Here is a 56329-nt window from a genome sequence, read left to right as displayed (position 1 = left end):
CCACCAAGCAGGTGGAAACCCGGCATGAGCTTTATAAGCGCCAGTGGCGCCGCCATATTACCGATGCTTACTATGGTCTCGGCTGGCGGCTTTATGAGTTCCCGGAGGGGGAAGTGGTGATGCACGCAGGCGCGGTTAAGGGCTACAGGAGCCTGATTTCCTACTCGCGTGAGAAAAACCTCGGCCTTGTCATGCTGATGAATGCCGACAATACGGTGATCGACCGCCTCGGCGCCAATTTCTGGTCCGACGCGCTGTCGAAACTGACCACCGACCTGGCTTCCAGCCGCTGAGGCTATCCCGCTTATACATTGCTCTCGTCACTCGCCGGCTCGACCGGCGAGCCTAGGAACACATGTGTTTGAAGTGTTAGGCCCCTGTGTGCCTGGATCCGCCGGTCAAGCTGGCGGATGACGAAGGGTGTGTGGGGTGCGGATGGCCTCAGTGGCCGCCGCCGCTATCGCCGTCTTCGTCGCCCGGAAGGGGCAGAAGCCCGCCGTCATCATCCTTTGATGGGCGATGTCTATTGCCGCGGTGAGGGCGCCCGTCCTCTCGGCCGCTGGGCAGCATGCCGGCGTTGGCCTCGCGCAGCGCCTCGATCGCCTCGGGCTCGGAAATCTCGCAGTTATGGTCCTTGTCGGCGGCGTTGAACTGGCTGTGGGGGATTTTGCTGAGTTCGGCCAGGCTGATGGTGCCGGACGAATCGGCATCCACGCGCAGGAAGCCGTAGAACATGAAGGTCTTGTCCTCGAACTTGGCCAGCCTGTATTCGGTCGGGCCGAGGACGCCGTCCTTGTTCTTGTCCAACAGCTTGAACAGGCGCTGGCGCTGAAGGTCCATGTCCTGGCAGGTGGCCTTGCCGTCGCCGTCATAGTCCCAGCGGTCGATCATCTGGTGATACAGCTGTTGCATCCGCTCCGGCGGGATCGGCGGCTGGTGGTCACGTGCGTCGGGGCCACCCCTGTTCGGGCCGCCACCACAGGCACTTAAGAACGATGAAGCGACCAGAAGGACAGTCAGGGACAGGCGTGCGCGCATCGGCAAAATCTCTCGCAATCAGAAACAGTGTCGGGTGAAGGTGATACGGCTTGGCATTCCCGTCCCCTTCGGTTCCCGAACGCGACTATGGCACAGGTCCGGGCATTGCATCCAGTGCCGCTATGGCTAGAATGGCGACCAAATGACCAAGCATCGTCGGGGAAGGAGAAAAACAGGTGAATGAGGCATCAGCGAGGCCGGTTTTTCTGTTCGCGCGCCAGCGCTCCGGCACCGGGGCTTTGGCCGGGCTTCTCAACAAACATGCTGAATGCCAGGCGCTCGGCGAAGTGTTTGGGGATGCCTACGCAGGCAGCGGCACCCATTATTTCGGCTGGCTGCCGGGGGCGGTGACGGAACGCCCGGCGCTGATCCAGCCGGGGGCGGCGGCCGACCGGCTTTCGGCCTATCTGGATTTCCTGAGGGCGGGGGCGCGGAAACCTCGGCTGATCCTGGATGTCAAATTCAGCCAGACCCATCATTTCGAAGGTTATGACAAGGGGCTGGACGCCACACCGGCGCTGTTCCGCCATGTGAAGGTGCTGGGGGCGCCGGTGATCTTCCTCAGGCGGCGGAACCTGTTGCGCGCGCACCTGTCCAAACTGTCGGCCGAGGCAAGCGGCATCTGGCACAAGCGTATGGGCGAGGGGGCTTCCCTGCCGAGGTTGACGGTCGACCCGGAAGCAGTCCTCAAAAACTTGCGCGGCCGGGCGCGGCTGGAAGCCCGGGTGGACCGGTTCGCCAGCATGTTCCCGTCCAGAACCGAGCTTGAGTATGAGACCCTGTTCACCGAGGAAGGGGGCCTGACCGCAAGCGCGGCTGAGGCGCTTGAGGCGGCGCTCGGGGTGACGGGACTCGGTGCCATAAGGACCGATCAGAAAAAGCTCCGGTCGGGCGCGATCGGCGATATTGTCGAGAACGCAGATGCGCTCGAAAAAGCCCTCAAGGACACAAAATTCACCTGGATGTGTGAGGCCTGACAAGCACTTGGCGCCTAAAGTAAGATTGTTGCGCGACAATCAGGCGCAGCACAGCAATATTTCATTGACAGTTAACATTCTTCCGCTAGTTTCCGTCCCCGGTACTTCCCCCAACTGGGAAGCAGTCGTCTGAGAGGTCGGCACACACATTGGGACACGCCTCCCCAACGAGGCGCTAGCTATCTGGAAGGATAGGATATGACGAAGCCTGCTACCGCACCGCGGCGTCCGGAATTTAGCTCCGGCCCGTGTGCCAAGCGTCCCGGTTGGGCCGTGGACGCTCTCGAGAATGCCCTTGTTGGCCGTTCTCACCGCTCGAAGCCTGGCAAAGCCAAGCTCAAAGAAGCGATTGATAAAACCCGTGAAATTCTGAAGATTCCGGCCGATTATCGCATCGGTATCGTGGCTGCGTCCGACACTGGCGCGGTTGAGATGGCGCTTTGGTCGCTTCTCGGCCAGCGCGGCGTCGATATGCTCGCCTGGGAAAGCTTTGGCGCTGGCTGGGTCACCGACGTGGTCAAGCAACTGAAGCTCGAAGACGTGCGCACGCTGACCGCCGACTATGGCGAGCTGCCGGACCTCAATGCTGTCGATACCGACCGCGACGTCGTCTTCACCTGGAACGGCACCACCTCGGGCGTCAAGGTCCCGAACGCCGACTGGATTGCGGACGACCGCGAAGGCCTCACCATCTGTGACGCCACCTCGGCTGCGTTCGCCATGGACCTGCCGTGGCACAAGCTCGATGTTGTCACCTACAGCTGGCAGAAAGTTCTGGGCGGTGAAGCTGCGCACGGCATGCTGATCCTGTCCCCGCGTGCCGTTGAGCGCCTGGAAAGCTATACACCCGCGTGGCCGCTCCCCAAAATCTTCCGCCTGACCAAAGGCGGCAAGCTGATCGAAGGCATCTTCGTCGGCGAAACCATCAACACGCCGTCCATGCTGTGCGTCGAGGATTATATCGATGCGCTGAATTGGGCTGAAGGCCTTGGCGGGCTCGATGGCCTGATCGCTAAATCGGAAGCCAACCTCCGCGTGCTGGAGGATTGGGTGGCCGTGACCGACTGGGCCGGTTTCCTCGCCGAAGACAAGGCCTCGCGCTCGAACACGTCCGTGTGCCTGAAGGTTGTCGACCCGTGGTTCGCCACACTCGATGCCGACGCCCAGGCCGCCGTGCCGAAAAAGCTGGCCGCGCTTCTCGATGCTGAAGGTGTCGCCTACGACATCGGCGGCTACCGCGACGCGCCTGCGGGCCTCCGTATCTGGTGCGGCGCCACGGTCGAAGCCGAGGACCTGTCGGCGCTGACCGGCTGGCTTGACTGGGCTTACCGGACCGTGAAGGCCGAACTGGCCTGATTTCAGATGCCATGCGCCGGGGCGGAAGCCCCGGTCATTCCCGAGCATTCAGAATATTTCGAAAGGAACGATCATGCCGAAGGTGCTGATTTCCGACAAAATGAGCCCGCTTGCCGAACAGGTTTTCAAGGAGCGTGGTGTAGACGTTGACTATAAGCCCGGCCTCGATAAGGACGAGCTTCTCAAGATCATTGGCGACTATGATGGCCTTGCTATCCGGTCGTCCACCAAGGTAACCCCGACTGTGCTGGAAGCCGCCAAGAACCTGAAGGTTGTCGGCCGGGCCGGTATCGGTGTTGACAACGTGGATGTGACCGCGGCCACCAACGCCGGTGTCGTTGTCATGAACACGCCGTTCGGCAACTCCATCACCACCGCCGAACATGCCATCGCCATGATGATGGCGCTCGCCCGTTCGATCCCGCAGGCCAATGCCTCCACGCATGAAGGCAAGTGGGAGAAGTCCAAATTCATGGGTGTCGAGCTCACCGGCAAGACCCTCGGTCTCATCGGCTGCGGCAACATCGGGTCGGTGGTTGCCGACCGCGCCCAAGGCCTGAAGATGAAGGTCATCGCCTATGATCCCTTCCTGGCGGTTGAACGCGCGGCGGACCTCAATATCACCAAGGTTGAGCTTGATGAACTGTTCGAGCGCGCCGACGTGATCACCCTCCATACGCCGCTCACGGACCAGACCCGTGGCATCGTCGGCAAGGAAGCCTTCGGCAAGATGAAAAAGGGCGTGCGCATCGTCAACTGTGCCCGTGGCGGCCTCATTGATGAGGAAGCCCTCCTTGAAGCCCTGAATAACGGCATTGTGGCTGGTGCCGCGCTCGACGTTTTCGCCGTTGAGCCCGCAACCGAAAACCCGCTCTTTGGCCATGACAATGTCATCTGCACCCCGCACCTTGGCGCGTCGACCACGGAAGCCCAGGTCAATGTGGCGCTTCAGGTGGCTGAGCAGATGTCTGATTACCTGCTGACGGGGGGCGTTACCAACGCGCTCAACATGCCGTCGGTCAGTGCCGAGGATGCACCGAAGCTGAAGCCTTACATGAAACTGGCCGAACAGATCGGCAGCTTCGCGGGCCAGCTGACGGAACACAGCCTCAAGCGCGTTGTCATCGAATATGAAGGCCATGTGGCGGAACTCAACACCAAGCCGCTGACCGCCATCATCCTCGAAGGCCTGCTGTCGCCCTTGATGAGCACGGTCAACATGGTCAACGCGCCCTTGATCGCCAAGGAACGCAACATCCAGGTAACCGAGGTGAAGCACGACCGCGAAGGCGACTACCAGACGCTGATTCGTCTCTCGATCGAGACCGAAAAGCGCACCCGTAGCGTCTCCGGCACCCTGTTCGCCAACCACGAACCGCGGATCGTTGAGGTGAACGGCGTTCTCCTCGAAGCCAAGGTCGCGCCGAACATGCTCTATGTCATCAACGATGACAAACCGGGCTTTATCGGGGCGCTTGGCTCGCTGCTCGGCTTCAATGGCGTCAACGTCGCCACCTTCTCGCTTGGCCGCCGTATCGTCGGTGAAGAAGCGGTTGCGCTGGTGGCTGTCGATGAGCCGATCAAGGATATTGTGCTTGACCAGGTGGCCGCTCTCGCCCATGTACGACAGGCGAAAAAACTGTCTTTCTAACTGAGGCGAGAAGGGGACCCCGATGAACGGTCCTAAAAAAGACATGGCGGGTGGCGCGTACGCCCGCCAAGCATTGTTGCCGGAAGGCTTCCGCGACCAGCTCGCACCCTATGCAGAACAGGAAGCTGCATTGGTGCGCACGCTGGTGGATACCTATGTGAGCCACGGCTACGACCGGGTGAACCCGCCGCTGGTCGAATATGAAGACAGCCTGCTGGTGGGCGCCGGGAAAACCCGCGCCAAGCAGATGTTCCGCCTGATGGACGTGGACACCCAGCGCATGATGGCGATCCGCGCCGACATGACCATGCAGATGTCCCGCCTGGCGGCCACGCGCCTGTCGGACGCGCCCCGGCCGCTCCGCCTTGCCTACACCGGTAATGTTCTCCGCACCAAGGGCAGCCAGCTGCGTCCCGACCGCCAGTTCATTCAGGCGGGCGTGGAGCTTGTCGGCAGCCAAAGCCTGGAAGCCGAGCTGGAAGTGATCGCCGTGGCGGTCGAAAGCCTGCAGGCCGTGGGGATTGAGAATATCTCCGTCGACCTGACGCTGGCGCCGCTTGTCGGCCATATGTGCGACCAGGCCAAGCTGACCGGCGACGTGCGCGAGACCGTGCTCGAAGCCATGGAAGCCAAGGACGCCGGTGCGCTTGCCATCCTGGATGAAGAGACCCGTGCGGTTTTCACCCGCGTACTGCAGGCCACAGGCCCCGCTGACCGTGCGATGGAAATGTTGCGGACCATGGAACTCAAGGGTGCCTCAGGCAAACTGATTGCCCGCCTTGGCCGCCTCGTCGATATGATCGGCGAGCGTCTGCCGGACGTGACCGTGACGGTCGACCCGTGCGAATGCCACGGCTTCGAATATAAAACCGGCATCGGATTCGCGCTTTTTGCCAAGGGCGCACAGGGCGAGCTGGGCCGTGGCGGCCGCTATATGGTCACGCATCCGGACGGCCACGAAGAGGAAGCGACCGGCTTTTCGGTCTATCTCGATACGCTGATGCGCACGCTTCCCATGCCTGACGCACCCAAAAAACTCTATGTGCCGCATGGGACTTCCGCTGCCGTAGCTGCCCTCTACCGGAAGGACGGCTGGCGTACGATCCAGGGCCTTGCCGGAACCGCGGACGCGGAGAAAGAGGCACGTCTTTTGGGCTGCGGTCATATCTTGCTTGATGATACGGTTCGGGCCGTATAAAAGCCCACTTTTACGGGCATCCAAATAAGGGGATTTCTGATGGGCAATGTCGTTGTTGTCGGCTCGCAATGGGGCGACGAAGGCAAGGGCAAAATCGTTGACTGGCTTTCCGAACGCGCCGATGTGGTCGTGCGTTTTCAGGGTGGCCATAACGCCGGTCATACGCTGGTGGTTGACGGTAAGGTCTATAAGCTGTCCCTGATGCCGTCCGGCGTTGTGCGCGGCGGCAAGATCAGCGTGATCGGCAACGGCGTCGTCGTTGATCCGTGGGCGCTCTTGTCCGAAATGGACAAGCTGCGCGACCAGGGCGTGGACATCACGTCCGAGACGTTGCAGATCGCTGCAAACGCTACGCTCATCATGCCCTACCACCGTGAACTGGATGCCCTGCGCGAAGACGCGACCAAGGGCGTCAAGATCGGTACCACCCGCCGCGGTATCGGCCCGGCGTATGAGGACAAGGTTGGCCGCCGCGCGATCCGCGTGTGCGACCTGCAGTCCCGCGAAACCATTGAAGCCCGTCTTGAAGTCGCGCTGACGCACCATAATGCCGTGCGCCGTGGCCTCGGTCAGCCGGAAGTGGACGGCAAGGTCATCGCCGACGAGCTGATGACGCTGGCGCCCCAGATCCTGCCCTATATGCACAATGTCTGGCGCACGCTGGATGACGCGCAGAAAAGCGGTAAGAAAATCCTGTTTGAAGGCGCGCAAGGCTCGCTTCTGGACATTGACCATGGCACCTATCCGTTTGTGACCAGCTCCAACACAGTCGCAGGCCAGGCGGCTGGCGGGTCGGGCATGGGGCCGCGGGCGCTGGATTATGTGCTCGGCATCACCAAGGCCTACACCACGCGTGTGGGGTCAGGCCCGTTCCCGAGCGAGCAGGACAATGAAGTCGGTCAGTATCTGGGTGAGAAGGGCCACGAATTTGGTACCGTCACCGGTCGTTCGCGCCGTTGTGGCTGGTTCGACGCCGTGCTGGTTCGCCAAAGCCTGACCATCGGCGGTGTCGACGGTATCGCGCTCACGAAACTGGACGTGCTTGACGGCATGGACGAACTGAAGGTCTGTGTCGGCTACAAGCACAAAGGCGAAGTCATCGACTATCTGCCTTACGGCATGGAAGACCAGGCCGCGATCGAGCCGGTCTACGAAACCCTCGAAGGCTGGCAGGAAAGCACTTTCGGTGCCCGTAGCTGGGCCGATCTGCCGGCGACCGCGGTGAAATATATCCGCCGGATCGAAGAGCTGATCGGCGTTCCGGTGGCGCTTCTGTCCACCAGCCCGGAGCGTGACGATACCATTCTGGTCCGCGATCCGTTCCAGGACTAGGTCTCAAGGCTATATACTAGCCTTAAGCGTTTGTGATAAAACGCCGCTAACTCATGAGAGTTGCGGCGTTTTTTTTGTAATAATTTGCATTTTGAAACGCTATGATTCACATTTGTTAACAAAATAGAGTAAGACTGTCATACGCACGTGGACAGGAATGTAACCATAGTGGTGTACATAGGTCTTAAAGGGGGAACATTGTGAGCGGGGAGTCTGCACCCGTCCCACCCGGTCAGAGCGCCTTCGGCGAACGGTACGTGGTCATGACTGCGTCGCCGCTGCCGGAGTTCAGCACGGCCGGTGGCGAAGCCTTCAAGGTCAACGACCAGCAAGAGCCTGGCCGTGAGCTTTATGCGCTCGTTCACAATCCGCTTGTTCCCTTGCGCAATGATGTCTACCGCAGCATCAAGGGGCGGCCGATCCCCAATATGGTCAATCCGGTCGACCGGGGCCTGATGTCGATAGACAAGAATGGCCGCAAGCAGCGGCTGGTTACCATATTCGAGCGGCCGGTGGGCGGCCCACTGATGGGGCCTGACGGCAAGGTCAACCCGAGGGTCAATACCAACCGCCTCAGACAGCATGTGGTGCTTTCTGTCCTAAAGGCGTTGGCCGCGCTGCATAAGCGCGGCATTTTCCACCGGAACCTGAAGCCCAGTAACATGTATTTCGCCACCAAGGATGGGGACGAGGTCTGGATTGGGGAGTGTTACAGCACGCCGCCCGGCTTCCGCCAGCCATTCGCACTGGAGGCGCTCGACCTTGCGCTCGCTGACGATACGGCGCGCGGCGCAGGCAGCATGGATAGCGATTTCTATCAGTTCGGTGTCGCGCTTCAGTGCCTGTATTTCGGGGAACAACTGTGGCAAGGCCGCAAACGCGACGCCATGGTCATGGCGCGGATCAACCAGGGGTCCTATTGGGCGCTTTCGGGCGGGCGCGATATTCCGGGCGCGCTTGGGTCGCTGATCAAAGGCATGATGGCTGATGAACCCGATGAACGCTGGGGTGCGGAGGACGTGCTCGATTGGTTCGATGGTGTCGGCAAGCCCAAGCGCACCAGCCTCAAGGCCTGGACAATGAACCGGCCGACCAATTTCAAGGGCGTGGCCTATGTGGACAGGCGCCTGCTCGCGGATGCGTTCGCACGGGAACCGCGGGAAGCGGCCAGCTTCCTGAAAAAGCTCGATTTTCCATCCTGGGCGCAATTGTCGTTCCGGGATGAAATCCTGACGGAACGTCTTGAGGCGGTGATCGATGTCCGCCCGGCGGAAGGCTTTTCCGGCGCGCGGGCCGACGATTACAAAATGGTCTCGCGGGTTTGCATGTTCTTGCATCCCACAGGGCCGGTCCATTTCAGGGGCCATTCCATGTTCCTGGATGGCATGGGGTCGATGATTGCTGATGCCTTCGCCCGGGATGACCGGGATTTGCTCGCCGTCATTACCGACATGATGGACCAGAAATTCATGAGCGCGCTGACCGAAATCTGCGGCCCCAGGGACCCGGGGTTTGCCCAGCGGCTGCAGGACTTCAAGCGGCTGTTCCATCACGGGACCAGCAAATCTCTCGGCCGCGGGATGGAGCGGGTGCTCTATGAAATGAACCCGATCCTGCCCTGTATCAGCCCGCGGTTCGACAATGTCTGGATTGGGTCGATCAAGCAGTTGATGAATGCGCTTGACCGTTTGTCGGCGTCCGGGGGCGGCCGCAATATCCTTCTGGACCGTCATGTTGCGGCTTATTGCAATACCCACGGGCCGGATCTCAGCCGTGATTTCAATAAACTGGCGGCGGCCCAGAACGACCCGGGCCGGTTTGCCAGCCTGTCGGCCGAGTTTTTCGGGCTGCTCCAGCGCCGCTTCAAGATGGGTGCGCTGCCCCACCTGACCGAGAAGCTGGTCGATAGCCTTGGGCCTGTGGTCAAGGGACTGAAGAACAAGAAGCGCCGGGAGACGGTGCAGCAGCAGCTCGACAAGATCAAGAAGGGCGGGGATATCACCCGGCTGACCTCGGACGTCAATATGCTGCAGGTGCAGGCGGAGGACGCGCGCGAATTCGGCCAGGCCCGCAACCTTATCCACCGGATCGAGCGGGAGCGTGCCCGTCTTAACCGTAAAATCCTGCCGACAGACCCTGAAGCCAGGTTGAAGGGAATCAAAGGTAGCCGGACACTTGCCTTTGTAGTTATGGTGCTCGTCGGGTTCCTGACGATGTTCCCGGGATAAGATCATGGCCAAGAAACCACAACAGCAGCCGAAAAAAGCCCCGATGCGCCAGCGCCGTCGGCGGAAACCGACGAGCGAAATCGGCGGCCTCGCCCCCCTGGTCGTGGTCGGCCTTATCGGTATTTCGATGTTCAAGCTGGCGGTTGCGGGGCTGTTGCTGATTGGCCTGCTCCCCACCTTCGTGCTGGGGATCACGGGCCGGGGCGAGCATAAAAACTACAAACTGCAATGTGTGGCCTTTGCCAATATCGCTGGTGTGCTGCCCTTTGTTCGGCAGGTGTGGGACCACCCGCGGGAGCTTATGCAAACCGTGATCGATCCCTTGGTGGTCGTGATCATGTTTGGCTCGGCGGCGATTGGCTATGCGCTGATTTATGTCGGGCCGATGGTGGCCGCTGTGGTGCTGCAAAGCCTGGCGCAGGAACGGCTCAAGACATTGTCGCAACAGCGGACAACGCTGGTTGAAGCCTGGGGGCCGGAAGTGCTGGGGGCGGCACCGAGTGGCGATGAGCCAGACTGGGCCAACAAAACCCCCAAACGCCCGCAGTGACAGGCTGACTGTTCATGGAAAAAGCCGGGTCATTGCCCGGCTTTTGTTTTTGGTGCGTTGATGCCTCAGGGCAGGGGGTGCCTCAGTCGGATGACTTATCCGGATTGCCGAGACCTGTTTCCTGCGCTTTCTGACGCATGGCTTTCTGGACCTTTTCAAACGCCCGCACTTCGATCTGGCGTACGCGTTCGCGGCTGACGCCATATTGCTGCGACAGTTCCTCAAGGGTTGTTGCAGGTTCCTTGAGCCGGCGTTCGGTCAGGATATGCTTCTCGCGCTCGTTGAGGTCTGCCATCGCCTCGGACAGCAGTTCCATCCGCTGGTCCCGTTCCTCATTCTCGGCAACCTGGGTTTCCGCGTCCGGGTTTTCGTCGATCAGCCAGTCCTGCCATTCGCCTTCGGCGTCGGCGCGGAGAGGCGCATTGAGGGAATGATCCATCGCGGTCATGCGGCGGTTCATGCTGATGACATCGCTTTCGGGCACGTCCAGCTGCTCGGCGATTTTGGCGACATTCTCAGGCGTCAGGTCGCCTTCCTCGATCGCTTCGATCTGGCCCTTCACGCGGCGGAGGTTGAAGAAAAGTTTCTTCTGCGCCGCCGTGGTGCCGATTTTCACCAGCGACCAGCTGCGCAAGATATATTCCTGGATCGCGGCGCGGATCCACCACATGGCGTAGGTGGCCAGGCGGAAGCCTTTTTCAGGGTCGAAGCGCTTGACCGCCTGCATCATGCCGACGTTGCCTTCGGAGATAAGGTCCGCCACCGGCAGGCCGTAGCCGCGGTAGCCCATGGCGATCTTGGCGACAAGGCGCAGGTGGCTCGTCACCATCTTGTGCGCGGCTTCGCGGTCGCCATGCTCGGTCCAGGCCTTGGCGAGCATATATTCCTCATCGGCACCCAGCATCGGAAACTTGCGGATTTCCTGCAGGTACGAACTGAGGCTGCCCTCAGGCGACAGAGTTGGCAGATTGGAAAGATTGCTCATATGTGTCCTCGCCCCTCCGGGATTTTGCAGTGGCCCGCATGGCGGACCGGCCCCGGTATCATGATCTAGTCTCTAGCCTAGCTTGGTTCCTTGACCCCTGTCAAACCGGCCCGTGGACGCAGCCTTCACACCTTATAGGGGTCAAGCGCGGCCAACAGGTCGGCCATATCATGTGGGAGTTCGCTTTCAAATTTAAAGGTCTTGCCGCTGATGGGATGAATAAATCCCAGCACGCGGGCATGAAGCGCCTGGCGTTTGAAGCTCTGGAGCGCTGCCCGGGCGTCGCCTTTCACGCTGTTCGACAGCTTGATGCCGCGGGCATAGACCGGGTCCCCGATCAGCGGGTGGCCGATATGGGCCATATGAACCCGAACCTGGTGGGTGCGCCCGGTCTCGAGCCGGCATTCGATCAGACTGGCGAGCGGCGTGCCGTTCACCTGATAGTGCGCGAGCGTCTCATAGTGGGTCGCGGCCCATTTGCCGCCGCGGTCGGTCACCGCCATGCGCTTGCGGTCAACCGGGTGGCGGGCGATGTCGCCCTCGATACGGCCCTTGGGCGGCACCGGGTGGCCCTTGCAGACGGCGGCATAGACCCGTTCGATGGTATGGGCGGCGAACTGTTCGGCAAGGCCGTGGTGTGCCTTGTCGTTCTTCGCCATGATCAGGAGGCCGCTGGTGTCCTTGTCGATACGGTGGACAATACCGGGGCGTCTGACACCGCCGATCCCGCTCAACGAAGCGCCACAGTGATGGAGGAGGGCGTTCACCAGCGTGCCGGACGGGCTGCCGGGTGCAGGATGCACCACCATGCCCGCGGGTTTGTTGACCACGATCAGGTCGTCATCCTCATAGACCACATCCAGCGGGATATCCTCGGCCTGCGGCTCGGCCTCCTCAGGCGCAGGAATATTGACCCGGTAGCACTCTCCCGGTTTGACGGCCTGCGACGGGCTCTTTATGGTGGCGGCTGCATCACCCGTGCGCGTGACCTCGCCCTCCTTGATGAGGGCCTTGAGGCGCGAACGTGAGAGGTCGGGCAGGGCATCGGCAAGGATCTTGTCGAGCCGGGCGCCTGCCATCTCATCGGTGATATGTATGTCGAATTTGTCGGTCATGGAGACACCTTATGACGGGAGCCGATCAAAATGTCACGCCTGAGATGCCGGGCAATGGGGATGAAGCGGAAACCTACCGCACCCCGCGCTGGCTGATCGGCCTTGTGGCTGTGCTCGGTATCGCCTTTCTGGCGATGCTGTCTGTGATCGTGATCAAGCTGATGAACGGCGAAGGCCCGATGGCGACGCACAAACCGGCGGTGGTGACCGCCATGGCGGATAAGGATACGGCGCTCAAAGGCAAGAAATTGCCGATGGTCGATGCGACCGGGGATTTCAAGGTTGAGCGCCCGGCGGGCTCCAAGCTGGTGTCGAGCGAACTGCATGGCCGGGAGATCATGCTGCATTTCCGGACGCCCGACGGCACCGACACGCTGATTGTCCTCAACCGGATGACCGGCCAGGAAAGCCGGGTCACCATCGCGCCGTGACCATGCTCCGGCTTTCCGGTGCGCACCTGAGCGCCCTTGAAGCCGAGGCCAAACGCGCGGCCCCCCATGAAGCCTGCGCCCTGCTTGTCGGTGTCCGCACGGATGATGCGGTCACCGTCAGCGATATCCATATCAGCCCCAATGTAACGGCAGGGAACCCGGCCCGGATGTTCGAGGTCGATCCCGGCCTGCATCTCCGGCTTCAGCGTCAGGCGCGGGACGGGGGGCTTGCGGTTGTCGGCGTCTGGCACAGCCACCCCGGCGGGGCCGCACGGCCGTCCGCGGAAGACCGGGCCCGGTCGGAAATGGCAGGCTGGTGCTGGCTGATAACCGGCATGTCCGGTAATGTCATGGAAACGCAGGCATTTCTGGCGAAAGAGGACGATGCCCATCAGTTGGAGCCTGTCCCGCTCGTCCTAGTCTGAAGCCAGCTTATCTCCCTATGAAGCCTTACCTGCCTGCGGGTATTTGAAATTGCCTTTCCGGGACCTATAGTCAATCCTGCCAGAACAGTATGGAGGGGAGATAGACGTTGCTCGGACAAATGCAAAATTGGCCGCTTTTGGTGTCCAAATTTCTGGAACATGCGGAGATAAACCACCCACGGCGTGAGATCGTCAGCATGTTGCCGGAAGGCGGACAGTTCCGCTATACCTACGCCGACCATGCGGTGCGGGCGCGCAAGTGTGCGCAGGCGCTGGAACGGCTCGGCATCGGCTTCAGTGACCGGGTGGCGACGCTGGCCTGGAATACCCACAGGCATATGGAACTGTGGTTCGGGGCCGCCGGGATGGGCGCCGTGTGCCACACGGTGAACCCACGGCTGTTCCCTGAACAGCTGGTCTATATCATGAACCATGCCGAGGACCGTATCCTGTGCCTCGATGTTACCTTCGTACCGCTGATCGAGAAGCTGGCGAGCGAGCTTAAGACCATCGAGCATTATGTCATTATGGTCGGCCGGGACCATATGCCCGAAACCAGCCTCCCGAATGTGCTGAGCTATGAAGACTTGATCGACGCGGAAAGCGGCGACTATCGCTGGCCGACCTTCGATGAGAACACGGCGTGCGGTCTTTGTTACACATCCGGAACGACAGGGAACCCGAAAGGCGTTCTTTATTCGCACCGGTCCAATTTCCTGCATACTTTGCTGGCGCTTCAGGGCGATACGCTTTCGATCACCTCCAAGTCGGTGATCCTGCCGGTGGTGCCCATGTTCCACGCCAACGCCTGGGGCATTCCCTATGCGGCCGCGGGGGCGGGCGCCAAGCTGGTCTTCAACGGTCCGCACCATGACCCGGAAACCCTGCATAAGCTGATCATGGAGGAAGGCATCACAGTAACCGCCGCGGTGCCGACCGTCTGGATGGGGATGCTGAAGTATCTTGAAGCCACCGGCAAGGATATGGGCAAGCTGAAGACCGTCACCATCGGCGGCTCGGCAGTGCCGCGCGTGATGATCGACACGTTCCAGCGCAACTATGGTGTCCGCGTGAACCACGCCTGGGGCATGACAGAGACAAGCCCGCTTGGCAGCCTCGGCAGCGAAAACGGTGCGGTTGAAAACCTGTCGGAGAAGGAAAAGCTGGATATCCAGTGCAAGCAGGGCCGGTCTGTCCTTGGCGTTGAGATGACTATCATGGATGATGACGGCAATGTCCTGCCGCGCGACGGCAAAAGCTCGGGCCACCTGATGGTGCGCGGGCCGTGGGTGATCGACACCTATTATAAGGCCGACAAGAACGCTACCGACGCTGATGGCTGGTTTGATACCGGCGATGTCGCCTGCATTGACGAATACGGCTATATGCAGATCACTGACCGCGCCAAGGACGTCATCAAGTCAGGCGGCGAATGGATCAGCTCCATCGACCTTGAAAACGCGGCTGTCGCCCACCCGAAGGTGGCGGAAGCGGCCGTGATCGGCGTCTATCATCCCAAATGGGACGAACGCCCCCTGATGGTCATCGTGACGGAGAAGGGAGAAAGCGTTTCCACCGAGGAGATGCACGCCTTCCTCGAAGACAAGGTCGCCAAATGGTGGCTGCCGGATGACGTGGTGACGGTGGAGGAAATCCCCCATACCGCGACCGGTAAGATTTCCAAGAAATCGCTCCGCGACCAGTTCACCGACTATAAGCTGCCGACCTACTGACGGCTAAGGCAATAAAGTTAGAAGAGGGCGTCCGTGAAGATGGGCGCCCTTTTTATTTGTCCCTCTTCGCGGCCATCCATTTGAGCAGATATTTGACCGGGAAAATCCAGACGATACCGGCGATGAGATAATAGATCACCTGCAGCGCGATGGGGGCGTTTACCAGCAAATCGCCGATGGCTGCTGCCGCAAAGGCATAGGCGCCCAGGCCGATAAGCAGGATCAACATGCCCCAGAAGCTGCGCGGTGACGGACGGGTATCGTTCATGAAGGGTCCTTCTTCTATCTCAGGCGCCTGACGGCGGCGGCCATGCCGATGATGCGGCGGGTTTCCTCCCATAACGGAAGCTTGAGGGCCTCATCAAGGCTGAAAAAGCGGGCGTCGCGGGCATCTGTCCCGGCGGCGAGGTCACCGCCGTCGGCTTCGGCGACGAAATCCACCAGCGTGTAGTGGAAGCGCACGCCGCCATCCCCGTTACGGTCGATGAAATTGACGACATCGAGAAGCGAGCCTAAGCGGATATCGAGCCCGGTTTCTTCCTTGACCTCCCGCACGGCGGTTTCGGCGATGGTTTCGCCCAGTTCCTGCCTGCCGCCCGGGATGCTCCATTCATCCTCCCGCGGGGCCTTGCCGCGGCGGATCAGCAGCACCTCCTGGCCCCGGAACACGACGGCACCGGCGCAGACAATGGGGTAACTGGGGTTTTCTCTTGCACTCGTCATGGGCTTGCTATTTTCTCGTCCCCAACATTTCACTTGGTCGCATAGTGGCGGCCATAAGGACAAGAGGCAAGGTTTCATGTGCGGGCGGTATGTGCTCATCTCCCCGGCGGAGGAAATAAGCGGCAAGCTGGGTGTGGAAGCCCGGCATCCGGTGCCGCCGAGCTATAATATCGCGCCGCGCCAGCCGGTTCTCATCATCCGCCGCGCTGAGACGGGCGGCAAGGAACTGGCTGCCGTCGAATGGGGGCTTATCCCCGAATGGGCCAAGGAGATCGGCGCCAAACCGCTGATTAACGCCCGGGTGGAGACGGTGCAGGTCAAGCCGTCATTCCGCTCCAGCCTCATTCGAAAGCGCTGTCTGGTGCCTGCGGACGGCTGGTATGAATGGCGCACAGAAGGTGGCCGCAAGCAGCCCTATTATGTCACGCCGGTCGGTGGGGGCCCGATGGCCTTCGCCGGTACCTGGGCCACATGGCACGGCCCGGCGGGGGACCATTGGCTGGAAACCATGGCGATCATCACGGGGCCTGCGACCGGCCCGATGCGCTCGCTCCATTCCCGCAAGCCGCTGGTGCTGCGGCCGGAGCAGTATGACGCCTGGCTCGCCCCGCATGACCCGCTGCCGCGCGGCTTTCTGGAAAGTTTCGACTGGATGCCGGAAACCGCATTCCACTGGCACCCTGTGACCCCGCGCATGGGCAATATACAGTATAACGAGCCCGGCTGCCTCGATGCGCCCGAGGATGACCCGCAACCGACCCTGTTTTGAAGGATCCGATATGATCGATTATCTGAACCCCGAAAGCCCGGTTTATATCGAAGGCGGCAAAGCCCTGGGGCGGCTTATCCTCAACCGGCCGGACAAGCGCAACGCCATGTCGGAAGCCATGTGGACCGTGCTGCCGAAGGCGGTGCAGGCGTTGGATGATGACCCGGACGTGCGGGTGATCATCGTTACCTCCTCCAGCGACAAGGCTTTCTCGGCCGGGGCGGACATTGCCGAATTGCAGGCGATTGCGGCGGACCCCAAAAGGCAGGAAAGCAACCGGCTGGCTATCCGCGACGCCCAGCGCACGCTCGCGCGCACGAAAAAGGCGACCATCGCGATGATTTACGGCGCCTGTGTCGGCGGCGGCTGCGGCCTCGCGCTTCACTGCGATTTCCGTTATGCGGCCACAAGCGCCCGCTTCGGCATTACGCCCGCCCGGCTGGGGATCATCTACCCGCTGAGTGACACCAAGCAGCTGATGGACCTGGTGGGCCCCGCGCACGCCAAGTCGCTGCTGTTCACCGGGCGGATCATGGCTGCGGAGGAAGCGCTGGCGATCGGCATGGCGGATGCGCTGTTCGAGGCGGATGAGCTGGCGGCAGAGACCGAAGCCTTCGCCCATCAGATCGCCGCCGCCTCGCAATATTCGGTGCAGGGCATCAAAGCGACGATCCGGCGTATTCTCGATGGCCAGTTGGATGATGACGATGCCAGTGCCGAAATGTTCCGCCGCGCGCACGAAGGCATCGATGCCGCCGAGGGCGTGAGCGCGTTTCTGGAAAAGCGCGCGCCCAAGTTTCCCTGGAACGGGTAAGGCCTCAGGCGCTGGTCAGGTCGTCGGGGCGGAGGTCCCGGAAATCGGGCACCACATAAATCCCCGCGATATGCAGGGCTGAGATCGCGTAAATCAGGGCGCCGCCCGCTGCGGACGACAGGGTCCGGGCGATGCCTGCCGGTAAGATCGAGACGATCAGCCCTTCGATCAACAGGTCCGCGAACATCAGAAGCAGGAAAAGCGCGGAAAGCGAGCCGACAATCGGGCGGATGAACAGCCGCGCGCGTACCCACGCCGAAAACAGTGTCTCCCGGCGGTCCCGGGCTTCGGCGGCGATCGCGAGGTTGGCGGTACCGATGAGCGCCATGGTGATCCAGATCATCGCCATGACGGCGATCATGATCAGGAACGGTCCGAACGGCCCCAGGAAGCTGCCGATCATGGCGGCCAGCGGCATCACGAACAGGATTATCAGCACGGTCATGCCGTGGGCTGCCAGCATGTGCAGGAAACTGCGAACCCCGCGGCGCAGGAAGGCAGGCAGGCCGCCATCGTTGGGAACAAGGCCGCCAGGGGCCGCCGCCCGCGCCCAGGGAACAAGCAGGAAGGTCGCCACCAGGGTCACCATGACCTGCCCCATGAGAAGGGTGGAGGCGCCTTCGTTCAATATCCGGGCTGCTTCCGTCATTGTGCCGCCAGTCTGTTCGGCTTTCTCGAGCGCGGTGAACAGCGCATCCAGCACTTTCGAAGCCGGGGTATAGACGATGCTGGACAGGATGCCGGACAGAAGCCCAAGGAGGATCAGAAGCTCAAGACGGCGCCGTGCCATGGCGAAGGCGCGGGCCATGATGTTGGCGACGGTCGGTGTAACGAAGGTCATTTCTCGGGCTCCTTATTGCCGCCAGTTTACGGGGCGCGCATGCAATTGCAACGCCTGGCGACAATTTGTCTGGTTGCCGTATCGGTTTTGCGGCTATTGAAGGCCGGGCAAATGGCCCTATTGTCAGATGCGCAAACGGAAGGCCGCGCGGGGGATAACGGTGCGGCGCTGATTAAAGGGGAAAGACATGGCCGACAAGGGAAAAGTTATCTGGATCACCGGGGCATCGTCCGGCATTGGCGAGGCGGTGGCTTATGAATTTGCGGCGCGCGGGGCCGTGCTGATCCTGTCGGCCCGGCGGGCGGACGCGCTGGAGCGCGTGCGCGAAGCCTGCATTGCCAAGGGCGCCGCGCCCGAAGATGTGCTCGTGCTGCCGCTCGATGTCACCGATGAAGCCTCCCTCCCGGCCAAGACGGCGGAGGCCAAGGCCTTCAAGGGCCGCATCGACATGCTTTTCAACAATGCCGGTATTTCTCAGCGCTCGCTGTGCGTGGATACCGACATGGCGACCTACCGTAAACTTTTCGAGGTGGATGTCTTCGGCCAGATCGCGCTGACCAAACAGGTGCTGCCGATCATGATCGAGCAGAAAAGCGGCCATATCGCCGTCACCGCCTCGGTCGCCGGCAAGATCGGGGTTGCCAAGCGCACCGGTTACTGCGCGGCCAAGCACGCGATGATGGGCTTTTTCGACGCCCTCAGGACCGAAGTGGCGCAATATGGCATCCGGGTCACCACCGTGACGCCGGGCTTCATCCGCACCGCGATCTCCGAGAATGCCCTCAAGGGCGACGGCAGCCAGTTCGGCGTGGTCGACAAGAATATCGCCGCCGGCATGGATGTGACCGATTGCGCCAAGGTCATCATGAAGGGCTTCGATAGCGGCAAGAAGGAAATCGCCGTCGGCAACGGGCCTGAGATGAAGGCTCTGTGGGTGAAGCGCTTCTTCCCGAACATGCTTTTCAAGATGGTTGAAAAAATGGGCTGAGGGGGGAGTTCCCCCTTCAACCCATTCTGCACCTGGACCTGAGGGCAGGGTAGTCCTCAGTCAGGCGTCGTGCCATGTACCCTCGGCGGGGCGTGGTTTGGCTGGCATAAAGCGCTCCCACCAGCGTTGCTCCGGCCTAGTTGCCGGGCGGGGTACAGGGCGTTCAAATTCAATTTCAGGGATGCCGGACCCGATGTCGATAAACTCGACAGAGGATACTTTCTGGTGGTCGGGCATCAGGCGGTCGTTGATGCGGTCATAGCGGGACCGGTGTTCGTAGGCCGAGCAGGTCACGATATAGCTGGGTGATCCATGCTCATCCGCGAGCGGCAGGTAAATCGATGAAAGCTCAGCGTTTTTGCCTTCGCGCCGGCGCACGGTTTCCCGCATAATCACGCCTGTCGGCTGGTCGAGAATCGCGGAATAGAGCCGGGCGGTATTCTCCCGCGCGGTGGGGGATGTCAGGTCGAAGGCATTGATGCCAGCGATCGGCGCCTGCCACAGCTGGTCGGTGCTCGTCCCGATCATGGAGACCGCGATATCGTAGCGGTCCAGCCGCTTCATCAGCGCCAGCCTGGGCAGATATTCCCTCAGCTCGCTCGGATGCAGGGCCGCTCTTGCAGGAATGATCGCCCCGACCTCCCGGGGCAAAGCCTGCCAGTAATGAAGCAATTGTTCCAATACACCGGACACAGGCATGATCCGCCTCCTCTCGCCACGACTTGGAACCCTCAGGTGGAAAGCATGGGCGGGTTTTCTGGCGGATTCAAGACAAGCTTGCTGACCTAATTTTGGCCCGCTTTTTGCCGTTCCTCAAATACCTGAATCTGTTGCGTGATTCCGTCAGCCAGATCGTTCGGGATCGGAAAGGTCAGGGCATATTGCGCGATGCGCCACTGGCCATTTTCTCGAATCAGTGTCCCTGTGCTGCGGCAGGCGCCGAATTTCACGTTGGTGAGGCTTTCATCGAACCAGGCGCTGTTGCCGTCGTCCGAGAACACCACATGGCGGCCGGTCACCTTGTAGGTCCAGCCCTTGGTGGCCGTGGCGTAATGCTTGAATTCATCCTTGGTCCAGCGCTCGGACGCGTCGGTGCCGATGAAGACGCCCTTCTTGGCCATCAGGCTGAAATAGGTGTCCCAGTCGGCCTGTTCGGCGGCGATATGAAAACGGTCCAGCGTGCTCGCCGCCGCTTTGGCATCATCGTCAGCCTGCGCCACGGACAAGGGGGCAAGCAGCATCAGGATCAGAAAGGCAAAACGCATTTTCATGGGACACTTCCTTCCTTTAAGGCCTTACCGGGTTTCCTGTATCTCCCCGGATTTGAGCCGTGCAAGATAGCTTTTGAGGTCACGCTTCAGCTCCGGCGCCATCAGGTAGATGCCGATGATGTTCGGCACCGCCATCAGGAAGAACAGGCTGTTCATCAGCGTGTAAACCTCCCCAAGCGTGAAGACAGCGCCGGGGATGATGGCCGCGCAATAGACGGTTTTATAGATCGTCATCGACCGGGCGGAGCCACCGAAGATGAACTCCCAGATTTTGCTGCAATAATAGCCCCAGCTGATGATGGTCGAAAAGCCGAACAGGAAGGCGGCAACCGCCAGCACGGCCGGGAACCAGCTGATGACGGTGGCGAAGGCCGAGGCTGTCAGCGACACACCTTCGATACCGTCCGCGCCCTTGTATACGCCGGAGATGACGATCACCAGCGCGGTCATGGTGCAGATGACGACGGTATCGATGAAGGGTTCCATCAGCGCGACCATGCCCTCGGACATGGGCTCATTGGTCTTGGCGGCGGCATGCGCCATGGTGGCGGAGCCGAGGCCCGCTTCGGTCGAATAAACCGCCCGCTGCATACCGATCACGATCACACCGACGACGCCGCCCGCCACGCCTTCGGGGGTGAAGGCGCCGTGGAAGATGGTCACGAACGCGGCAGGGACTTGCCCGATGTTGCCGAGGATGATGACGAGCGCGGCCGAGATATAGATGAAGGCCATCAGGGGCACGAGCCGGGATGTCACTTTGGCGATCGACTGGATGCCGCCGATGATGATGACGGCGGTGAGCGCGGCGAGCGCGATCCCGAAGCCCCACTGGTAGCCGACACCGTCAATGCCGGTGACGACGGTCAGCGATTCATAAATCTGGTTGACGGTGGCGATCTGGAGCAGCGACGGCAGTGCCAGAAGCGCATAGGTCCAGCCGAGGATCGTCCCGGTTTTCTTCCAGCCGCGCGCGGCCAGCCCGCGTTTGAGATAATGCATCGGCCCGCCGGAGACCGTGCCGTCCGCATGGACCACACGGTATTTCACCCCGAGCGTACATTCCGAGAATTTGAGCGTCATGGCGCAGAGGCCGATCAGGATCATCCAGAAGGTCGCGCCGGGCCCGCCGAGCGAAATGGCGGCGGCGACACCGGCGATGTTGCCGAGGCCGACCGTGCCCGAAAGCGCGGTCGACAGTGCCTGAAACTGGGTGACTTCGCCGTCGGCTGACGGGTCGTGATAATGGCCGCTGCCGACTTTCCAGGCGCGGCGGAAGCTGTTCAGGTTCACGAAGCCGAAATAGATGGTGAGGAGCAGCATGGGCGCGCCCATCCACACCACGATCGGCTTCACGCTGGCGCCGAACATATCGACATTCATGAAGACGATGCTGTCCAGCCAGTGAATGAAGCCGACCAGCATGTCGATAAAGCCGCCACGGTCTTCCGCCGCGGCGTTTGAGGCCTCCTGTGCGGTGGCCTGTCCGCCGATGATCAAAGCAGCCGATGCCGCCAGCATGAAACGCTTGAGCGTATGCACGAAAACTCCCCCGAAAACTCACTTCCATACGTTGGCCCCGAGCTTAGGGGAGGGGGCGATTAAGGGGAAGCTTAAAGTTTACTGTTGCCGGGAGCGTATGGCTTGCATCCCCATCATTTTCCTATTCTGAAATAGCGAAGGTGAAGCAATATTTCATGCCGCTTACACTGACAGCCTGACCATCCTTAACAATAGGTTCGTAGCGGAATTTTTTCATGGCCTTCAAGGCGGGTTTAATGAATGCCTTGTCACCTCCATGATCAATGAGTGTGGGGTGTTTGACCTTGCCTTTCTCATTAAGGGTGAAGGAAACGAGTACCCAACCTTCTTGATGAGCTTTTAATGCTGAAAGGGGGAAAGCAGGCGGTGCCGACCGGATCAGTTTAAGCGAAGCTGGAGGATTAGCCTGCAAAGCGTGGCATTCTTCTTGAGCTTCTTTGTGCGACAATTTTTCTTGGGCCGGGGTGCTGTCAGCTGACATTGCGTAAGCTGGCTGAATCGCCGCAATGATGAAAATAGCAAGCAGGGCCGATGAAAATTTCTTCCGCATGTAAATGCCTCCAGATTTAGAAACTATAATTCATACTTTTGGTTTCAGGGCGCATGTATGGTTTTGAACCTCTACATGACGCAGGACATGGCTGCCGGTGACAATTTCAGGATCGTATTCAGGAAACCAATCGAAAATGTATGTGACATTCTCGGCAGGAGCGGGCTTCCCATCTTGGATCAGGGGCAGATAGCGTAATTGGTGCGCTGCCTCTCGCCCCCCCAGTCGGTACCCTTAAGACTTGAGGGTGCAACTGCTCACCTGTTTGGTTTTTTTGCGCATGTAGATGCTGTTGTTTTTGCCCACCACTTTATGAATGGTCCAGTCCATAATATAGGTGACATTATCGGTGGCGACGGTCTGTCCGCTTTCATATTTGGGGATGTAGCGTATCCTCGGAGACAGCTCGAGCGCCTCTTGCTTGTATTGGGGAGACCCTTGAGAGCCGACAATTTTCGGGTTGGTGGCAAGGCCGTCCGGACCGACGGTAAAGGAAAGTTTGACGCAGCCGCCCCAAGTGGCACCGGCAAATTCCATCCCGCTGCCGCCCGAGGCCCCAGGCCCCCACTGCGCTGTATGTTTGGGTGCAGAAAGCTTGGGCATATAAATTGGTTGGTACTGGTGTGGGTCCAGTCTCAGGTAACGAGCGGCTTCCATGATATAGGGTGTCGCCATTTCTGCGCGATTGGTTTTGTCGAGGAGTTGCGTGAGGCCGACGAGGATATCGACCCGTTGGGACAGATTTTTATGTGTATCATTCCAGCCCAGGGCCTCTAGCAAATTGATATAGGCATGGTCGAGGCGGCTGTTACGGTCGATAGAGCGCAGGCCTGCTTTGACTAGCTTGGCTGCTTTGTGGGCGTCCAAACCCTGGCCATAAGCCTTGGCAGCTGCGGTGGTTTCGTCATCCCAAGGCTCGAATGCGCGTTGGGCCGTTTCCAGATAATGTTCGGCGGCTTTGTGCGTGGCTTTGGTGTTTTGTTCCTTAGCGGCAGATATATAGGCTGCTTTCGCTGCTTCATAGGCCCGAAGCTGGTCGTCTGTTGCAGCGCTGACCGCTTGGCTCAAGCTTAAGCTAATGAAAATAGTAGTATAAATGAAACGCATGAATTCCCCCTAAGTACGAAAGGGGCATTATGCTTTTGGTTGATGTGAGATCAACCCTTAACTGTTTATTTTTCGCCGAAGCGGGGCATCAGTTCGATGAAGTTGCAGGGACGATAGCGGTTGTCGAGCTGGGTGACGAGGATTTTGTCCCAGGCGTCCTTGCAGGCGCCGGTGGAGCCGGGAAGCGCGAACAGCAGCGTGGTGCCCGCGAGGCCCGCAGTGGCCCGGCTCTGGATCGTGCTGGTGCCGATGGTCTCAAAGCTCAGCATCCGGAACAGTTCCCCGAAACCGGGGATCGGTTTGGTATAAAGCGCTTCGAAGGCTTCGGGCGTGACGTCCCGGCCGGTGATGCCGGTGCCGCCGGTGGCGATAACCACCTGAATGTCAGGGCTTTTCACCCATGCTTCAAGCTGGGCGCGGATGGTGGCGACGTCATCCTTGACGATCGTGCGGTCGGCGAGTGTATGGCCCGCGTCCGTTAGCCGGTCCACCAGTGTCTGGCCGGATTTGTCATCTTCCAGCGTGCGGGTGTCCGAGATCGTCATCACCGCGATCTTTGCTGGGATGAAGGGGCGGTTTTCGTCAATTCCGGGCATTGATGTTGGCCTCCTGGCTGGCGGTGTGGGTCAGCGCGCGCTGGACGGCGTCATCTGTTTCCGGCGTGTCCATCTGTTCGAGCGTCGGCCAGGCACCGGAGGCGACGGCATCGAGGCTCGGCGTTTCCTGCCCCAGCCGCATCCGGTAAAGCCACAGGTTGGCCATGACCTTTTCGACATAGGACCGGGTTTCATAAAAGCCGATGGATTCGATGAACAGAAGCGGGTCCTGCCCGTAGGTGACTTCCTTGCGCCAGCTCATCAGGCTGCCGGGGCCGCCGTTATAGGCCGCCAGCGCCATGAAGAGGTTGCCTTCGACATAGTCGGCATCCAGGAGATATTCGATGTAATTCTGGCCGAGCGCCATGTTGAACTCCGGCTCATACAGCCGGTGGCGGTTGCGGCGCAGGAGCCGGTTCGCATGGCCGCGGCTGATATAGCGCGCGGTTGCGGGCATCACCTGCATCAGGCCGCCGGCACCGGCGTGGCTACGCGCCCGGATGCGGAAATCGCTCTCCTTCTTCACCATGGCGAAGATGAGGGCACGGTCAACCGTGAAGCCGCCTGCGGGCTCCCAGTCCGGCAGCGGATAGCGTACGGCGGTGGAGGACGGCTTGCCGGTGCCGCCCGCGCGGCCCAGGCGGATCTGGATTGCGGGCAGGTTCAGGTAGGCGGCGAGCGCCAGCAGGTCATCCTGCACCGAAGTACCTTCTCGGCCCCACAGCAGGCGAAGCTCCTCGTCGGCGATATCATCCCGGCCGATTTCAGTGAGCGCGATGGCGCGGCGGACCGCCGGGTGCTTGATCAGGCGGTCGGCGGCGTCCCGGGTCAGTTCCGGCACGGTCCAGTCGATATCCGGCTTGATGCCGAGCTGGCGGCAGGCGATCAGGCCATAGAAGGTTTCGACGTAGGTGCAGGCTTCCTGCAGATGCTGGTCCGACTGCGCAGGGTGCCCAAGGCGAAGTGCGGTACGCGCGGCCCAGAAATGGCCCGCGGCGGTCAGCCAGTCGCCCGCGCGTTCGGAGACGCTGACATAATTGAAATGGGTATAGGCCTTCTTGAGGTCACCCTCGCGCCAGGAGGCAAGACCGGCGATCCAGTCGTTGCCGGGTTCGATCTCGCGGGCATAGTTGGCGCCCAGGGTGCCGAGGATCAGCGCCTTGTCGTCATTGTCGTCATAATAATAGCTGGCGGAAATCCGCTCCAGCGCTTCGGCCTTTTCGTAAGGCACCAGGAGGCCGCGGGCATTCATGGCCCAGAAGCGTTTTTCGGCCCGTTCCGGCTGCCCCTTGCGGACATAATAGCGGACATTGGCGAAAAAGCGCGAAACCGCGCGGGTTTCCAGCACGCTTCGGTGGGGCAGCGGCGGTTTTTGCGGGGCCGATTGGCCGGTCACGCCCGGATAGCGGGTGTCGGTCGGGCGTCTCGGGGCATGGGCATGGCCCTGGCGTTTGCGTGCCAGGTTATAGACCTGCCAGGCGCCGGGCAGGTCGGCATAATGTTTCATCCAGGCCGCCAGCTCGCTATAGCGGGCACGGTAGCCGGTCGGGTGCATCAGCCGCTGGAATTCCACATGGCCCATCAGGATCTTGTCGTGAAGCTTGCGGATAAGCCGGTCGGCTTCATGCCATTTGGCCTTTTCCTGCACCTCGAAGATCTTGCGGTAAAGCTTGATGTCATGCTCGCTCAGCACACCGGGCAGCACATCGCCGGGCTGGACATTGGGCTGTTCCTTGGCCCATGCGGGCTGGGTTGGCATAACGGGGAACATCAGCCCCGCAATGACAAGTCCAGTACCGACCAGGCGGCTGAGGGGGCGGAAAAAGCGAGCGATACTCATCACTGGGCAAGCTTCTCTTTGACTGACAGAAGGTCACGCCAGGCGAAGCCTTTAAGATGCGGCTGCCTGAGCAGATATGCAGGGTGATACGCAGGCAATGCGGCGATTTTCTGACCGCCGATCTCAAGCTCGCGCCATTTGCCCCTGAGCCGGGTGATGCCGTCTTCGCTGCCCAGAAGCGCCTTGGCGGGGACACCGCCCAGCATCAGCACCACCTTGGGCTTTGCAAGCTCGATATGGCGGCGGATGAACGGCAGGCACATGGTGATGATGGCCTGGTCCGGCGTGCGGTTGCCCAAGGGGCGCCACGGCACGATGTTGGAGATATAGGCGTTTTCAGTCCGGTCGAACCCGGCGGCGTTCAGCATCCTGTCCAGAAGTTGGCCGGAGACACCGACAAAGGGTTTGCCTTCCCGGTCCTCATCCGCGCCGGGGGCTTCCCCGACGATCATCAAGGGCGCGCCGGGCACGCCGTCGGCAAACACGGTATTCTTGGCCTGGCGCTTGAGGTTGCCGCCGTCAAAGGCCCCCAAGGCGGCTTCCAGTTCCTCCAGCGTGTTGCAGGCGGCTGCGGCTTGCTCAGCCGCGGCTTGCCCGGCGCCTTCGACCGGTTGAACCGGCTTGGCGGCAACGGGCTTCAGGGCCGGTTTCTGGCTTTGGGAGGACACACGGGCAGACAGAGCGCCCTTGGTGGCGGGCGCTTCAGGGGCAGGCGCCGAGAAACGGTCAACCGGCGTCTCATCAACGGCTTCGTCCACCCCCATGGCGACATGCCAGGCAAGCAGGGTCTGCGGGTCCAGGTTTTCCGCCAGCTGTGAGGTCATCAATATCCGCTTCTTTTGTACGCCAGGACCCCACTATATAGGGGCATCCGTAAAAAATGCATTTAATTTTTGACGCTTATTGGCCCCATGCCGGGCTCTCCGGGGGGGAGGCTTACGTAACGGCCCGCAAGCTTTCCCGTCTTGTCCGTATCTTGTGCAGTGCGGCAAGCGTTTGACCTTTCGCGCGCGCGCAGGCATAAACACTTGAAAATCACGGTCTCCGGCCCAGTTTCGGGGGTAAGCCCGGGGTGAAAGCCCATGGGCAGGAGACATACGGGAAGTTTGAAGGAGTGGCGCATGGAACGCGAATCCATGGAATTTGACGTAGTGATCGTAGGCGGCGGCCCGGCGGGCCTTTCGGCAGCGATCAGGCTGATGCAGATGGCCCAGGAAAAAGGCCAGGAACTGATGGTCTGCGTGATCGAGAAGGGCTCCGAGATTGGGGCGCATATCCTCTCGGGCGCTGTCGTCGACCCCATCGCGCTCAACGAACTGATCCCGGACTGGAAAGAAAAGGGCGCGCCGATGAACGTGCCGGTCACCGACAACCAGCATTGGGTGCTGACGGAAACCGGTCACAAATCGCTGCCGCACTTCATCATGCCGCCGTTCCTGTCGAACAATGGCATGTACACCCTGTCGCTGGGCAATCTCACCCGCTGGCTGGCCGAACAGGCCGAAGCGCTGGGTGTTGAAATCTACCCGGGCTTCGCGGGTGCCGAGGTGCTGTATCATGAAGACGGCCGTGTCAAAGGTGTCGCCACTGGTGACATGGGTGTCGCGCGCGACGGCAGCCACAAGGACAGCTACACGCCGGGCATGGAGCTCCACGCCAAATATACCCTGTTCGCCGAAGGTTGCCGCGGCTCGCTCACCAAGCAGCTCGAGGCCAAGTATGACCTGCGCTCGAACAGCGAACACCAGACCTACGGTATCGGCATCAAGGAACTGTGGGATATCGACCCCGCGAAGCACGTGCCGGGCCGGGTGATCCACACCCAGGGCTGGCCGCTCGGCAACACTGCGGGTGGCGGCTTCATCTACCACCAGGAAAACAACCAGGTCGCCATCGGTTTCGTGGTAACGCTGGATTATGAAAACCCGTACCTGTCGCCGTTCGACGAAATGCAGCGCTTCAAAACGCACCCGGAAGTCAGGAAGATCCTCGAAGGCGGCCGCCGTGTGGCCTATGGCGCGCGGGCAATCAACGAAGGCGGGCTCCAGTCCGTGCCGCAGCTTCACTTCCCGGGCGGCGCCGTTATCGGCTGTGCCGCAGGGTTCGTGAACGTACCGCGGATCAAGGGTAGCCATAACGCCATGAAGTCCGGCATGTTGGCTGCGGAAGCCGCGTTCGACGCCATCGTGGCCGGTTCGAACGGTGAGGTCGAGCTGACCTCCTATGAAGAAGCCTTCAAGAAAAGCTGGATTTACAAGGATCTCTACAAGGTCCGGAACGCCCGACCCGCGCTCGCCAAATTCGGCGCCAAGTGGGGCACGCTCTATGCCGGTTTCGACATGTGGATGAACGCGCTTGGCCTCGGCGGTTTGATGCCGACCCTCAAGCACGGCCACAAGGATAACGAAGCCACCAAAAAGGCGAAGGACTGCAAGCCGATCAACTATCCGAAGCCGGATGGTGTCATCAGCTTTGACAAGCTGACCTCCGTGTTCCTGTCGAACACCAACCATGAGGAAGACCAGCCCTGCCACCTTCAGCTGAAGGACCCAGACGTGCCGGTGAAGGTGAACCTGGCCGAATATGCCGGCCCCGAGCAGCGCTTCTGCCCGGCGGGTGTGTATGAATTTGTCGGCGACGGTGAAAAGCAGCTGCAGATCAACGCGCAAAACTGTGTTCACTGCAAAACCTGTGATATTAAGGATATTACGCAGAATATCACATGGGTGGTTCCGGAAGGCGGCGGCGGACCGAACTATCCGAACATGTAAAGAGTTAGGCATACCGCTTACATGAAAAAACTATGGACGGTTTTGACGGCACTGGCCGTCGGCGCTTGTGCGACCGGCGGTCATACCGATGCTCCTGCACCGGTGGTCGCCCCGCTCCATAGCGATTTTACCCAATCCTATGCAAAGGGCAGCGAATACGGCCCCTTCCTGGCCGCCACACTGGCGCAGGAAAGCGACGAACATGCGCGCGCCGCTCATTATTACATGGAGGCCCTGAAGGCCGACCCCACCAGCCGGTTTGTGGCAGAGAGGGCCTTTTACCAGCTTCTCTATGCCGGCAGGGTTGGTGAAGCCGCCAAGCTTGCTGAGGGGCTTATTGTGGGCGCGGCCGACCAGCAGGACGACCTTCTGCAGCTGACCTATGTCCTGGAAGCCTACAAACGCGGGGACTGGCAGGCGGTTCGTGAGCGGTTGACCAATCAGCCGAAATTCGGCTTTGGCTTTATTCTGAAGCCGCTGTTCACGGCCTGGAGCTATGCCGCGGAAGGGAATGAAGGTGCCGCGCGCACGGCCCTCAAGCCCTTGATTGCAGACCCGCGCCTGAAAACGATCGGCGAGGAAAACCTCGCCTATATTCTCGATCACCTTAACCAGTATGACGCGGCCGGGAAGGTCTACCGCACTCTTATCGACGGCGACAAGGCCAGCTCGATGCAGGCGATGATCGCCTATGCCCATATGCTGTACCGGTCGGGACAGAAGGATAAGGCCAGGGCCTTCCTCTCGGAAAAGTCCAAAATTTATGCGAACAGCCAGCTTTTGTTGCGGGAAGCCGTCAATATCCTGTCGGCGGAGGCGCCAAGCCTGGATACGACGACCCCTGATGGGGCTGCGACGGCGGTCTTCTTCCGCCTGGCGCGCGAATTTGCCCACAGCAGGTCCCCACGGGCCGCGATCATTTATTTGCGCCTGGCAGCCTATCTGGCGCCGGGAAATGCCGAGATTTCAGTCATGCTGGGGGATCTGTTCCAGCAAACCGATGACGCGCATGATGCCGCAGCGGCCTACGCTGCGGTTTCGCCTTCCAGTTCGCTGCGCCGCCTGGCGGATATCCGCCGCATAGAAGCGCTTGAGGCAGCAGGACACGCGGACAAGGCGGAAGAGGAAGCCCGGCGGCTATTGAAGGAAAAGCCGGATGACCCCGCGCGTCTTACCCTGCTTGCCAACGTCCTGCGCGGGCGGGAAAACTACGCCGAGGCTGCGGAGCGCTATAGCCAGGTGGTCGACCTTCTGGGCAAGCCGGACGCGAACGACTGGTTCATCTTTTTCTCCCGCGGGGTTTGCTACGAACGCTTGAAGGACTGGCAGAAGGCCGAAGGCGACATGCTGGCGGCCCTAAAGCTCAACCCCGGGGAAGCTAGCGTGCTCAATTACCTGGGCTATAGCTGGATCGACCGCGGTGTCCACATCGAAGAAGCCAAGATGCTGATCGCCAAGGCGGCAAAGGAACGCCCGAACGACGGCTTCATTATCGACAGTTTCGGCTGGGTCCATTATCTGACCGGCGATTACCCGAAGGCGGTGGAGCTTCTGGAGAAAGCCGTGCGGCTGGAACCTGACGACCCGACGATCAACGACCATCTGGGTGATGCTTACTGGCGGGTCGGCCGCAGGCTGGAGGCCCGCTTCCAGTGGCGCCATGCCCTGACAGGCAAGCCGGATGAGAAGGATGTGCAGACGATCCAGCATAAGCTGGCTTACGGTCTGCCCGATGTTCCCTGACCATGGCTGAGGAAGCTGCCCTCCATATAACCGCCCCTGCGAAGGTCAACCTGTTCCTGCATGTCACGGGCAGGCGGGCGGACGGCTACCACGCGCTTGAAAGCCTGTTTGTCTTCACCCGCAAAGGCGATGAGCTTGTCCTGACACCGGCGGATGATCTGGGTTTCAGCCTGGCGGGGCCGTTCGCGCCGCGGCTTCGGGCGCTTGGCGGCGACGGCGAGGGCAACCTGGTCGTGCGCGCCGCACGGGCCTTGGCCGACGCGGCAGGGCGCGCGCCTTCCGTGCATATCGAGCTTATCAAGACCCTGCCGGTGGAAGCGGGGATCGGCGGCGGGTCGGCCGATGCTGCTGCCGTGCTTCTGGGGCTGAACGATCTTTGGGGGCTGGGCTGGTCCAAGGATAAGCTTGCGGAAATTGCCCTGACGCTAGGCGCCGATGTGCCCGCGTGCCTCTACCAGGAGCCGCTTTACGTGACCGGGATCGGTGAAACGGTCCGCCGCGTGACCTTGCCCTGGACCGGGGCGCTGCTTCTGGTGAACCCGGGCTCGGGCAGTGCGACACCGGCGGTCTTCAAAGCCTACAAGGCGGCGGGCACGGCCTTCGATGCCCCGCTTGGGTTGCCTGAAGACGCCTGGCAAAGCCCGGATAGCCTGAAGGCGGACAGCCATAACAGCCTTGAGGCTGCGGCGCTCAGCCTGAATCCGGCTATCGCCGAGGTGCTTGCGGTCCTGTGCGAGGAGAAGGCCGCACGGCTTGTGCGCATGTCCGGCAGCGGGGCGACCTGTTTCGCGCTTTTTGACAGCCTCAAGGATGCCGAAGCCGCCGCAGATAGGCTGAAGGCAGCGCACCCGGCCTGGTGGGTGATGGCGGATGAGATCGCGCTTTAAAGGCCGTGATACTGCCGGAACCAGTCAACAAAACGCGGTAGCCCGACCTGCAGGGGCGTTGACGGCTTGAAGCCAAGGTCTTTCTGGATCGCGGTGATGTCAGCGTAGGTTGCCTTCACGTCCCCCGGCTGCATGGGCAGGAATTCCTTCACCGCTTCCTGGCCGAGCGCCCCTTCGAGAATGCCGATCATGTCCAGAAGCTGCTCTGGCTCATTATTGCCGATATTGTAAACCGTATGCGGCGCCGTGCTGCCGAAGGTGTGCAGGCGGCCGTCATCCCGGGGCGGCTTGTTGAGCGCGGCCACAATCCCGGCGACCACATCGCCGATATAGGTGAAATCACGGGCCATGTCGCCGTGATTGAACACCTTGATCGGGCGGCCGTTCAGGATGGCGTCCGTGAACAGCCAGATGGCCATGTCCGGGCGGCCCCACGGGCCATAAACCGTGAAGAAACGGAAGCCGGTTTGCGGCAGGCGGTAGAGGTGGGCGTAGCTCTGGCTCAGCAGCTCATCGGCGCGCTTGGTGGCGGCATAAAGCGACACGGGCGTGTCCGTCCGGTCATCGAGCGCGAAGGGCAGCTTGGTGTTGCCGCCATAGACGCTGCTGGAGCTGGCATAAAGCAGATGGTCGACCGTGTCGCTGTGGCGGCAATATTCCAGAATGTTGGCGTGGCCAACCAGGTTGGACTGGATATAGGCCATGGGATTGTCGATCGAATAACGCACACCCGCCTGGGCGCCCAGGTGAATCACCTGGGTGATGGTGTGGCCCGCCAGCGCCTCATCCAGTGCTTTGGCGTTGGCGAAATCAAGCTGGTGAAAATGGAAGCCGGATTCGGGCTCGATGGCATCAAGCCGTGCCTTCTTGAGGGCCGGGGAATAATAATCATTCAGGTTGTCGATGCCGACAACCTCATGACCGCGGGCCAGGAGTGCCTTGGAAACATGGAAGCCGATAAAGCCTGCGGCGCCTGTAATCAGAATGGCCATTATTGTCCTTTCACCTCTTTGAGAAACACTAACTTATGGCTGTGTCTCTGCAAGGATTTTGTCAGTGTGTTGAAGGATTTATGACTGTGAACTCAAAAACCGAAAAAAAGCGAGAAAAAGGTCTTTACTTGGTTGAGAGCTTCTACTAAAACCGCGCCACGAACCAGTTGGGGCGTCGCCAAGCGGTAAGGCACCGGTTTTTGGTATCGGCATTCGCAGGTTCGATCCCTGCCGCCCCAGCCAGTTCGCCCTTTCCCAGAAAATATATCTAACCATTTGGTTTCAAACACTGTTGCTGTGTTTGGCTGTCAGTATAGGTTTGCCGTCGGTCCGTGCGCGAAATGAAAACGCCCGCCCGGATAAGGGGCAGGCGTTTTTATGGTATCAGCGGGCTGAAACGCGTTTAGGTGACAGCACCGCGCGCGCTATATTTCGGGTCGCGCCAGGCTTCGGTTTCCAGAATATCCTCCAGAATCTCGACCGCACGGTAGACGTCCTCAAAGCCGAGATAAAGCGGTGTGAAGCCGAAGCGCATATGGTCGGGCGCGCGGAAGTCACCGATGACACCCCGGTCGATCAGCGCCTGCATGACAGCATAGCCGTTATCGCCCTTGAGGGAGACATGGCTGCCGCGGATGCGCGGGTTCTCAGGCGTGACCACCTTATAGCCGAAGCGGGCAAGCCGTTCGCGGCTGAGCGCGATAAACAGGTCACCGAGCGCCACGGATTTCCGGCGGATGGTTTCCATATCCGCGCCGTTGAAGGCATCGAGCGCGGCGTCGAGCGCGGAGGCGCCGATCACCGGCGGCGTGCCGACGAGCATCCGGCGCACATCATCCGCGGGATCGAAATCATCGACAAACTCAAACGGCGCCTTGTGGCCAAACCAGCCGCTCAGCGGTTGGCGCGCAGTCTTGAGGTGCTTGTCCGCGACATAGACGAAGGCAGGCGCCCCGGGGCCGCCGTTCAGGTATTTATAGCCGCAGCCGACCGCGAAGTCGGCGCCTGAGGTCGCCAGTTCAAGCGGCACGGCCCCGGCCGAATGGCTGAGGTCCCACGCCATCAGGGCGCCGTTCTCATGTGCGAGCTCGGTCATCGCCTTCATGTCATACATGTCGGCGGTGACATAATGGACATGGGTCAGGAGCACGACGGCGGTGTTTTCATCGATCGCGTCGCCGATCTCACCGCGCGGGACGGTCCGAAGCTTATAGTCGGGGCCGAGGAAGTCGGTGAGGCCCTGCATCATGTAAAGGTCGGTCGGGAAATTGCCGGGTTCGGACAGGATTTCCGTGCGGCCGGGGTTCAGCTTGCACGCCGCGGCGGCAACCTTGAACAGGTTGACGGACGTGCTGTCCGCCATCACAACCTGATGCGCGCCGGCGCCTACGAGCGGGGCGATTTTCGCGCCCACCCGGGTCGGCAGATTCACCCAGTCGGCGGTGTTCCAGCTTTTGATCAGGTCATTGCGCCATTCGTGCGCGATGACCTTCTGCACGCGCTCCGCCACGCCTTTCGGCAGCGGGCCTAGGCTGTTGCCGTCCAGGTAGATCACGCCTTCAGGCAGGTCGAAACGGTCCCGGCAATGGGCGAGTGGGTCGGCGGCATCCTGGCCGCGGCACCAGTCGAGGTCGGTCGGGATCATGAAAGGCTCCTTAGTATGGCACGGACGGGGCTGCCGTCGGCGCCGGCGATCTTGAGGGGGAGGGCGATAAGCTCGTAAGCGCCTTCGGGCACATCATCGAGCACAAGGCCTTCGAGGATGGCCATTCCGGCGGCATCAACCGCGAAGTGGGCGTCCAGCGTTTTAGACTCTTGTGGGTCGAGCGACGGCACATCGAGGCCGATCAGCTTGCAGCCGCGGTCCGCCAGGAAGCGGATGGCGTCCGGGCTCATGGCCGGGAAGGCCGGGTCCCAACCCTCATGCGGGAAGGATTTGAACAGTTTCAAGAGCACGCGCTCGGCACTGTCGGGCAGGGCCGCCAGATGTTCAGGCCGCACCAGGTCCGTCACCTCGTCTGACAGGTCCATCACCACGGCGGGGCCGATATAGGCCTCAAGGGCGGTGTTCGCGCTATCGACACCCTTGTCGTCAAAATGCAGGCGTGCGTCGGCGTGGCTGCCGGTGTGGGTGGACATGGAAATCTCGCTGACATTGACCGGGCAGCCGGGCTCGATCTCCCCATGCTCAATCTCCCAGGTGCGGGTAAGCTGGAATTCCCGGTCCCCCGGCCATACCGGGATGCCGGGCCTGATCGTCTGGCTGATGTCGTAGATCTTGGTCACATCCGTGTCCTTGCAGTCCAAAGCTCGGGGAAGAAGCGCAGGTCGAGCGCTTTGACGAGGTAGGAAACCCCCGCGGTGCCACCGGTGCCGCGCTTGTAGCCGATGATGCGCTCAACCGTTTTCATATGGGCAAAGCGCCATTGGTGGAAATGATGCTCAAGGTCGACCAGTTTTTCGGCAAGCTCATACAGGTCCCAGTATTTCTGGGTGTCCTTGTAGATGGCAAGCCAGGCATCTTCCACTTCCTTGCTGGCGACGTATGGTTCGCGCCATTTGCGCTCAAGCTTGTCAGCCGGGATGTCGAACCCACGGCGTGCCAGCAGCTGCAGGCACAGGTCGTAAAAGCTCGGCTGGTCGAGCACATCCTGCAGGTGACCATAGCGCTCAGGCACCGCCTTGTGGGCTTCGGCCATTTTGGCGTTCTTGTTGCCGAGGCGGTATTCGATCTCGCGGTACTGGAAGCTCTGGAAGCCGGAGCTTTGGCCCAGGTCGTCCCGGAAGGCGGCATAGTCAGCCGGGGTGAGGGTGGAAAGGATTTCCCACGACTGCTGCATGTTGGCCTGCACCCGGGCGACGCGCGACAGCATCTTGAACACGGGGCCGAGGTCGTCATCCTTGAGGTGCTGCATCGCCGCGCCCAGTTCATGGATGCAGAGTTTCATCCACAGCTCGGACGCCTGGTGGATAATGATAAACAGCATCTCATCATGCTTGCCGGACAGCGGCTTCTGGCACTTCAGGAGGGCATCAAGCTGCAGGTAGGAGCCGTAGCTCATATCCTGTTGCCAGTGGATGTCCTTGTCTTCACTCGTCAGATCGACCGACGTTTTGGGCGATTGGTTGCTGGTCATGGGGCCTGTCCCTCCGGCTTTTTGAAATCCGGACTATTATTTTAGTCCTAAACTAACTGCAGGATAACGCTTTTGGGAGGCTATATCAAATGATCAATTTGCGCGAGGTCTGCGTGCGGGCAAGGGGTCAGGTGGCGACGTCGACGGCGGTGGCGACAACGCCAACCGTGGTCTTGGCGGCTTTGGTGGCAACCTTCACCGGCACGGTGACGACAGCACAGCCGGATACCGTGATCAGGACGACGGCAAGCGCGAGCATTTTAGCCATTTCAAAGCCTTTCTATTGACCACTTCCCTCGTGCCACGGCGCAGGTGTAGGCGGCAAGCCTTTAATTTCATTGCGGTCAATATAGTTAATAGCTGTGATTAGGGCGCCACAAAGGCAGCCGTGGCCGAGAGGCGTGACTTGCCTGATGGCTCTGCCGCCGCTAGGGTGCGCGTCCAAGGTTTGCCGGTGACCCGGCTGAGGTAAGGATAGGCGGAATGCTCAAGGCCCAGATCGTGCCGGTAACGGCTTTTTCCCAGAATTGCAGCATCATCTGGTGCGATGAGACCATGGAAGGCGCGCTTGTCGACCCGGGCGGGGATGTGGACCGCCTGCTGGAAGTCGTCGACAAGCTCGGCGTCAAGCTGACCAAGATCCTGCTGACCCATGGGCACCTGGACCATGCGGGCGGTGCCGCTGACATCAAGGAAAAGCTGGGGCTGCCAATCATCGGGCCGCACAAGGACGATAAATTCTGGCTTGACCAGATCGAGGACAATGCCGCGCGCTATGGTATGGCGGGCCTCCGGAACTGTACGCCGGACCAGTGGCTGGACGACGGCGATGAGGTCACGGTCGGCAATGTCACGCTTCAGGTGCTGCACACACCCGGCCACACGCCGGGTCATGTGGTTTTCTATGAAGGCAACCACAAGGTTGCCTTTGTCGGCGACGTGATCTTCAAGGGCTCGATCGGCCGGACAGATTTCCCGCGCGGCGACATGCCGACACTGGTCAAATCCATCACCGGCAAGCTGTGGCCTCTTGGTCCGGACGTGACCTTCGTGCCTGGACATGGGCCACTGTCCACCTTCGGCGCCGAGCGTCAGAGCAACCCGTTCGTAGGCGACGCCGTGCTGACATCAGCCATGCGTTGAGCCTTATTCGCCTATAAGGTCTAGCCTTCAGAATCCGCCTTCGGTATAAGGGGGTTAGATGAGGCTGGGGTGTGGGCATGAAGGCGCTTCTCAGAAAATGGACGGTCAATCTCAGGCGCAGGCGGTTCCGGCGGGAACGGCGCGCGCAGGGTGATTACCGTGCGGTCGAACGGCCGATCCGCGAGAAGGGGCACCGCTGCAGCAACTGCAACGTCCAGCTTCACGGGCCTTTCTGCCATATCTGCGGCCAGAAGGATGATGACCTCAAACGGCCGATCTGGACCTTCGTTCAGGAAATCGTCGACAATCTGTTGCAGGCGGACAGCAAAATGCTGCGGTCGCTCATCATGCTGCTGTTCGTGCCGGGCGGGTTGACCCGCTCCTATATGCACGGCCACCGGGCGCGCTATTCGCCACCGCTCCGCTTCTATCTGATCGCCTCGCTGGGGTTTTTCCTGATCCTGACGGTCGCCAATGTGCTGATCCTGGATGTCAATGTCTCGCCGCTCGCGACACCGGCACCGCCTGCGGTCAGCAAGACATCTGAGGCCGCTTCCCCAACCAGTGGCGAGCCTCAGGCGGCCGTGGACAAGGCAGCTGAAAAGCAGGCCGCACCCGTCGCCCCACAGCCGGAGGCACCGCAGCCGACCGCCGAGCAAACCGATGCCGCCCGCAAGGCCGAGCAGGCAAAAGCCGAGGTCAAGAAGGCGCTGGCGGATAAGAATATCCCGCTGTCTGACAGCACCAGGGCGGCGATCGATAAGATGATCGACAGGAGCACCGCCCAGCCCGCACCGGGGGAGGTGCCCACGCCGGGGAACAAGAAGGCCAAGCCGAATATCATCGTCGGCACCAAGGATAGCGGCATCAACCTGGGCCTGTTCGACCTGCCTTACAATGTGAAGGTGAATATGTTCGTGCGGGACAATGGCATCGAACACGTCGGCCTCAGGCAGGAGGATATCGACAGTATCCTCGCCAATTCCGAAAATAACGAGACGTCAAAAGAGCTGGTGCGCGGGATGGCGCGGGCGCTCAAGAACCCGCAGACCTTCAATGACCTGTTCAACAAATGGCTGCCGCGCGTGCTGTTTGTGCTGATCCCGCTGTTCGCCCTGATCCTGCGGGTCTTCCACTGGGGCAAGAAGCGCTACTATATGAACCAGCTGGTGTTTGCGCTCCATTTCCACACCTTCCTGTTCCTGCTGTTGACCGCGCTTATCGTGATCGTGCCTTACTATGGCGGTGCGATGGGGGCGTGGGTTTTCTGGATCTCGGCCTCGGTCTATCTGATCATCGCGCTCAAGATCGGGGAGGACCAGGGCTGGATCCGGGCGTTCCTGAAGGCCGGCTTTATCTGGGTGACCTATATGACCTTCATGGTCGGCGGGCTGGCGTTCGTGATCTTCCAGGGGCTCAAGGAGCTTTAAAGGCCGGCCGGCCCCCCACGGGGAGCCGGCCTGATCTGTTTTCTTATGCCGCGGTGCGCAGGCCTTGGAGCGCGGCCACTTCGTCTTCAATCCGGTTGTGGGCGGCTTCAAGCGCGGCATCGGCGTTCATCGCCATCTGGTCGGCGGCGATGATCGTGACATCGTCGATGCCGACAAAACCGAGAATATGCCGGAGGTAGGTGGTGGCGAAGTCATAGCCGCTGCCGACCGGCGTGCCGCCGGATGCCGTCAGGACATAGGCTTTCTTGCCCTTCAGGAGGCCTTCGGGCCCATCCTCCGTGTAGCGGAAAGTAACCCGGGCACGGGAGATCAGGTCCACCCAGGCCTTGAGGGCGGCAGGCACCCCGAAATTATAGACCGGCAGGCCAATGACCAGGATGTCGGCGGCCTTGAGTTCCTCGATCAGGCTGTCGGACAGCGCGAGCGCCTCTTTCTGGTCGTCGGTGCGGTCTTCGGGCGCGGTGAAGTTGGCGGCTGTCCAGGCTTCATCGATGAGCGGCAGGCCGTTTGCCAGGTCACGGGTGGTGACATTCAGGCTGTCGCCTTTGGATGTGAGGTCATGCACGAATTTCTCGGTCAGGCCGCGGGTGACGGAGCCGTCTGTGCGGACACTGGCATCAAGACGCAGAAGGGTTTTAGCTTGGGTGGCCATGTCATTCTCCCTGTCGTGTGGGGTTCGGTTAGGGAGAATGTATGGTTGCCAGTTGTGATCTGATAGGCCGGTAAATTGACACTTTGTGTTGCGAAATACGCAACAGTGTTTGAAGCGGTCAGTCGCCAGAAGGAACGAGCTTCAAGGAAGCGGAGTTGGTGCAGTAGCGCAGTCCCGTGGGCGGCGGGCCGTCCGGGAACACGTGGCCGAGGTGGCTTTCGCATTTCGCGCACAGGATTTCGGTACGGATCATGCCGTGGCTGGTGTCCCGCTTCTCGGCGACCGCGTCCTCGCTGAAGGGCGCCCAGAAGCTGGGCCAGCCGGAGCCGCTGTCATACTTTGTGTCGCTGGAGAAAAGAGGCACCCCGCAGGCGGCGCAGTGGTAGGTGCCCTTGGTCTTGGTGTTCCAATATTCCCCGCTGAAGGGGGCCTCTGTGCCGCCGCAGCGGCACACGGCATATTGTTCGGGCGACAGCGCGCGGCGCCAGTCTTCGTCGCTCTTTTTGCCATCACCCGTTTTGCTGCCTTCAGGCATGGCTATCTGACCTCACAGGTGAGGCACAGGGCGTATTCGCCCAAGGGGTCGTTGAAGTTCGCCAGCATCCGGGCTTCCTTCTTAAGCTTCATGGCAGCGTTCAGCACCGGCGACAGGCTTGTGGACGTGCTGTAGCCATAGGTGCGCGGCGCATCGGTTTCGATGGTGGAGCCGAACAATTGGGCCACCATCTGCTTCAGCGTATTCGGCTTGTCGCGGTAGAAGACCACACGGTAGTCCTTGCCGACCTTGGCGGCCTCAGCGGCAGCTTCAACGGCTTTATCGAAACCACCCAGATGGTCGACGAGGCCAAGTTCCGCCGCTTTGGTGCCGATCCAGACCCGGCCCTGGGCGATCTTGTCCACATCCTTCAGGCTCATCTTGCGGCCCTTGGCGACGTGGGTGAGGAACTCCCGGTAGCCGGATTCGATCGACTGCTGGATGATGTCCTTGGTCTCATCGTTCATCGCGCGGGTGATGTTGTAGCCGTCGGCCAGCGGGCTGGTACCGACGCCGTCCGAATGGACGCCGATCTTGTCGAGCGTTTTCTCGAAGGTCGGGATCATGCCGAAGATGCCGATCGAGCCGGTGATGGTGCTGGGTTCCGCCCAAATCTGGTCCGCGGTCGAACAGATCCAGTAGCCGCCCGACGCGGCAACAGGCCCCATCGAGGCGATGACGGGAATGCCCTGCGCCTGAGCTGCAGCCAGTTCCTGGCGGATCAGTTCGGACGCGACAACCGAGCCACCGGGGCTGTCGACGCGCAGTACAATGGCAGCCGTTTTCGGGTTATGGCGTGCGTTGCGGATATAGCCGACGACGGTTTCCGCTGCCGTGACCGAGATCGGCCCCGACCCGCCGACAATTTCGCCCTGCGCGGTGATGACGGCAATGTCATGCCCGGCTTTCTTCGGCTTGTCGGTGGCGGCGAGATATTGTTCGACCCGGATCTGCTTGAAGGAAAGGCCGCTCTTGTCCGCGCCATATTCGGCCATCAGGGCCTTGCGCCAGGTTGCCCGTGGCGCTAGCTGGTCCACAAGTTTGTTCTGGACTGCGAGCTCAGCGAAATTGCCTTCGGCCTCCCGCATTTTGGACGGCATGTTGGCGACGTCCTTGTCGAGCGCGTCAGGCTCAAGCCCGCGGGCTTTCACGATGGACGCCTGATACTGGGACCACAGGGCACCGAGGAAGGCGGTGTTGGCTTCCTTCGCGGCGGGAGACATGTCATCCCGCATGAAGGGCTCAACCGCCGACTTATAAGTGCCGACGCGGAAGATGTGGACGTTGGCTTCGATCTTGTCGAGGAAGCTTTTGAAATACAGCGGGTAGGAGCCGAAACCGGTCAGGAGGACGCTGCCGGCCGGGTTCATATAGACCTTGTCGGCCTGGGCCGCGAGAAGATAGCCGCCCTGGCTGTAGGCGGTGGAAAGGGCATAGACCTTCTTGCCGCTTGTCTTGAAGTCCCGGATCGCCGCGGCGATTTCATGGAGGTGCGCCTGGGCAGCACCCGACATGCTGTCGGTAATCAGCGCCAGCGCACGGATATGCTTGTCATCCTTGGCGCGCTTGAGCGCGCGGAGGATATCATGGACGCTGGTCTGCGGCGGCGTGGACCGGTATTTGGAAAACAGGCTTTCCAGCGGGTCGGGATATTGCGCCTGCTCGACAATGGCGCCATTGGGCCACAGGACGAGGACGGCGCCATCCGGCACGCTGGGCTTGGGTTCGGCCTTGCGGCCCATGAGTGCGACGGCAATCACCAGGATCACCAGGAAACCGATGGTAATGGTTCCCAGTCCCTGGATGAATTTGACGATCGATTTCAGGATTTTCCAAATTCCGGCCATACAAGCACTCCAAATCGCAAAAAGAATATCTTACATAGTATTCCGGTAAGAAAGTGCGATGGCAGGGGGCCATCGTCAAGGGGATATCCCGAATAGTTGAAGCTGTTTGTGGCCTTAATGGGATGACACCTTAAAATAATACGCGCGGGTCCGCTGTGGCGCCGCTGTCAGCGAAGGAGAAACCTATGCCTGCCCATGTTCCGAACGTGCCGATCAGCCGCCATGCCCGCCGTGAAGGCGTGGCCGATGATGTCGATTATGAAATCAAGGGCCATGAGATGCAGTTTGTCGAGGTCGAGCTTGACCCCGGCGAATCCGCCATCTCCGAAGCCGGCGCCATGATGTTCAAGGACTCGGTCATCACCATGAACGCCGTGTTCGGGGACGGCTCCGGCCAGGAAGGCGGCTTCATGGGCAAGCTTCTGGGCGCGGGCAAAAGGCTTCTGACCGGCGAAAGCCTGTTCACCACCGTTTTCACCCACGAAGGCCACGGCAAGGCGCGGGTCGCGTTCGCGGCGCCTTATCCCGGCACCATCCTGGCGCTGAAGCTCAGCGACATGGGCGGCAGGCTCATCTGCCAGAAGGACGCGTTCCTGGCCGCCGCGCGCGGTGTGCAGGTGGGGATCCATTTCCAGAAGAAGGTCATGACCGGCCTGTTTGGCGGTGAAGGCTTCATCATGGAACGGCTCGACGGCGACGGCTGGGTGTTCGTCCATGTCGGCGGTACGGTGGTGGAGCGCGAGCTGAAGCCGGGTGAAGTGCTGCATGTAGACACGGGCTGCCTGGCGGCGATGACCGCCGATGTCGATATGGATATCGAGAAAGTTGGCGGCATCAAGTCGATGATCTTCGGCGGCGAAGGCGTGTTCTTCGCGCGGCTTACCGGGCCGGGTAAGGTATGGCTCCAAAGCCTGCCGTTCAGCCGCCTTGCGGGCCGCATCCATGCCTCAATGCCCCAGCACGGCGGCCATCGGGGTGAAGGCTCGGTCCTCGGCGGGATCGGCCGCGTGCTGGACGGCGACAACAGCTTCTAGGGCGGGATGGGAAAGGCCATGGCCATGCGTATCAGCGACCCGGTGGTGATGTACCGGTCTGAGCGGTATTTCTCCGCCTTTCCCGCGCTTGCCGCGCTGCCGTCGGGTGATATTCTCCTGGCCTTCCGCCGGGCGCCGGACCATCGCTGGCTTTTAAAGGGTACCGCCGACGCCGATTTTAATTCGGTCGATCATGTGCACCCGAAATCCCATATCGCGCTCCGGCGGTTCGGGCCGGACCTGCAGCCCTTGGGCGACGCCGTCACCATGCCCATGCATCCGGAAGCGGCTGACCAGGACGGCAACCTGTTCGTGACCCGCTCGGGTCGTCTGATCCAATATAGTTTCCTGTGGTATCCGGTTACGGGGGCGGTTGCCGGGAAGGTCACTGACCGCCCGGCCTTTGTCTCTCGCTGGGACGGCGGCGAAGCCCGCTACGTTTACTGGGGCTCCTATGTGCGCCTGAGCGACGATGAGGGTAAAACCTGGAGCGATTACCGACGCCTGCCCGTCGACCCCGACCATGGCCCGTCCAAATGGCCGGCTGAACATCTTGCCGGGCCTGTCCGGGGCCGCATGGTGGAGCTGGACGACGGAACGCTGTTGCTGTCGCGTTATATGGGCGGGATAGAAGGGCATGAGAACCAGGTCACCCGGCTGGTGAAATCGCTGGATGGCGGGGAAAGCTGGCAGCCTGCAGGGCCTATTGTCGCCATGCCCGGGGTAGATTTGCAGGAACCTGCGCTCGCGCGCTGGCCTGAAGGCGGCATGACGGTTTTTCACCGGACCCATGGCCATGATGACAGGCTCGTCATCGCGACATCCTATGATGCAGGTGCCTGTTTCGACCCGCCTGTAACCGTGCCGATAAAAGGCCACCCGTATGACCCCCTGGTGCTGCCGGACGGGCGTCTGCTGCTTGTTTACGGCTACCGCCACGCGCCCATGGGCGTGCGGGCACGGCTTGTCGAGCCGGGACAGGCCATAGAGAACGCGGAGGAGATCGTCATCCGGTCTGACAGCCCCAGCCGCGATACGGGTTATCCCTCCGCCGTCCAACTTGAGGATGGACGAATCCTGATCGCCACCTATATTGCAGACAAACGGGGCATTCGCGGGATCGAAGGCTCGCTTCTGGAACTCGAGTAGGAAATACAGTTTTATGGCACTGACGACCGAAGACCTCATCGCGCAAGGTTACGGCCTTTGGGGGGATGAAGACCCTTTTGAAAACCTGATCGGCCCTTTTTATCACAAGGATAATGGCGACGGCACGTACCGGTCGGCTTTCATCTCGGAAAAGCGCCACTGCAATACCTCAGGCGCGCTTCATGGCGGGCTGTTGATGAGCTTCGCCGATTATGCGCTGTTCTCCATCGCCAAGAAGGAGCTGGAAGGCCGCTGCGTGACCGTGGGCTTCAACAGCGAATTCGTCTCGGCAGGGATGGAAGGCGAAATGATTGAAGCGGTGGGTGAGGTCGTCCGGGCGACCCGGTCGCTCCTCTTTGTGCGCGGCACGATCTTTTCCGCTGACCGCACGATCCTGACCTTCAGCGGTATCCTGAAGCGGGTACGCGGCTGAGCGCTCAGCTTTCCGCGAGCCTGACCATCTCAGCCACATCGGCGAACTTCTGCCGCGGGGCGGGGCCTGACGCGGCGGCGACTTCCGCGGCTTCGATCTTCTTCCAGTCCTGGAAGGTGACGATATGGAGACCGCGTTCCGCGACGATTTCCTCAAGCCCGGCGCGGCCTTTTGTGCCCTTGGGGCGGATTTCCGCGAGGATGCGGTCGGCCACTTCGCTGCCGTCCGGCTTGTTGGTGCCGATGGTGCCGGAAGGCCCGCGCTTGGCCCAGCCGACGCAGTAAAGCCCGTCGCGGATTTTGCCGCCTTCGTTTTCGAAACAGCCGTAGCGCTGGTTATAGGGCACATCGGCGATCGGGCTGGTGCGGTAGCCGATGCAGGGCACCACGAGGCCGACAGGCAGCACCTCGGTTTCGCCTGTGCCGACGCAGGCGCCGTCTTCCACTCGGGTTTTCTCAAGCCTCAGGCCGCAGACGCGTTCCTCCCCCAAAACCGCCATCGGCCGGACATAGAACATGAGGTGCAGGCGCACCGGTTTGTCCCCCGGCTTGTTCTTGGCCATGGCGCGCAGGATCGCCATGTTTTTCTTGGCCGCGCCCGACAGCGTCTCGTCGAGGCTTTCATCCGGCAACTGGGCCGGGTCGACGAGCGCGACGCAGTTATCGAGGATATTCAGCTCGCCCAGTTCCTTGGGCGTGAAGCTGGCCTCCAGCGGCCCACGGCGGCCAAGGATGTGGATGTCGCGGATTGCCGAGCCATGGATCGGCCGGGCGGCGTGGCTGGCGAGGTCGGAGCCCGCCATCTCTTCCGCCGTTTTCGCGAGCACGCGGGCGACATCGACCGCCACATTGCCGTTGCCGATGACCGCGACGGAGGCAACCTGAAGGTCGGGGTTCAGGTCCTTATAGTCCGGGTGGCTGTTGTACCAGCCGACGAAGGGGCCGGAGCCGATGACGCCGGGCAAATCTTCGCCCTCGATGCCGAGCGGCCTGTCCTTCGCGGCGCCGGTTGCCAGCACCACGGCGTCATAAAGCGTGCCGAGTTCCGCCAGCGTGATATCCCGCCCAAGCGACAGGTTGCCGACGAAGCGGACGTTCGAGCGGCAGTTGGTCGCCTCATAGCGGCGGGAAACATTCTTGATGCTCTGGTGGTCGGGCGCGACACCGGCCCTGATCAGCCCAAAAGGCGTCGGCAGCCGGTCGATAATGTCCACATGGACACATTCGTCTGCCGTGGTTAGCGCTTCGGCGGTGTAATAGCCTGCGGGGCCCGCGCCGATGATCGCCACATTCAGGGTACTGGAACCATTACCTTGCATACGTCCCTCCCGTCATAGGCCATCAGAATGCCACGGATCGGGACGTGCGCCAAGGGGAGGTGCGAAGTGTGGCATTCGGCAGGATGGGCGGCCGGTTTAGCGGTTGTCTGTGTCGGAGCCTGTCGGTGGAGCGTCAACCTCAATGGAAATCAGTTGCTGCCAGTTGTCCAGGGTCAAGCCTTTAAGCGCTTCGGCGGTGATAATGTCTTTGTTGCGCATCTTAAAACGCAGACTCTGCGAGGGGGCGGCGAAATAGGCCTTAAGCGCGTCGGACAGGTTGTCTGGCATAGTGTCGCCAAAAATGCTGGTGAAGCTTAACAGCGCCGCCATGGCTGCCATAGGTCTCAATTCCTCAGGGTTTTGGTTGACGATGCCAGCGAGAAACTCGAGATAACTTTGCGCCAGTCCGCGGTCTGTAACGTCAATCGTACCCTCGACGCCAGAATAATACCCGCTGTAGGTTTGGGCTAAGGTGTTTATCATCTCAGCCAACACTGCTTTCGGGGCAGTGGGTTTCTTGCTCTCACCCAAGAAGGCGTCAATCTGGTTTCGTTCAAAGGAGATGACTGTGCGGGCCATTTTATCGAGGTCAACCTCGCTCAGGGCAAAGCGGGAACGTACTCTCACAAGGCCCCCAAGCGTGATGTCGCTAAGGCTTTCCTGGCGCCTGGCTTGGGCATCATAATGGCTTTCGGCCTGCATATTCATGTTAAGCGTGTTGAAAGGAGTATGCCTCAGCAACGGCGAGGCCTGGGTCAGGTTTTCAATTTGAAGGTCTTTAAGCGTCAGCTTGAGCCCGACTATGATGCCGGCACGGTGCTCGAAATTGCCCAGTTTCATAGCCTCTACACTAACGATAACGTTGCGTGGTAGCGTCGCCCTGAGGTCGAGGAAGGCAATAGTATCAACGCCGAAATACTTGACAGCAGCCACAGCTATATCTTCGGGCAGGGATCGTTTCTTGTTCGGTACTCCGTGGTGTGTGTGTGGTTGCTGACTGGCCGCCCGGGCAATATTGCTCAATAGGTTTATATCGCCGCCGTTAATCTGAATATGGCCAAGAGAAAGCCAGAATTGCTGCGACGGAGCATCGATCATCAGGTTGTCAATGAGAAGTTGGTCGAGCCGTTTGCCGTTGGCACTGATGTCGGTCCGATAGGTTTTTGCCTTGAACCGAATTGGATTGTTTCGGCCCAAGGTTCCAGTCAACCCCGTTACTGCGATGCTCACTGGCGCCGCGCGCGTGAGTGTGGTGTCGGTTGATGCAAGAAAAACGCCGAGCAGGTCTGCCCCGACTAGGTTGAGGCTGTCGAAACCGAGGCGACTGAAAGAATAATCACCGGCGTTGGTGCTGATGCTTAGCCCCTCAAGCATGGCATGGCCAAGCGACAAGATTTTGCCTTCCTGCCGGCTAACTTCAACGCTCGCGTTCTTGGCCTTGATCACGATGGCATGGCTTGCCTTGTCAATAAGCTGAACGTCCATCATGGACACAGACTTCGACCATAGGTTGGTGCTGAAGGCTCTACTTGTAAGCTGCAGTTTGTTTTCAGGATCGCTATTGAATTTGTTGACCGCCGTGCGGACGTCCGTTTCAAAACGATAACTGGAATAGCCAAAGCCACCCGCGGCAGCAAGGCCAAGGGTACAGGCCACAAACAGAAAAACCGATTTCATCCTGTAAGCCCCAATTAAATTGTTGCCATACAAAGAGCATAGGATAGAGGGCTACGCGAAACCAGTAAACCGGTGATATATTCAGGCTACGTCAAATTGCTTTTACGGGCGCGCGCTTTTGCCCCGCCTCATGCCATACGGCCTTTCCAGGGGATCAGCGCGGGGACGCGCTTTTTATAGTCGCGGTAGGTATCGCCGAACTCGGCGATCAGGTCGCGTTCCTCGAATTTGAGCGCGATGATGACATAGACAATCATCCCGGCGGCCAGGACGAAGCGGCCAACCGTCATGTCAGGCGTGGCGACCAGTGAAAGCACCACACCGGCCTGAATGGGGTGGCGCACATACTGGTAAAAGACCGGCGTCTTGAACTGCTTGCGGTGGTCGACCGCGTCACCCGAGAAGGACTGGCGCAGGCCCATCAGGTAGCTCGGGTTGATCTGCTGGCTCGCCTGGAAGCTGATGATCCAGCCTGCGGCATAGAGGATATGCAGCACCCAGCGCGCGGCCGAGTTTTCAAGGTGCCAGACTGAGCCTGCGACCGGCTGCCAGTTGACCACCAGGATGTACAGCACAACGGCGGAGAGGAGCACATAGGTGCTGCGCTCCAGATGCGCGGGCACGAGTTTCGTCCATATGGCTTTGAAGCCCGGCCGCGCCATAATGGTGTGCTGCAGGCCAAAGAGGGCGAGAAGACCGATATCGACAAGGAGCGGGTTATCTGCCGGGGCTGAATTGAGCTGGTCGATATCCAGGCTCTGGATCGAGGTCAGGCCGAGCGCGCCAAAGAGGTTGGCGGCGAAAGCGATGAACAGCAGCAAGGACAGGATGCCGAGCAGATAGCAGGTCAGGCCATAAGCCTTGTTGATGATGGTCATTTCACAGTCTCCCCTTATCCCTTGTCGGCCATTCTGCCGCCAGATGCCGCACGGACCAAGCTTAAGTTTGCCTCTTTATTCCGTTTAAGCCGGTCGTTAGGCTGGCGTGTGTTTGCGATCAGCTGAGGACCTTGCCCATGACCAACGATTTCTACGACCCGATGGCACCCTTTTATCATCTGGTGCATGGCGACTGGGAGACAAGCATCAAAAACCAGGCCAAGGCGCTTGATAGCATTATCAAGGCCGAGTGGGGTAACGGTATCTCGACCATCCTTGATGTCACCTGCGGCATCGGCACGCAGGCGATTGGCCTTGCGGAGAAGGGCTACCGTGTCACGGGGTCCGACCTGTCGGGCGAGGCGGTCCGGCGCGCGCAGGCGGAAGCGGACAAGCGCGGCCTCGATATCGATTTCCATGTCGGGGACATGTGCAAGGTGGGCGATGAACGCGGCGGGCCGTATGACCTGGTGATGTCCGCCGACAATGCGGTGACGCATCTTCTGAGCGAAGAGGCGATCCTCGGCGCGCTCAAATCCTTCCACAAAGCCTGTAAGCCCGGGGGTGGTTGCCTCGTGTCCATGCGCGACTATGACAAGGAGGGGAGGGGCGGTGTCCAGTTCCACCCGTTCGGGGTGCGCGACGTGGACGGCGTGCGCTGGAGCGTCTACCAGGTGTGGGATTGGCGACCGGACGATAGCGGCGTCTATGATTTCTCGATGTATTTCACGGCTGATGACGGGAAAAGCGAACTCAAGACCCATGTCATGCGCTCAAGCTTCCTCGCGCTCAGCCCGTCCCGCATGATGGCGCTGTTCGAAGAAGCAGGTTTCCATGATGTGAAGCGCACCGACGGCGTCTTTTTCCAACCGGTGATCACCGGCACCAAATAAGGTGCCGGTTCCTGCCGGAGGGCTAGCTTGCCACCAGGTGAATGTCTTCCGTCGGGGCGTCCCATGACAGGTGATTGTCATTGAGGATCACGAGGTTCTTGGTCGCGATAACGTCCGGGACGGCGGAATAGCCCAGAAGCTCGGCGGTTGAGGCTTCCGGGTGGCGTGCGAGCAAGAGGACTTCGTCGGAGGAGAAGTTGGTGAGCCCGCGGGCGATTTCCTGGCCACTTTCGTCATAGACGTGAAGAATATCCCCCTTCTGGAAGGTATCCGACACTGAGATAATATCCGTGTGGGTAATCGGCTGCGGGGTCCGCACCAAGGCTTCGGCCGCGCCCTGGTTCAGGACCAGGCTGCCCGCCATTTGCAAGCGGTTGGTCAGCCAGACCTTCCAGGCCGAGGCCGGGGTGCCGAAGGCCATGCAGGTGGTGTGGCGGCGCTCGCCGTTCAGGACGGACAGGATCGGCCGGTCGATGATGCCTTCCGCGATCAGCGTGTTGCAGCCTGCCTGCTGGGCCATGTTCGCGGCCTGCAGTTTGGTATACATGCCACCGCTTCCAAGCGCGTTGGTGCCGCACGCCGCTTCCAGATAGTCGCCGACATTTTCCAGCTTCTCGATGAACTGCGCGCCGTCTTCGTGGGGCGGGCGGTCATAGAGGCCGTCAATGCTGGTCAGCAGAATGAGGTGGTCTGCCTGGATCATCTGGGCAACCTTGGCGGCCAGGCGGTCATTGTCGCCCACCCGCAGTTCTTCGGTGGTGACCGTGTCGTTCTCATTGACGATCGGCATGATGCCATTGTCGAACAGGCGCTCCACCGTGTTCTTGATATTGATGAACCGGCGGCGTTCTTCCATGTCGCCAAGCGTGACCAGGATTTGCGCGATATCGAAGCCGAATTCGTGTGCAACCTGTTTGTAGGCATTCAAAAGCAGCGGCTGGCCGAAAGCGGCTGCTGCCTGCTTGTCCAGGATTTGCGCTTCTTCAGGTGATTTGTGGATGGCGTTGAGGCCAAGCGCCACGGCGCCGGATGACATCAGCACCACGTCGATGCCCTGTTCCCTGAGTTTGGCGATATCGCTCAACAGGCCGTGCATGAACGCATACCTGAGCGTCAACTGCTGGCTGTCGGCCAAGAGGCTTGAGCCGATTTTGACGACGATACGCTTGGACATTGACAATTTGGTCTCCTGTAATGGTTGCAACTAAGGGCTCCATATAGGGGTATGGATCCGAATTTGCTAGAAATAATTAGAATTGAAATTAAATATCCTTCCATTGTGTGATGGGAAGAATTCCATATTTACCTTTAAAAACAGTTAATTATAAAAATACATCGGAAATGGGCTAATTCTGTAATCAAAAATTGGCCTTGAAATAATATTTCGAATTCGAATATTTAGGGCACGCCGAAGCGCTGGGGAGTGCTGCGACCATTCGCGGTGCCCAAGTGCGTGGCGTGCCCCTGTATGTGAAAGCCTGTGGTTGAAAGAAGGAGTTGGTGAATGGATATTCTGATGGTCGGATGCGGCCAAATGGGCGGTGCAATGCTGAACAGTTGGGCGGGCCTCGAGGATATGTCATTCACCATTGTTGACCCGGCCGAGCTTAAGCTGCCGGTCGGAGTTTGGCATGTGCAGTCTCCGGCCACGCTCGGGTCCAAGCAGTTCGATATGGTGATCGCTGCGGTCAAGCCGCAGATGATGGCGGACGTGATGCCGGCCTTTGTGCCGCGCCTGAAGCCGGACGGTTGCCTGGTTTCCATCGCTGCGGGCTATAGCCTCGCAAGCCTGGAAGCGATTTTTCCGGATCATGGCATCATCCGCGTCATGCCGAACCTGCCGGCGCTGATCGGCCGCGCGGCGACAGGGCTATATGCCAGTGAGCGCGCGAACGTTGCCCAGCGGGACGCCCTGGAAATCCTGATGGAGGCCATCGGCCAATATGTCTGGGTCCAGTCGGAAGACCAGTTGGACCGGCTGACGGCTGTCTCCGGCAGCGGTCCTGGTTATGTTTTCCAGTTTATCGAAAGCTTCATCGACGGCGCGCGCGAGCTTGGGTTTTCCGACAAGGATGCCCGGACGCTTGTGGTTCAGACCATGCTGGGCGCGGCTGAAATGGCGGCAAACACGGAAGCGCCGATCAGCAGCCTGCGGGAATCCGTCACAAGCAAGGGCGGGACAACCCAAGCCGGGCTTAACCAGCTTCGGGACCATCAGGCGCTTGACCAGTTGATGACCAACACGACTGCCGCGGCCTACGCCCGCGCCCGGGAGCTCAGGTAGAGCCGGCGCCCTCAATTCCCCTATTTCCAGTTTCCAGAAGACTTTACGGAGCCTTTCATGACCTCGCTGTCTAACGAGATTAAAGATTATATCCATTTGCTGGCCAAGCGCGCGTCCACTGCGGCCAAGAAGCTGGCAACAGCAAGTGAGGATGAAAAAAACCAAGCCCTTCTGGCGGCAGCTGCCGCCCTGAGGGACGACACGGATACCATCCTGGCCGCCAACCGCGAAGACGTGGAAAGCGCCCGCGCGGACGGTAAAAACGCGGCCTTCATCGACCGGCTGGTCCTGACGGAGGAGCGTGTGGAAGCCATGGCCTCTGCCATGGAAGCGATCGCGAAGCTGCCGGACCCGGTGGGCCGTAAACTGGCGCAGTTCGACCGGCCGAACGGCCTGGTCGTGGAGCGTGTAGCGGTACCGATCGGCGTTATCGCCATGGTGTTCGAAAGCCGCCCCAATGTCGGCGCCGACGCGGGGGCCTTGTGCCTCAAGTCCGGCAATGCCGTCATCCTGCGGGGTGGGTCGGAAAGCTTTCATTCCACCAGTGCCATCGTGTCCTGCCTGAAACGCGGGATCGCCGAGGCGGGCCTGCCGGAGGATATCATCCAGTTCGTGGATACGCGGGACCGCGCGGCGGTGACGCACCTCCTCAAATGCGCCGACTATGTCGACCTTGTCATCCCCCGGGGCGGCAAGGGATTGGTGAAGCTGGTGACCGAACAGGCGGAAGTGCCCACGCTCCAGCATCTGGACGGCAACTGCCATACCTATATCCACGCCGCCGCCGATATGGACAAGGCCGTGACGGTGGTGAAGAACGCCAAGCTGCGCCGGACGGGCATCTGCGGTGCCACCGAAAGCCTGGTCGTCGACCGTAAAATTGCGCCGGACGTGCTGCCGCGCCTTCTGGACGCCATGCCGGAATGCGAATTCCGCGGCGATGGCCTTGCCGTCCGGATCGACGACCGGATCAAGACCGCGGATGAAGATGATTTCGGTACCGAATATCTGGATGCCATCCTGTCGGTGAAGCTGGTGAACGGTATCTCAAACGCCATTTCCTTCGTGGACCAGCATTCCTCCAAGCATACCGACGCCATCATCACCGAAAATCAGGAGGTGGCGGAACAGTTCATGGACGGGGTCGACAGCGCCATCGTTATGCATAACGCCTCCACGCAGTTTGCCGACGGTGGTGAGTTCGGCATGGGTGCCGAGATCGGCATCGCCACCGGCAAGATGCACGCACGCGGGCCCGTAGGCCTCGAACAGCTGACCACCTTCAAATACAAGGTGCGTGGCAGCGGCCAGGCGCGGCCCTAACCGCCACGATCATGCAGACGAACGCCCGGCACAGTCTGTAGCCGGGCGTTTGCACACCTGAAAATCAAGTTTCACTAGAGGCAGGGACAATGCAGATAGAAGTAATGACATCGCTCGCCGCCTATTTCGTTCTGATGATGGCGATCGGGCTTTATGCCTACAAGAAATCGACCGACGACGTATCCGGTTACATGCTGGGCGGGCGGCAGTTGCCGCCGGCGGTGGCGGCGCTTTCCGCCGGGGCATCGGACATGAGCGGCTGGATGCTGATGGGCCTGCCTGGGGCTGTGTATGTCTCCGGCCTCAGCAGCGCCTGGATCGCAGTCGGGCTGATGGTCGGGGCGTTCCTGAACTATCTGTATGTAGCGCCAAGGCTGCGCGTCTATACGGAAATCGCCAATGACGCGATCACCATCCCCGACTTTTTCGAAAAGCGCTTTCACGACAGCTCGCACATCCTGCGGACCCTGTCGTCGGTGGTGATCATCATCTTCTTCACGCTTTATACCTCGGCGGGTGTGGTCTCGGGCGGGAAGCTGTTTGAGGCCTCCTTCGGCATGTCCTATGAAATCGGGCTGTTCGTCACCGCAGGCGTCGTGGTGGCCTATACGCTGTTCGGCGGCTTCCTGGCTGTCAGCCTGACTGACTTCGTGCAGGGCTGCATCATGTTTGTCGCCCTCATCCTGGTGCCGGTTGTGGCTTTCTTCGACCTGGGCGGCAGCGCGTCCATCGCGCGCACGCTTACGGATACCCATGTGGACTTCCTGAATATGTTCGGCGGTCTCACGCTTGCCGGGTTGGTCTCCAGCCTGGCCTGGGGACTTGGCTATTTCGGGCAGCCGCATATCATTGTCCGCTTCATGGCGGTGCGGTCCTTGAAAGAGGTCGGCACCACCCGGAATATCGGCATGAGCTGGATGCTGGTCACCGTGATCGGGGCGGTCTCGACCGGTGTTGTGGGCCTCGCCTATGTGGTCCAGAGCGGGGCCAAGCTTGATGATCCGGAGACGGTGTTCATCCTCTTGTCCCAGCTTCTGTTCAACCCTTATATCTCCGGCTTCCTGCTTGCGGCCATTCTGGCGGCGATCATGAGCACGATCTCCAGCCAGCTTCTGGTGTCCTCCAGTTCGCTGACCGAAGATGTCTATAAAACCTTCTTTCGCCGCGAAGCCTCACAGAAGGAGCTGGTGCTGGTAGGGCGCTTGTCGGTGCTTCTGGTATCCCTGGTGGCGATCGCGCTGGCCTATGACCGGTCGAACACCATCCTGTCGCTGGTCAGCAACGCTTGGGCCGGGTTCGGTGCGGCCTTCGGGCCGTTGATCCTCCTGTGCCTGCACTGGCGGCACATGACGCGGGACGGCGCCATCGCCGGGATGATCTCGGGCGCAGTGACGGTGCTTTTCTGGATCTATGCGCCCATCACCATCGGCGGCAAGTCGCTCTCCGACAATCTCTATGAAATGCTGCCAGGCTTCATCGTCAGCGCCCTTGTCGCGATTGTCGTGAGCAAGCTTACGGAAGGCCGCGGCGAAGCGGCGCGGTCCAAGACACTATTCGCCGAAATGGAAGCCGAGATGGCCAAGGGCTAAGCGGCCCCCGCTGAATTGGCAGGAGAAATACTGCCCCTCCCTCACCAAGGGGGAGGGGCAGTCAATGTCTATATGCCGCCAAGGCAGAGATATTTGGTTTCGATATAGTCTTCGATACCGTAGCGCGAGCCTTCGCGGCCGAGGCCGGACTGTTTTACGCCGCCGAAGGGCGCCACTTCGGTGGAGATAATGCCTTCATTCACACCGACCATGCCATATTCGAGGGCTTCGGCCACGCGCCAGACCCGGCCGATATCCCGCGCATAGAAATAGGCGGCCAGGCCGTAGGGCGTGTCGTTGGCAAGCCGGATCACATCCTCTTCGGTCTCGAAACGGAAGATGGGGGCGACCGGCCCAAAGATTTCAGCTTGAGCGATCTCCATGTCGGGCGTTATGCCCGTGAGGATGGTGGGCTCATAGAAATTGCCGCCAAGGCCATGGCGGCTGCCGCCGATGGCGGTGGATGCCCCGGACGCAAGCGCGCTGTCCACGAGGATGGCAACCTTGTCAGCCCCGGCGCGGTTGATCAGCGGGCCGACAGTCACCCCCGGTTCGGCCCCATTACCGACCTGAAGCGCGGCCACCGCGCGGGTCAGTTTTTCCACAAAGGCATCATGGATACCGGCCTGAACCAGGAAACGGTTGGCGCAGACACAGGTCTGCCCGGCGTTCCTGTATTTGGAGGCCATCGCGCCCGCGACCGCCTGGTCGAGGTCCGCATCGTCGAAAACGATGAAGGGCGCGTTGCCGCCAAGTTCCAGGCTGACCTTCTTGATCGTGCCTGCGCACTGGGCCATCAGTTGCCGCCCGACGGCGGTTGACCCGGTGAAGGAAAGCTTGCGGATCGCCGGGTGGCTCGTGAGGACCTTGCCAACCGCGACCGGGTCGGTGGTGGTGACGACCCGGAACACGTCTGCCGGGATACCCGCTTGATGGGCGAGCTTTTCAAGCGCCAGGGCGGACAGCGGCGTGGCCTCCGCGGGCTTCACGATCGCGGTGCAACCGGCGGCCAGGGCCGGTGCCACCTTGCGGGTGATCATCGCAAGCGGGAAGTTCCAGGGCGTGATGGCCGCCATAACCCCGATCGGTTGCTTGAGGACGACAATGCGCTTGTCAGTGGCGGGCGAGGGGATCACGTCGCCATAGATACGCTTGCCTTCCTCGGCGAACCATTCGATGAAGCTGGCACCGTAGGCGACCTCGCCCCGCGCTTCGGCAAGCGGTTTGCCGCATTCGGCGGTCATGATCGCGGCCAGGTCGTCCGTGTGCTGCAGGATGAGCCGGAACCAGCCCTGCAGGAGCGCGGCCCGCTCCTTGGCGGTCTTCTTGGCCCAGGCCGGGAAGGCGGCTTCAGCGGCATCAATCGCAGTATCCAGGGCCTTGAGCTCAGTGTCACCGACCGTGGCGATTTTCTCACCGGTGGCCGGGTTGAAAACGTCCAGACCGTCCGATTTGACAAAATAGTCCTCTACCAACGGGAACTGTTGGGGCATGGCATGTGTCCTTGTCGTGGGGGATTAGAGAGTGCGTTTGGGGATTTCCAAGGCGCCGAGGCTGTTCAGGTAGGCCGTGCGGCCATGGACATCCTCATGGGCATAAGAGTGGGCGGCATCGCGGTAGCTTTTGAGCGGCTGGCCGAGGCCGAGCACGCCGCGTTCACGTCCGCGGCGGACACGGCTGAGATCGATCTCCAGCGCGATGATGTCTTCAGCTTCGCCAGCGGCGTAAAGGATGTCACCATCCGGGCCGACGAAGGATGAACGGCCGCTGGCAAGCGCGCCGGCGCCGTTGACGTCAATCACATAGCATTGCTGCTGGGCCGCCGTGGCGCGCGCCATCGCGCATTCGACATCCCGGTCGACCGTGTTGGTCAGGGTCGGGTGCAAAATCACCTCCGCGCCCGCAGCCGCCATGGCGCGGCTGGTTTCCGGGAACCACATGTCGTAGCAGATGGACAAGCCGAAGCGGCCGACCTCCGGCACGTCGAACACGCAGATGTCCGCGCCCGGCTCCACACCCTTTTCATAGGGGTAGAAGGGGTACATTTTGCGGTACCGCGCGACGGCAGTTCCGTCCGGCGCCAGCACCGTGGCGGTGTTATAGATTTTTCCGTCCTGCTTTTCGTAAAGCGACCCGGTGACCAGCCAGATGCCCAGCTCGCGGGCAAGGTCGGCCAGACGGTCTTCGGTTTCTGAAGGCAGGGCCTCAGCGTGGGACAGGGGCGCGCCGTGGACCGCCAGTTCGCTCAAGACCACCATCTGTATCCAGGGGAAGCGCGCCAGCGTCACACGGGTTTTCTTGATAATGAGATCGAGGTTGCCGGTCGTGGCCAGCTCAAGCTGCAGCCCGGCAATTGCAAAATGTGTCATTGGTCGGTTGTCCCTTTATTATATATCTGACCGGGGGAGGGTTCGGCCTGCCGGTCCAGCAGGCGTGCGGGCATCATGGCCGTGGCGGCGCTCAACACGATGCCGATGATCGCCATGGCGATGATCTGGTCATAATCGTTGCTGCCGATCAGGAGGGCCGCCAA

55 protein-coding genes and 1 tRNA gene (2 of these 56 only partly in view) are annotated in these 56329 nt (G+C 60.7%); 27 read left to right on the top strand and 29 right to left on the bottom strand.

Annotated elements, in window-relative coordinates; genetic code table 11:
• Positions 1 to 293: the end of a serine hydrolase domain-containing protein gene (locus K6118_RS00820; protein ID WP_247118226.1), read on the top strand. 883 nt of this gene lie to the left of the window's left edge; only the last 293 of its 1176 coding nucleotides appear in the window; its start codon lies off the left edge, out of view; the stop codon is at positions 291 to 293.
• A gap of 148 nt (positions 294 to 441) precedes the next feature.
• On the opposite strand, the gene K6118_RS00815 is transcribed toward K6118_RS00820, so the two are convergent.
• On the bottom strand, positions 442 to 1038 hold the full coding sequence (locus tag K6118_RS00815; RefSeq protein WP_247118225.1) for an EF-hand domain-containing protein: 597 nt from the start codon (positions 1036 to 1038) through the stop codon (positions 442 to 444).
• Positions 1039 to 1214: 176 nt separating this feature from the next.
• Here K6118_RS00815 and K6118_RS00810 point away from each other — a divergent pair, with 176 nt between their 5' ends.
• The 7 genes from K6118_RS00810 to K6118_RS00780 all read left to right on the top strand — a co-directional run bounded on the left by K6118_RS00810 (position 1215) and on the right by K6118_RS00780 (position 10330).
• Positions 1215 to 2015: a sulfotransferase gene (locus K6118_RS00810; protein WP_247118224.1), complete on the top strand. Its 801-nt coding sequence runs from the start codon at positions 1215 to 1217 to the stop codon at positions 2013 to 2015.
• 198 nt (positions 2016 to 2213) lie between these two features.
• Positions 2214 to 3371, top strand: a complete 1158-nt coding sequence (locus K6118_RS00805) for a phosphoserine transaminase (protein ID WP_247118223.1) — start codon at positions 2214 to 2216, stop codon at positions 3369 to 3371.
• A gap of 73 nt (positions 3372 to 3444) precedes the next feature.
• Positions 3445 to 5022, top strand: coding sequence for a phosphoglycerate dehydrogenase (gene serA / locus K6118_RS00800; RefSeq protein WP_247118222.1), 1578 nt, complete (start codon positions 3445 to 3447; stop codon positions 5020 to 5022).
• A 22-nt stretch (positions 5023 to 5044) separates the two neighbouring features.
• Positions 5045 to 6220 (top strand): ATP phosphoribosyltransferase regulatory subunit, encoded by a 1176-nt coding sequence (locus K6118_RS00795; protein WP_247118221.1) that lies wholly within the window; start codon positions 5045 to 5047, stop codon positions 6218 to 6220.
• A 39-nt stretch (positions 6221 to 6259) separates the two neighbouring features.
• The gene (locus tag K6118_RS00790; RefSeq protein WP_247118220.1) at positions 6260 to 7552 is read left to right on the top strand and encodes an adenylosuccinate synthase; all 1293 of its coding nucleotides are present in this window, start codon (positions 6260 to 6262) and stop codon (positions 7550 to 7552) included.
• Positions 7553 to 7752: 200 nt separating this feature from the next.
• Positions 7753 to 9780: a hypothetical protein gene (locus tag K6118_RS00785; RefSeq protein ID WP_247118219.1), complete on the top strand. Its 2028-nt coding sequence runs from the start codon at positions 7753 to 7755 to the stop codon at positions 9778 to 9780.
• 4 nt (positions 9781 to 9784) lie between these two features.
• Positions 9785 to 10330: a hypothetical protein gene (locus K6118_RS00780; RefSeq protein ID WP_247118218.1), complete on the top strand. Its 546-nt coding sequence runs from the start codon at positions 9785 to 9787 to the stop codon at positions 10328 to 10330.
• 82 nt (positions 10331 to 10412) lie between these two features.
• Here K6118_RS00780 and rpoH read toward each other — a convergent pair whose 3' ends face one another.
• Positions 10413 to 11315, bottom strand: a complete 903-nt coding sequence (gene rpoH / locus K6118_RS00775) for an RNA polymerase sigma factor RpoH (protein ID WP_247118217.1) — start codon at positions 11313 to 11315, stop codon at positions 10413 to 10415.
• A 125-nt stretch (positions 11316 to 11440) separates the two neighbouring features.
• A complete protein-coding gene (locus K6118_RS00770) occupies positions 11441 to 12430 on the bottom strand; it encodes an RluA family pseudouridine synthase (RefSeq protein WP_247118216.1) in 990 nt (329 codons plus the stop codon).
• Positions 12431 to 12441: 11 nt separating this feature from the next.
• Between K6118_RS00770 and K6118_RS00765 the strand changes: the two genes are divergently transcribed.
• The 3 genes from K6118_RS00765 (at position 12442) to K6118_RS00755 (ending at position 15019) form a co-directional block, all read left to right on the top strand.
• Positions 12442 to 12861, top strand: a complete 420-nt coding sequence (locus K6118_RS00765; RefSeq protein WP_247118215.1) for a hypothetical protein — start codon at positions 12442 to 12444, stop codon at positions 12859 to 12861.
• Between the two features lie 2 nt (positions 12862 to 12863).
• Positions 12864 to 13286, top strand: coding sequence for a M67 family metallopeptidase (locus tag K6118_RS00760; RefSeq protein WP_247118747.1), 423 nt, complete (start codon positions 12864 to 12866; stop codon positions 13284 to 13286).
• A gap of 119 nt (positions 13287 to 13405) precedes the next feature.
• A complete protein-coding gene (locus K6118_RS00755) occupies positions 13406 to 15019 on the top strand; it encodes a long-chain fatty acid--CoA ligase (RefSeq protein WP_281500541.1) in 1614 nt (537 codons plus the stop codon).
• A 52-nt stretch (positions 15020 to 15071) separates the two neighbouring features.
• Here the strand turns inward: K6118_RS00755 and K6118_RS00750 are convergent, their stop codons facing one another.
• On the bottom strand, positions 15072 to 15287 hold the full coding sequence (locus K6118_RS00750; protein ID WP_247118213.1) for a DUF2842 domain-containing protein: 216 nt from the start codon (positions 15285 to 15287) through the stop codon (positions 15072 to 15074).
• Positions 15288 to 15301: 14 nt separating this feature from the next.
• Positions 15302 to 15742: an NUDIX hydrolase gene (locus K6118_RS00745; protein ID WP_247118212.1), complete on the bottom strand. Its 441-nt coding sequence runs from the start codon at positions 15740 to 15742 to the stop codon at positions 15302 to 15304.
• A 76-nt stretch (positions 15743 to 15818) separates the two neighbouring features.
• On the opposite strand from K6118_RS00745, the gene K6118_RS00740 reads away from it, so the two are divergent.
• Together K6118_RS00740 and K6118_RS00735 are read left to right on the top strand one after the other, a co-directional pair.
• Positions 15819 to 16511 (top strand): SOS response-associated peptidase, encoded by a 693-nt coding sequence (locus K6118_RS00740; protein ID WP_247118211.1) that lies wholly within the window; start codon positions 15819 to 15821, stop codon positions 16509 to 16511.
• Positions 16512 to 16521: 10 nt separating this feature from the next.
• The gene (locus tag K6118_RS00735) at positions 16522 to 17325 is read left to right on the top strand and encodes an enoyl-CoA hydratase/isomerase family protein (RefSeq protein WP_247118210.1); all 804 of its coding nucleotides are present in this window, start codon (positions 16522 to 16524) and stop codon (positions 17323 to 17325) included.
• A gap of 4 nt (positions 17326 to 17329) precedes the next feature.
• Here K6118_RS00735 and K6118_RS00730 read toward each other — a convergent pair whose 3' ends face one another.
• Positions 17330 to 18166 (bottom strand): hypothetical protein, encoded by an 837-nt coding sequence (locus K6118_RS00730; protein WP_247118209.1) that lies wholly within the window; start codon positions 18164 to 18166, stop codon positions 17330 to 17332.
• A 187-nt stretch (positions 18167 to 18353) separates the two neighbouring features.
• Between K6118_RS00730 and K6118_RS00725 the strand changes: the two genes are divergently transcribed.
• Positions 18354 to 19154, top strand: a complete 801-nt coding sequence (locus K6118_RS00725; protein WP_247118208.1) for an SDR family oxidoreductase — start codon at positions 18354 to 18356, stop codon at positions 19152 to 19154.
• Positions 19155 to 19214: 60 nt separating this feature from the next.
• On the opposite strand, the gene K6118_RS00720 is transcribed toward K6118_RS00725, so the two are convergent.
• The 8 genes from K6118_RS00720 to K6118_RS00685 form a co-directional block, all read right to left on the bottom strand.
• Positions 19215 to 19853: a PAS domain-containing protein gene (locus tag K6118_RS00720; RefSeq protein WP_247118207.1), complete on the bottom strand. Its 639-nt coding sequence runs from the start codon at positions 19851 to 19853 to the stop codon at positions 19215 to 19217.
• Positions 19854 to 19939: 86 nt separating this feature from the next.
• The gene (locus tag K6118_RS00715; RefSeq protein WP_247118206.1) at positions 19940 to 20425 is read right to left on the bottom strand and encodes a nuclear transport factor 2 family protein; all 486 of its coding nucleotides are present in this window, start codon (positions 20423 to 20425) and stop codon (positions 19940 to 19942) included.
• A 24-nt stretch (positions 20426 to 20449) separates the two neighbouring features.
• Positions 20450 to 21967, bottom strand: a complete 1518-nt coding sequence (locus tag K6118_RS00710) for an alanine/glycine:cation symporter family protein (RefSeq protein ID WP_247118205.1) — start codon at positions 21965 to 21967, stop codon at positions 20450 to 20452.
• A 121-nt stretch (positions 21968 to 22088) separates the two neighbouring features.
• Positions 22089 to 22517: an energy transducer TonB gene (locus K6118_RS00705; RefSeq protein ID WP_247118204.1), complete on the bottom strand. Its 429-nt coding sequence runs from the start codon at positions 22515 to 22517 to the stop codon at positions 22089 to 22091.
• 234 nt (positions 22518 to 22751) lie between these two features.
• The gene (locus K6118_RS00700; RefSeq protein ID WP_247118203.1) at positions 22752 to 23624 is read right to left on the bottom strand and encodes an energy transducer TonB; all 873 of its coding nucleotides are present in this window, start codon (positions 23622 to 23624) and stop codon (positions 22752 to 22754) included.
• 65 nt (positions 23625 to 23689) lie between these two features.
• The gene (gene moaB / locus K6118_RS00695; RefSeq protein WP_247118202.1) at positions 23690 to 24220 is read right to left on the bottom strand and encodes a molybdenum cofactor biosynthesis protein B; all 531 of its coding nucleotides are present in this window, start codon (positions 24218 to 24220) and stop codon (positions 23690 to 23692) included.
• On the bottom strand, positions 24207 to 26060 hold the full coding sequence (locus K6118_RS00690; RefSeq protein ID WP_247118746.1) for a lytic transglycosylase domain-containing protein: 1854 nt from the start codon (positions 26058 to 26060) through the stop codon (positions 24207 to 24209). The genes moaB and K6118_RS00690 overlap by 14 nt, the downstream gene beginning before the upstream one ends.
• On the bottom strand, positions 26060 to 26884 hold the full coding sequence (locus K6118_RS00685; protein ID WP_247118201.1) for a uracil-DNA glycosylase: 825 nt from the start codon (positions 26882 to 26884) through the stop codon (positions 26060 to 26062). The genes K6118_RS00690 and K6118_RS00685 overlap by 1 nt, the downstream gene beginning before the upstream one ends.
• A gap of 297 nt (positions 26885 to 27181) precedes the next feature.
• On the opposite strand from K6118_RS00685, the gene K6118_RS00680 reads away from it, so the two are divergent.
• Genes K6118_RS00680 through K6118_RS00670 form a run of 3 tightly spaced genes read left to right on the top strand, consistent with a single transcriptional unit; the run spans position 27182 to position 31461 of the window.
• Entirely contained in the window at positions 27182 to 28831 is a 1650-nt protein-coding gene (locus K6118_RS00680) for an electron transfer flavoprotein-ubiquinone oxidoreductase (protein WP_247118200.1), read from the top strand.
• Between the two features lie 21 nt (positions 28832 to 28852).
• Entirely contained in the window at positions 28853 to 30574 is a 1722-nt protein-coding gene (locus K6118_RS00675; RefSeq protein ID WP_247118199.1) for a tetratricopeptide repeat protein, read from the top strand.
• A 2-nt stretch (positions 30575 to 30576) separates the two neighbouring features.
• Entirely contained in the window at positions 30577 to 31461 is an 885-nt protein-coding gene (locus tag K6118_RS00670; RefSeq protein ID WP_247118198.1) for a 4-(cytidine 5'-diphospho)-2-C-methyl-D-erythritol kinase, read from the top strand.
• Here the strand turns inward: K6118_RS00670 and K6118_RS00665 are convergent.
• Positions 31458 to 32453 carry an NAD-dependent epimerase/dehydratase family protein gene (locus K6118_RS00665; RefSeq protein WP_247118197.1) on the bottom strand — a complete coding sequence of 332 codons (996 nt, stop codon included), beginning with the start codon at positions 32451 to 32453 and terminating at the stop codon, positions 31458 to 31460. The two genes, K6118_RS00670 and K6118_RS00665, sit on opposite strands and share 4 nt — an antisense overlap.
• Positions 32454 to 32621: 168 nt before the next feature.
• Between K6118_RS00665 and K6118_RS00660 the strand changes: the two genes are divergently transcribed.
• Positions 32622 to 32696: transfer RNA gene (locus K6118_RS00660), tRNA-Gln, on the top strand.
• Between the two features lie 160 nt (positions 32697 to 32856).
• Here K6118_RS00660 and kynU read toward each other — a convergent pair.
• From kynU to K6118_RS00640, 4 genes are all read right to left on the bottom strand, one after another.
• Entirely contained in the window at positions 32857 to 34098 is a 1242-nt protein-coding gene (gene kynU, locus K6118_RS00655) for a kynureninase (RefSeq protein ID WP_247118196.1), read from the bottom strand.
• Positions 34095 to 34739: an arylformamidase gene (gene kynB / locus K6118_RS00650; RefSeq protein ID WP_247118195.1), complete on the bottom strand. Its 645-nt coding sequence runs from the start codon at positions 34737 to 34739 to the stop codon at positions 34095 to 34097. The genes kynU and kynB overlap by 4 nt, the downstream gene beginning before the upstream one ends.
• Positions 34736 to 35590: a tryptophan 2,3-dioxygenase gene (kynA, locus tag K6118_RS00645; protein WP_247118194.1), complete on the bottom strand. Its 855-nt coding sequence runs from the start codon at positions 35588 to 35590 to the stop codon at positions 34736 to 34738. Before kynA ends, kynB begins: the two co-directional genes overlap by 4 nt.
• 127 nt (positions 35591 to 35717) lie before the next feature.
• A complete protein-coding gene (locus K6118_RS00640; protein WP_247118193.1) occupies positions 35718 to 35858 on the bottom strand; it encodes a hypothetical protein in 141 nt (46 codons plus the stop codon).
• A gap of 215 nt (positions 35859 to 36073) precedes the next feature.
• Between K6118_RS00640 and K6118_RS00635 the strand changes: the two genes are divergently transcribed.
• A complete protein-coding gene (locus tag K6118_RS00635) occupies positions 36074 to 36733 on the top strand; it encodes an MBL fold metallo-hydrolase (RefSeq protein ID WP_247118192.1) in 660 nt (219 codons plus the stop codon).
• A 77-nt stretch (positions 36734 to 36810) separates the two neighbouring features.
• A complete protein-coding gene (locus K6118_RS00630; protein WP_247118191.1) occupies positions 36811 to 38163 on the top strand; it encodes a DUF3667 domain-containing protein in 1353 nt (450 codons plus the stop codon).
• Positions 38164 to 38206: 43 nt separating this feature from the next.
• Here K6118_RS00630 and K6118_RS00625 read toward each other — a convergent pair whose 3' ends face one another.
• From K6118_RS00625 to sppA, 3 genes are all read right to left on the bottom strand, one after another.
• Entirely contained in the window at positions 38207 to 38836 is a 630-nt protein-coding gene (locus tag K6118_RS00625) for an FMN-dependent NADH-azoreductase (protein WP_247118190.1), read from the bottom strand.
• Positions 38837 to 38954: 118 nt separating this feature from the next.
• Complete coding sequence (gene msrB, locus K6118_RS00620) at positions 38955 to 39371, bottom strand: peptide-methionine (R)-S-oxide reductase MsrB (protein ID WP_247118189.1); 417 nt, start codon at positions 39369 to 39371, stop codon at positions 38955 to 38957.
• 2 nt (positions 39372 to 39373) lie between these two features.
• Positions 39374 to 41218, bottom strand: a complete 1845-nt coding sequence (gene sppA / locus K6118_RS00615) for a signal peptide peptidase SppA (RefSeq protein WP_247118188.1) — start codon at positions 41216 to 41218, stop codon at positions 39374 to 39376.
• 185 nt (positions 41219 to 41403) lie between these two features.
• Between sppA and K6118_RS00610 the strand changes: the two genes are divergently transcribed.
• Genes K6118_RS00610 through K6118_RS00600 form a run of 3 tightly spaced genes read left to right on the top strand, consistent with a single transcriptional unit; the run spans position 41404 to position 43834 of the window.
• The gene (locus K6118_RS00610; RefSeq protein WP_247118187.1) at positions 41404 to 42252 is read left to right on the top strand and encodes a TIGR00266 family protein; all 849 of its coding nucleotides are present in this window, start codon (positions 41404 to 41406) and stop codon (positions 42250 to 42252) included.
• 18 nt (positions 42253 to 42270) lie between these two features.
• Entirely contained in the window at positions 42271 to 43401 is a 1131-nt protein-coding gene (locus K6118_RS00605; RefSeq protein ID WP_247118186.1) for a sialidase family protein, read from the top strand.
• A gap of 13 nt (positions 43402 to 43414) precedes the next feature.
• Positions 43415 to 43834, top strand: a complete 420-nt coding sequence (locus tag K6118_RS00600; protein ID WP_247118185.1) for a PaaI family thioesterase — start codon at positions 43415 to 43417, stop codon at positions 43832 to 43834.
• 4 nt (positions 43835 to 43838) lie between these two features.
• Here the strand turns inward: K6118_RS00600 and K6118_RS00595 are convergent, their stop codons facing one another.
• The 3 genes from K6118_RS00595 to K6118_RS00585 all read right to left on the bottom strand — a co-directional run bounded on the left by K6118_RS00595 (position 43839) and on the right by K6118_RS00585 (position 47707).
• On the bottom strand, positions 43839 to 45152 hold the full coding sequence (locus tag K6118_RS00595) for an FAD-dependent oxidoreductase (RefSeq protein WP_247118184.1): 1314 nt from the start codon (positions 45150 to 45152) through the stop codon (positions 43839 to 43841).
• 96 nt (positions 45153 to 45248) lie between these two features.
• On the bottom strand, positions 45249 to 46829 hold the full coding sequence (locus K6118_RS00590; protein ID WP_247118183.1) for a hypothetical protein: 1581 nt from the start codon (positions 46827 to 46829) through the stop codon (positions 45249 to 45251).
• Between the two features lie 128 nt (positions 46830 to 46957).
• Entirely contained in the window at positions 46958 to 47707 is a 750-nt protein-coding gene (locus K6118_RS00585; RefSeq protein ID WP_247118182.1) for a methyltransferase family protein, read from the bottom strand.
• Between the two features lie 137 nt (positions 47708 to 47844).
• Between K6118_RS00585 and K6118_RS00580 the strand changes: the two genes are divergently transcribed.
• Positions 47845 to 48600 (top strand): class I SAM-dependent methyltransferase, encoded by a 756-nt coding sequence (locus tag K6118_RS00580; protein WP_247118181.1) that lies wholly within the window; start codon positions 47845 to 47847, stop codon positions 48598 to 48600.
• Positions 48601 to 48622: 22 nt separating this feature from the next.
• Here K6118_RS00580 and proB read toward each other — a convergent pair whose 3' ends face one another.
• Entirely contained in the window at positions 48623 to 49780 is a 1158-nt protein-coding gene (gene proB, locus K6118_RS00575) for a glutamate 5-kinase (protein WP_343269721.1), read from the bottom strand.
• Positions 49781 to 50104: 324 nt separating this feature from the next.
• On the opposite strand from proB, the gene proC reads away from it, so the two are divergent.
• The 3 genes from proC to putP all read left to right on the top strand — a co-directional run bounded on the left by proC (position 50105) and on the right by putP (position 53796).
• Entirely contained in the window at positions 50105 to 50884 is a 780-nt protein-coding gene (gene proC / locus K6118_RS00570) for a pyrroline-5-carboxylate reductase (RefSeq protein WP_247118179.1), read from the top strand.
• Between the two features lie 57 nt (positions 50885 to 50941).
• Entirely contained in the window at positions 50942 to 52207 is a 1266-nt protein-coding gene (locus tag K6118_RS00565; RefSeq protein WP_247118178.1) for a glutamate-5-semialdehyde dehydrogenase, read from the top strand.
• An 89-nt stretch (positions 52208 to 52296) separates the two neighbouring features.
• A complete protein-coding gene (gene putP / locus K6118_RS00560) occupies positions 52297 to 53796 on the top strand; it encodes a sodium/proline symporter PutP (protein WP_247118177.1) in 1500 nt (499 codons plus the stop codon).
• Positions 53797 to 53864: 68 nt separating this feature from the next.
• On the opposite strand, the gene K6118_RS00555 is transcribed toward putP, so the two are convergent.
• The 3 genes in view from K6118_RS00555 to K6118_RS00545 are tightly spaced (at most 24 nt apart) and all read right to left on the bottom strand, a layout consistent with a single transcriptional unit that may run on beyond the window.
• Positions 53865 to 55289: an NAD-dependent succinate-semialdehyde dehydrogenase gene (locus K6118_RS00555; protein ID WP_247118176.1), complete on the bottom strand. Its 1425-nt coding sequence runs from the start codon at positions 55287 to 55289 to the stop codon at positions 53865 to 53867.
• Positions 55290 to 55313: 24 nt separating this feature from the next.
• On the bottom strand, positions 55314 to 56165 hold the full coding sequence (locus tag K6118_RS00550; protein ID WP_247118175.1) for a carbon-nitrogen hydrolase family protein: 852 nt from the start codon (positions 56163 to 56165) through the stop codon (positions 55314 to 55316).
• A protein-coding gene (locus K6118_RS00545) for an MFS transporter (RefSeq protein ID WP_247118174.1) crosses the window boundary here: on the bottom strand, positions 56162 to 56329 show its 3' end. The gene runs 1080 nt beyond the window's last position; the window shows 168 of its 1248 coding nt (coding positions 1081-1248); its start codon lies beyond the right edge, outside the window; it ends in the stop codon at positions 56162 to 56164. The genes K6118_RS00550 and K6118_RS00545 overlap by 4 nt, the downstream gene beginning before the upstream one ends.

The sequence above is a fragment of the Kordiimonas marina genome (assembly GCF_023006325.1).
In the GTDB taxonomy this organism is placed as follows: domain Bacteria; phylum Pseudomonadota; class Alphaproteobacteria; order Sphingomonadales; family Kordiimonadaceae; genus Kordiimonas; species Kordiimonas marina.
This window is presented reverse-complemented; position numbering and strand designations above follow the sequence as displayed.

Bases quoted from the DNA above. Each gene is read 5' to 3' on its own strand.
- K6118_RS00815 (WP_247118225.1), bottom strand. From the start codon at position 1,038: ATGCGCGCACGCCTGTCCCTGACTGTCCTTCTGGTCGCTTCATCGTTC.
- K6118_RS00805 (WP_247118223.1), top strand. From the start codon at position 2,214: ATGACGAAGCCTGCTACCGCACCGCGGCGTCCGGAATTTAGCTCCGGC.
- serA (WP_247118222.1), top strand. From the start codon at position 3,445: ATGCCGAAGGTGCTGATTTCCGACAAAATGAGCCCGCTTGCCGAACAG.
- K6118_RS00795 (WP_247118221.1), top strand. From the start codon at position 5,045: ATGAACGGTCCTAAAAAAGACATGGCGGGTGGCGCGTACGCCCGCCAA.
- K6118_RS00790 (WP_247118220.1), top strand. From the start codon at position 6,260: ATGGGCAATGTCGTTGTTGTCGGCTCGCAATGGGGCGACGAAGGCAAG.
- K6118_RS00780 (WP_247118218.1), top strand. From the start codon at position 9,785: ATGGCCAAGAAACCACAACAGCAGCCGAAAAAAGCCCCGATGCGCCAG.
- rpoH (WP_247118217.1), bottom strand. From the start codon at position 11,315: ATGAGCAATCTTTCCAATCTGCCAACTCTGTCGCCTGAGGGCAGCCTC.
- K6118_RS00770 (WP_247118216.1), bottom strand. From the start codon at position 12,430: ATGACCGACAAATTCGACATACATATCACCGATGAGATGGCAGGCGCC.
- K6118_RS00765 (WP_247118215.1), top strand. From the start codon at position 12,442: ATGACGGGAGCCGATCAAAATGTCACGCCTGAGATGCCGGGCAATGGG.
- K6118_RS00760 (WP_247118747.1), top strand. From the start codon at position 12,864: ATGCTCCGGCTTTCCGGTGCGCACCTGAGCGCCCTTGAAGCCGAGGCC.
- K6118_RS00755 (WP_281500541.1), top strand. From the start codon at position 13,406: ATGCAAAATTGGCCGCTTTTGGTGTCCAAATTTCTGGAACATGCGGAG.
- K6118_RS00750 (WP_247118213.1), bottom strand. From the start codon at position 15,287: ATGAACGATACCCGTCCGTCACCGCGCAGCTTCTGGGGCATGTTGATC.
- K6118_RS00745 (WP_247118212.1), bottom strand. From the start codon at position 15,742: ATGACGAGTGCAAGAGAAAACCCCAGTTACCCCATTGTCTGCGCCGGT.
- K6118_RS00740 (WP_247118211.1), top strand. From the start codon at position 15,819: ATGTGCGGGCGGTATGTGCTCATCTCCCCGGCGGAGGAAATAAGCGGC.
- K6118_RS00735 (WP_247118210.1), top strand. From the start codon at position 16,522: ATGATCGATTATCTGAACCCCGAAAGCCCGGTTTATATCGAAGGCGGC.
- K6118_RS00730 (WP_247118209.1), bottom strand. From the start codon at position 18,166: ATGACCTTCGTTACACCGACCGTCGCCAACATCATGGCCCGCGCCTTC.
- K6118_RS00725 (WP_247118208.1), top strand. From the start codon at position 18,354: ATGGCCGACAAGGGAAAAGTTATCTGGATCACCGGGGCATCGTCCGGC.
- K6118_RS00720 (WP_247118207.1), bottom strand. From the start codon at position 19,853: ATGCCTGTGTCCGGTGTATTGGAACAATTGCTTCATTACTGGCAGGCT.
- K6118_RS00715 (WP_247118206.1), bottom strand. From the start codon at position 20,425: ATGAAAATGCGTTTTGCCTTTCTGATCCTGATGCTGCTTGCCCCCTTG.
- K6118_RS00705 (WP_247118204.1), bottom strand. From the start codon at position 22,517: ATGCGGAAGAAATTTTCATCGGCCCTGCTTGCTATTTTCATCATTGCG.
- K6118_RS00700 (WP_247118203.1), bottom strand. From the start codon at position 23,624: ATGCGTTTCATTTATACTACTATTTTCATTAGCTTAAGCTTGAGCCAA.
- moaB (WP_247118202.1), bottom strand. From the start codon at position 24,220: ATGCCCGGAATTGACGAAAACCGCCCCTTCATCCCAGCAAAGATCGCG.
- K6118_RS00690 (WP_247118746.1), bottom strand. From the start codon at position 26,060: ATGAGTATCGCTCGCTTTTTCCGCCCCCTCAGCCGCCTGGTCGGTACT.
- K6118_RS00685 (WP_247118201.1), bottom strand. From the start codon at position 26,884: ATGACCTCACAGCTGGCGGAAAACCTGGACCCGCAGACCCTGCTTGCC.
- K6118_RS00680 (WP_247118200.1), top strand. From the start codon at position 27,182: ATGGAACGCGAATCCATGGAATTTGACGTAGTGATCGTAGGCGGCGGC.
- K6118_RS00675 (WP_247118199.1), top strand. From the start codon at position 28,853: ATGAAAAAACTATGGACGGTTTTGACGGCACTGGCCGTCGGCGCTTGT.
- K6118_RS00670 (WP_247118198.1), top strand. From the start codon at position 30,577: ATGGCTGAGGAAGCTGCCCTCCATATAACCGCCCCTGCGAAGGTCAAC.
- K6118_RS00665 (WP_247118197.1), bottom strand. From the start codon at position 32,453: ATGGCCATTCTGATTACAGGCGCCGCAGGCTTTATCGGCTTCCATGTT.
- kynU (WP_247118196.1), bottom strand. From the start codon at position 34,098: ATGATCCCGACCGACCTCGACTGGTGCCGCGGCCAGGATGCCGCCGAC.
- kynA (WP_247118194.1), bottom strand. From the start codon at position 35,590: ATGACCAGCAACCAATCGCCCAAAACGTCGGTCGATCTGACGAGTGAA.
- K6118_RS00640 (WP_247118193.1), bottom strand. From the start codon at position 35,858: ATGGCTAAAATGCTCGCGCTTGCCGTCGTCCTGATCACGGTATCCGGC.
- K6118_RS00635 (WP_247118192.1), top strand. From the start codon at position 36,074: ATGCTCAAGGCCCAGATCGTGCCGGTAACGGCTTTTTCCCAGAATTGC.
- K6118_RS00630 (WP_247118191.1), top strand. From the start codon at position 36,811: ATGAAGGCGCTTCTCAGAAAATGGACGGTCAATCTCAGGCGCAGGCGG.
- K6118_RS00625 (WP_247118190.1), bottom strand. From the start codon at position 38,836: ATGGCCACCCAAGCTAAAACCCTTCTGCGTCTTGATGCCAGTGTCCGC.
- msrB (WP_247118189.1), bottom strand. From the start codon at position 39,371: ATGCCTGAAGGCAGCAAAACGGGTGATGGCAAAAAGAGCGACGAAGAC.
- sppA (WP_247118188.1), bottom strand. From the start codon at position 41,218: ATGGCCGGAATTTGGAAAATCCTGAAATCGATCGTCAAATTCATCCAG.
- K6118_RS00610 (WP_247118187.1), top strand. From the start codon at position 41,404: ATGCCTGCCCATGTTCCGAACGTGCCGATCAGCCGCCATGCCCGCCGT.
- K6118_RS00605 (WP_247118186.1), top strand. From the start codon at position 42,271: ATGGCCATGCGTATCAGCGACCCGGTGGTGATGTACCGGTCTGAGCGG.
- K6118_RS00600 (WP_247118185.1), top strand. From the start codon at position 43,415: ATGGCACTGACGACCGAAGACCTCATCGCGCAAGGTTACGGCCTTTGG.
- K6118_RS00595 (WP_247118184.1), bottom strand. From the start codon at position 45,152: ATGCAAGGTAATGGTTCCAGTACCCTGAATGTGGCGATCATCGGCGCG.
- K6118_RS00590 (WP_247118183.1), bottom strand. From the start codon at position 46,829: ATGAAATCGGTTTTTCTGTTTGTGGCCTGTACCCTTGGCCTTGCTGCC.
- K6118_RS00585 (WP_247118182.1), bottom strand. From the start codon at position 47,707: ATGACCATCATCAACAAGGCTTATGGCCTGACCTGCTATCTGCTCGGC.
- K6118_RS00580 (WP_247118181.1), top strand. From the start codon at position 47,845: ATGACCAACGATTTCTACGACCCGATGGCACCCTTTTATCATCTGGTG.
- proC (WP_247118179.1), top strand. From the start codon at position 50,105: ATGGATATTCTGATGGTCGGATGCGGCCAAATGGGCGGTGCAATGCTG.
- K6118_RS00565 (WP_247118178.1), top strand. From the start codon at position 50,942: ATGACCTCGCTGTCTAACGAGATTAAAGATTATATCCATTTGCTGGCC.
- putP (WP_247118177.1), top strand. From the start codon at position 52,297: ATGCAGATAGAAGTAATGACATCGCTCGCCGCCTATTTCGTTCTGATG.
- K6118_RS00555 (WP_247118176.1), bottom strand. From the start codon at position 55,289: ATGCCCCAACAGTTCCCGTTGGTAGAGGACTATTTTGTCAAATCGGAC.
- K6118_RS00550 (WP_247118175.1), bottom strand. From the start codon at position 56,165: ATGACACATTTTGCAATTGCCGGGCTGCAGCTTGAGCTGGCCACGACC.